The organism is Pseudomonas sp. WS 5051 (assembly GCF_012985715.1).
GTDB classification, from domain to species: domain Bacteria; phylum Pseudomonadota; class Gammaproteobacteria; order Pseudomonadales; family Pseudomonadaceae; genus Aquipseudomonas; species Aquipseudomonas bubulae.
The window spans coordinates 1-57,431 of sequence record NZ_JAAQWV010000004.1 but is presented as its reverse complement, the minus strand read 5'-3'; the positions used below and the strand labels follow the sequence as shown (position 1 = coordinate 57,431).

The window sequence follows — 57,431 nt, the reverse complement described above, 5'->3', positions numbered from 1 at the left end:
AGACGATTCAGAATCGGCAGTACGAAAGCGGCGGTTTTGCCACTCCCGGTTTGAGCTGTAACCCGCAGGTCACGCCCTTCGAGCGCGAGCGGGATGGCCGCTGCTTGCACAGGCGTAGGCTCGACAAATTTAAGCTCGGCCACAGCTTTAAGCAGGCGTTCGTGCAGGGCGAAATCGGAAAACACGGGTGCTACCTCGAAGAAATACAAAAAATCAGCGGCATAGAGTAACGGTTTCGAGCGCCAAGGCCGAGTTACTTTGCACGAACGGCGTGAAACAAATGGTTTTTTAGGGTCTTTAGTCCAATCAGGGCCCACAAATCGCCCTGAAGTGCTCTAATCCCATGGCCATTTATTACCGGATATCGTTTTAGCTTATGGATACTCAAGCACTCTGGAGCCAAATCCAGGACCTGTGGGCCAATCTGGATCAACATCCCTGGGTTTCGGCCATACTGGGCCTGATCGTTCTCGTGGGCGTCGCCCTGCTGGCCGGTCATATCGCACGCATTATTATCCTGCGCGTGACCAAAATGCTCGGCCGCCAACCGGCCCTGCACTGGATCAATGATTTACGCGAACACAAGGTGTTCCATCGCCTGGCGCAACTGACTCCCTCGCTGATAGTGCAGTTCGGGCGCAATCTGGTGCCGGACATGAGCGACAACGGTCGCCACTTCCTTGGCAACCTGGCGCTGGCCATCACCATCTTCGTACTGACGCGGGTTATCAGTTCACTGCTGGACGCCTTGCTCGACATCTATTCGCGCACCAACTACGCCAAGACCCGCCCGATCAAGGGCTACATTCAGCTGACCAAAATGTTGCTGTATGTGTTCTCGGCCATCATCATTGTCGCGACCCTGATCGACCGCTCGCCAATGCTGCTGCTTTCCGGGCTGGGGGCAATGTCTGCGGTTATCCTGCTGGTCTACAAGGACACCCTGCTGTCGTTCGTGGCCAGCGTACAGTTGACCAGCAACGACTTGCTGCGGGTTGGCGACTGGATCGAAATGCCTCAGGTCGGGGCCGATGGTGATGTGATCGATATCACCCTGCATACCGTCAAGGTGCAGAATTTCGACAAGACCATTGTCTCGATACCCACCTGGCGCCTGATGTCCGAGTCGTTCAAGAACTGGCGCGGCATGCAGCAGTCCGGCGGCCGGCGGATCAAGCGCAGCCTGTTTATTGACGCAAGCGATGTTGCGTTCCTGACCGATGAGCAGGAGCAACGTCTGGAGGGAGTGCGCCTGCTGAGCGACTACCTGCATCGCAAGAAAGCCGAACTCAAAAGCTGGAATGAAGCCCAGGGCAACGTGGCAGCCATGTCAGCCAACCGTCGACGCATGACCAATATCGGTACTTTCCGCGCCTATGCCCTTGCCTATCTGAAAAGCCATGCCGATATCCAGCCGAACATGACCTGCATGGTGCGCCAACTGCAAACCACGCCTCAAGGCGTACCCCTGGAGGTGTACTGCTTTACCCGAACAACGGTATGGGACGAATACGAACGCATTCAGGGCGATATCTTCGACTATCTGCTGTCAGTACTGCCCGAGTTCGGTTTAAGCGTGTACCAGCAACCAAGCGGCAATGACCTGCGCAAGGGGCTGTTGACCAGAATACCGATCGAAGAGTGATGTATAGCCGCTGAGGCAAAAGTGATAGCTGAAAGCCCCTCACCCCAACCCTCTCCCGAAAGGAGAGGGTGCTGATCAGTGAAGTTTTTGAGGCCGCATGCGGTCAGTGCCCTCTCCCTTCGGGAGAGGGCTAGGGTGAGGGGGCTTTTGATTGGGCTTGACTTGCCACAGAGTATCTACCTGCTCAAGCCTGCTTGAACTGCGGGTCACCGGTCAGTTTGAACAGTAACTCGATGCCCTGCGGCCAGGTGCCAAAGCCACCTTCGCCATTGATATGCCCGGCATTCTCCAACCATACCAGTTCACTCCCCCAGGCCTGGCTGAAGGCCTCGGCCCGCTCGCGGGTGACATAGGGGTCGTTGGTACTGGCTACGGTGATGGCATCAAAAGGCAGGGTATTGAGCGGCATGGGGCTAAAGCCTGAGGTCCCGGCCGGGTAGCTGTCGGCCTCGGTATCACTGGGTGCCACCAGCAACGCCCCGCGCACCCGCCTTGCCTCCTTGGGGTGCTGCTGGGCCCAGCGGGCTATCAGCGTACACGCCAGGCTGTGACCCACCAGCACTACGGGGCGCTCGCTCTTGGTGATTTTTTTATGCAGGTTCTGCACCCAGTCAACACAGGCGGGGGTTTCCCAATTGTCCTGTTTGACCCGATGCAAACCGCTGTAGCGCTGCTCCCAGTGAGATTGCCAATGCTCTGTTCCTGAATTGAACAGGCCCGGCAAGATCAACACCCTGACTGTCATTCCGACTCTCCCTTAAGGCGATAGATGGACTGAGATTGACCTTAGACCGTCACAGCCCTGCGGTCTAGCCGGCTTATCCAGATGGCAATCAATATCACCAGCCCGCCCAGGAACAACCGCCCCAGAGGCTCGTGTTGATTCCAGATCAACAGGCTGAAAAACAGACCCACCGGCACATGCACGTTGTTCATGACCGCCAGGGTCGCGCCACTGACCATGCACGCGCCCTTGTTCCACCAATACAGGCCAAGTGCAGTGGAGACCAGCCCCAGAAACACCAGCACTCCCCACTGCAAGGGGGCTTCAGGCCAGAAATCGGCTTTGCCGAACAACACAAAAGCAGGCAGTACCACAGCCAGCGCACCCAGATAGAAGTAACCGAAGCGCCGGTAATGCGGCAAATCGCTCGGGTAGCGTGCGACCAGATGCCGGTACATCACCTGACCGGCGGCATAAGTGAAGTTGCCCAGTTGCAGGAGCAGGAAGCCCTTGAAAAATTCGGGGCTGATGGTGTCAAAACGAATGACCGCAGCCCCCATAACGGCGACCAGTGCCGCAACAAGCGCCCACGGGTTGAAACGGCGGTTGATTGCATCCTCGATTAGGGTCACGTGCAGGGGGGTCAGGATGGTGAATAACAACACCTCCGGAACCGTAAGCACTCGAAAACTCAAGTACAGACAGACGTAGGTGACACCGAACTGCAGCGCCCCGATCAACAGCATGCCGCGCATGAAACCGGGTTCGACCTGACGCCAGCGTGTGAGCGGAATAAATACCAGCCCCGCCAGTACCACACGCACCAGTACCGCAAAGTAACTGTCGACGTGCCCCGCCAGATACTCGCCAATCAGGCTGAATGAAAACGCCTGAATCAGGGTAACAATTAACAGATAGCCCATGAATCTCTCGCTCAAAAACCGTAGTTGCCTGTTCGTTTACGCCGTGGCGAATTCGAAAGAATGGGCGACCTTAGCGGGTTTGCCGGGGAAGTAAAATGCTGGCTTGCCAATCTCATCCGCTCCAGGGCAATTGAGACCTCAGGGCGCACAGCACTAGAAACCGGTCAGCCGCTTCCATTCCTGCAGGGCGTCCGGGCCCAGCGGCCTGAACAACGCCGGATCGTGAAAGAGTGCCTGCTGGATCTCAACCAGGTTCATGGTTGCGCTTTGACTCATAAACGGCACCAGTTGCCCGTGCCACAGGGCTCCGTCCGCGGTGAAATAGCCGCTTTTGTAGGGCCGTCCGGGATAAATCTGCGAGTAGATTTTTTCCGCGAAATAATCCACCACACTTTCATCATAATTGACCCCCTCCCCGGAAATGACCTGCAAACCGGCTCTGCGATGAGAGGCCGCATGGACATACTCATGCACTACCGTGGAGCGCACCTTGTCGGAGTCCACCAGACCGTTTACCACATAATCCGGATGATCCGTGGCGATATGGATCTTGCCTTGCGGGGAGGTCCAGGCGACAGGGCTGGCTTTCGCAGAGGCCGCGTCGTAGGGGATATCCATCCTGACCGCCAAATCACTGGCCGTTGTCGAAATGACTTCAACGCCCTCCAGTTCAACATTGAACCGGGTGCGGATTTCCTGCTCAATTCGCTTGAAGTCGATGCCGCTCTCAACCTGCCAGGGGGTACTCGCCGGCAGCTTGTTCAGGTTGCGGTAAAGCTGCGGCCCGTCCGGCTCCGGGGTGAACAGAATCTCGGGGGCGGTCTCCCATTTCGATCTTGGCTTGGGTTGCAGAGTAATCTGCGGGGCCAGGTCCCAGACACCTGAGGTCTGGCCCTGAGCTGGCCTATACACAACAAAGGGGCCAGCCTGTTCACCATCCGTATGCAACTGCCAGAGTCTGTTTCTGACCCGCACCACCTCATAAGCCTCGGGTGGATCTCCAACCGCGATATAGGATCTATTGTTGAAGGTATGGACACCTGTTGTCGTATCGGGCTGCCGCCCTTTCAATGAAACGTCGCTGCGCCGGAATGTGGTCATGTCCCCCAATGAGGCCAGCCCGTTATCGTCCTGCAGTCTCCAGGTATGCAAACTGGCGGTCTCTGGCACTTCATCTCCCCCGCCCTTGATCCCTCTTCTTTTCCATTGCCCCGCAGCTCCCGCTTCAGGCTTGGCAATTACCCCGCTGCTGAGCAGTTGCGAGGGATTGTCAGGACTTCTGACTCGCAGCAAGTAATAACCATCGGGAAGATCAGGGCTGGCAGAAACAAAGAATTTTTGCTGGCCGAAATGTACTGACCGGGCGCCTGAGGCCAAGCGCGGCCCATAGGGAAGACTGGATACAGGATCAATCAGGCGGTAATCACTGGTCGTGACGCTGCCCGTGTTGCGAACCTGCACGTTTTTAACATCACTGACCGTACGCAGCTCATCGCCCTGAGCCACAGGCTTCCAGGCCCCGGGATCCGCGATCGTTACCAGCCCCTGTTTAATGTCGTAACGCGCCACGCTTGAAAGGCTGGTCACTTGCCTGAAGTGCCCGAGACCTTTCTCAGCCAGACAAGCACCACCCTCAAGCAGTTTGACACCGCTCCACTTGAGCAAACGGGGCAAGCCATCCAGGGGGGTCAGCTCCTGAGCCAGAGACACCAGCAGGGTTCTGGCGAGCTTGCCCATCCGGGGCAACACGGCCTTGAAGCCGATCTTTCCAGCCAGGTTGATCACCCGCACTGCCCCCCCCCGGCAAATCTTACGACGGGGACCAAAAACAGCAGGTCCAGGAGCATCCCGAATGCCCCCGAAGCTCTGCGTTTCTGATCATCCGAAAGCAGATCCTCGATGCCCCCCCAAAATGGCGTAATCACCTTTAGCAATGACAGGGCAGGATGTGCCTGGTCAAAAGCCGTCACTCCCCGGGCAGCCGCACGAGCTTGCCCCTTGTCGATATAGAGCGGAATCAGCCTGGCAATCTGTTTGCTGCGCAAGGAGTTGAACGTATCGGGCAGATGACTGCTCGTCTCGTCTCCCGCTGGCACGCTACCAAGCTCCTCAATAATCAGCCTGGATCGGGAGGTCTCATGGGGCATGGGTTTGTGCCCGGTCCGATAGGCATTTTCGTCAATATTCAAAACCGTGCCATGCCGAAAAGTGTGGACCCAGGTGTGAATACCGATTTTCTTTGGAGCGATTACGCCTCCTACCAGCAATGGCTTGAGCCTTGGACTCTCTTGTATGTGCAGCGCCCTTGGGAAAATCTCGTAGAGATCACAGGTTTCTTTTTTGCACACTTCGAGAATAAACCCCTGACGCAACATCAGTGAGTCCGTGATTTCGGGGCTGTCCTCACTGACACTGCCGGTACTTTCAGCTCTGACACGCAATACCCTGACATGGCTGTATTCAATGTCCTGACGCTGCCGCGGGGGCAGGCTGTCCAGTTAAAACCTGACAACCGCCTGTTGTGCTGCCACAAGCGCCGCCTCATAGGCATTGTACTGCCGGTTGAATTCCAGCTCGATATTCACCGGCAACTTCTTGAGCCGTGAGAAGCGCTCGGCACTTGCGCGAACCTCCTCGGCACTCGGTATGGTGGCTGAAGTGTAGGGCGGAAAATCCAGCTCCAGATGCTTGCCGGCAGCGTAAAGCTCAAACAGCGGCATTCTGCCCCTGGCAGCCGTGAACTCGCTGAAATAGGGATTCAGGCCGCGCCGTGCCAGCTCTTTTTTTGCAATTTCAAACCTGTTGGGGGCAGGTTTGAACAGGTCATTGGTTGCTTTGAAAATCGCGTGTTCATACGCATCCAGCGCTTGTACTGCGCGCTGCATCTCCACGCTGGAATAAGCAGCCAGGGGCATTTTAGGTACAACGCCATGCAGGGCCGCCCAGGCCATCAGTGGAGGCAGGCGCAAGGCAAGAATGGCTGAAGACTTCTCGCGGAGCAGAACCTGTTCCTGCTCGTTTGCTTTGGCGGAAAAAACGAGCCCCTGCCCCTGCTTGCCAGGCAACAGGATGACTTCCTGAAATGTCATGCGCAGTGTCGAGCCTGGCTCGATGGCATGCGCCAGTTCGGCACCATGGCGCAAGTTGACCCAACTGGGCGAACCGTAAGTCAGTTCGCCAGGAATATCGCGGACACTGAAATCCGGTGGCATGGCCGTTCGCAACAACCGCGCCAGCAACGCGGCAAACGCCGAGGATGCAGCTTGTCGCGAAGTAAGCAAAAAGGTCTCAAAATCGCTGCGGATCCACGCATAGGTCCTGCCCCATAGACGATCCGAGTGCAAATCGTAACCGGCCACTTCACCAGCCTGCGAGTATCGAAGCACAAGAGTCTTCCAAACCAGTTGGGTACATAGCGTCACCGGGCTGGTCTCACCATCGCGTGCGCCATGCCACCCCAGGACCTTGAGCAATTCGCGACCGAGACACTGACCGCATTCTGAAGTCAGCAGCTGTTGCAGCGCGACTGCAGGCCTGGTGTGAGCGAACCGGGCAGGGTCAAAATCAGGCAGGTAATGTGCCAGCAATTCCAGCGGCGGCAGAGCGTTAACACCTTGTGAAGGCTGCCGGGACGATATAAAACCCTTGACGGCATTCAGCAGCTTTCGCTCCTGATCCGCAGTGAGAAGGCAGTCAATCAGGGGCGTGCCCCGCTCCATACCCATACACCGAACTGCATACTGCTCTTCAAGATCGTTCAGTGCCTGCAGCCTGGCAGGAGCCGTAGTTGGGCCAGCCGGAATGACACGGTAGTACTCGAGCATTTCCGGCAGAGTTACAGACTCACCGTAATCAAAAAGATAGGTTTGCCCGTCACCCTGCAGGTAGGTCTCCAGATGCCCGCGCAGTCTGACCGGCAGTGTTTCTGCAAGCGGCAGGCGCTGGTACAGCACCTGTATAGCCTCGCCACGCAAGTCATCCTTGAACAACTGAAACTGGCGAATTACCTCACTGATGGCGCACTGCAGCTCTGAATGCATGACTGGACGCAGCCTGCGCGAAGACGGTACAGCAGACTGCTTGAGCATTTCGGACATAGCCTGCAAGTCCGCCAAGGTAGCGTCTGCCTGCTGTTTGAACGTGTTTATCGGTTCATCTGGCACCGCCTCGGGTGCTACAGGCAATTGGTACTCGACAGCGATGTACCTCAATGGGCGAACAAGAGCCTGTATGCTTTCACGAAACTCCTGCGCTGCCATTTCGATGCAATTGTCACCTGCACAGATAAAGAAAAGATCTGCTTGGGCAAAAACGTTGAATGCCTCGAGATTGGCAACCATTTCACGTAGCACATCGCCGAGCGGACTGGTACTGACAAGCTGCAAATGCTCTGGATTTATCCTCCCGGCTGACAGATCTGTGACTTTGCTGTCATCGCGGTAACCCTTGAGATTCAGACTGTCCATATCGAATGGTGAAACCAGTGGCTGGATCAGGGGGAATGCCTGCACCAACCCGTCATTCAGGGCGGTGTTCCTGAACGCTTGCGCGATGTGCTTTCCCTGTCGGGCTGACTCGCACACCTGCAGCGCATGCCCGACACGAAACCTGGCCCTGAGATCAATTGCCTGCTCCAGATAAAGGGGCTCCACCGAGCCAGAACGGATCAGATGCGTACAACTGTCCTGCTGCCAGCTCAGCAGTGTTGTCAGGCAGTGGGCAAAGGCATCGCCGCCGGGTACACCCGGATAGTCCACAAGCGCACGTGGACGATGGGCAAAAACAGCGTCCCGGTGGCCCAACGCAACCCCGGCTCGCAACCAGGGATGGTTTTGTGGTTGATCCAGCCAGAGCGTCATGCAGTCACTGAACTCACTGCCCGAGGAAAACTCGATCAGTCCCTGACCTGCAATCAACAGGATGACACCCGCAGGACTGTAGATAGGCAGATCCCGCGGACTGCTGGTAAGAACCAGACATCCGGCAACCCGGGCCTCGATTTCAGGCACCCGCAGAAACAGCTCATACACGCCGGGGCTGTGCAGATCCATCGCATCGCGCACGCCGCCGGTTATCCCCTTGATCATGGCCGCCCCTTCAGCCGTCAAGGTGCCGTCGCGCAAACGCAGATTGGCTTCAGCGGCCCTTTGTCTGGCCATTCTTTGTGCCAGCCAGGCCTTGAGAGGCTCGTTCATCGGCAGGTCACGGGCATAGCGATTATCGGCGTCCTGCAGAAGTTTAAGCAGAACCCCAGGCTTCTCCAGACCGGAGTGACTGCGATAAAAATGGCCCGCACTGGCCGCAGGGTATGTCCAGGCAGTCATTTGGCCGTCCGTGCTCATGCCGTCCGGATGCGCAGCCAACTCGCCGCTCTCCCTGTAGGCCGCGAACAGCTGGACAATGCTGCGGCTCTCCCATTCATGGCCGGATACCCCCAGGACGCCGAAGACAAGTCGCTGCGGATCGACACCTGCCAGCTCATGGGGCGAGGCAACAGCCATGGCCGACTTAAGCCCGTCCAGCGGTGTACCGCTATAAAAAGCCGCTACCTGTTGCTGGTAGTTCAAGCAGGCCCGGACACCTGCATCCTGCAACATGGCCACGAGCTCACTGCCGGTATTGTCGCCGCCAACAATGCGCGCCCCCAGATCCCCATAGACTCCCGCCTTGTCGAAGATACCGACCAACCCCTGAAAAACCGGCAGCTCACGGCTCGCCAGATATCGACTCAGTTCCTCACCCAGAGTCCGGGAAGTGGCGGGACTGGCAACCTGCTCGGTCTGATCCTGATTCCACACAAGCCGATAATCAGTGACATGCATTGCATCCAGGTCAAATGCTTGTGACACAAACGCAAAGCGCCGGTGCAACGTTGTGCGAAACGAATCTCTGGCGGCCGCAAGAAAAGTGGGCTGTCGGGATAGGTGGCCGGCAATGGCCAGCGCTTCTCTTTGGAGTTGCGCCTCTGGGCGGGACGAAAGCATGGACATGGCACACAGCCCTTAATCAGTGATGTTTTGCCATCCGATAAGGATCCCGGGCAAAACAATTAAAGGGCAAAGCTAACAGAGCATGGACCTGTAAAAAGATAGATACATAGCGCACTTGAAAGGCGTGAACATGCTTGTACGCAACAAATGCTCCAGACAAAAAAAGCCCGATCCAGCGCAAAGGCTGATCGGGCACGGGCACTCAATAAAGTGCAAAGGGAGGTTCGATGCGCGAACCGCATGCTTGAAGGAGCAATGAAACAATTAAGCCATCGGGCGATTATCTGTCGATTAACAGACTACGCGATGGCAGACAACCTGGCCTTGGCCTGATTCAAACCTTTCTCCTGGAAGTCACCGCCCAGGTTCATCCCTTCGGCATGGATAAAGGTCACATCGTGAATGCCGACAAAGGCCATGACCTGACGCAGATATGGTTCCTGATGGTCCGAGGTGCTACCCGCATATAGCCCGCCGCGAGCCGTCAACACGTATGCTTTCTTGCCGGTCAAAAGCCCCTGTGGACCGGTTTCGGTGTACTTGAAGGTCACCCCGGCGCGCAATACGTGGTCCAGCCAGGCTTTGAGCGTGCTCGGTATCGCAAAGTTGTACATGGGCGCCGCCAGCACCAGTACATCAGCGGCCAGCAACTCGTCGGTCAACTCATCGGAGCGCTTGAGGGAGGCGTGCTCGTCTGCACTGCGTTGTGCTTCGGGCTTCATCCAGCCACCCAACAGGTTGGCATCAAGGTGCGGTACCGGGTGCAGGGCAAGGTCGCGAACGGTGACCTGATCGGTCGGATGGGCTGCTTGCCACTGGCTGATGAACTGCTGGGTCAACTGACGGGAAAACGAGCCTTGCTGGCGGGCGCTACTTTCAATGATCAGAACATTGGACATGGCGGACAAGCTCCATCTGTAAATGCTGTAAGAATGGAGCCAAGATTAGGGGTCATTGATTCGATAAAAAAGCGCAATTACCTGCTACAACCTATCTATAAATCTGTTTGTTTAACGGTATCCTGTAACCACTCCAAAATCAGAGGAATTCATTGTGAAAGCGCCCCGCGTGACCCTTGATCAATGGCGCACCTTGCAGGCTGTGGTCGACCACGGAGGCTTCGCACAAGCCGCTGAAGTTCTCCACCGCTCACAGTCGTCTGTCAGCTATACCGTGGCCCGCATGCAGGACCAGCTCGGCGTGCCGCTGCTGCGCATCGACGGACGCAAGGCGGTGCTGACAGAAGCCGGTGGCGTGTTGCTGCGTCGCTCCCGGCAACTGGTCAAGCAGGCCAGCCAGCTCGAAGACCTTGCCCATCATATGGAGCAAGGCTGGGAAGCCGAGGTGCGCCTGGTCGTCGACGCAGCCTACCCCAACGCCCGGTTGGTGCGCGCCCTGACAGCTTTTATGCCGCAAAGCCGGGGCTGTCGCGTACGTCTGCGTGAAGAGGTTCTTTCCGGCGTCGAGGAAGTGCTGCTCGAAGGCGTGGCTGACCTGGCCATCAGCAGCTTCAATATTCCCGGCTACCTGGGTACCGAGTTGAGCACCGTGGAGTTTGTCGCCGTGGCCCATCCCGACCACCCGTTGCATCGCCTGCAACGCGAGTTGCATTTCCAGGACCTCGAAAGCCAGTTACAAGTGGTGATTCGTGACTCCGGGCGCCAGCAACCACGCGACGTGGGCTGGCTGGGCTCCGAGCAGCGCTGGACCGTCGGCAGCCTGGCCACGGCGGCTGCCTTTGTGGGCAGCGGGCTGGGGTTTGCCTGGTTGCCACGGCACATGATCGAGCGCGAGCTCAAGGAAGGTCTCCTCAAGCCGTTGCCGCTCAACCAGGGCGGCAATCGTCACCCGGTGTTTTTCCTGTACGCCAACAAGGACAAACCCCTGGGCCCGGCAACTCAAATCCTTGTCGAATTGTTGCGAACTTTCGACACGGCACCGCTCGAGGCACCTTTCGCCGCACCGCAGCAAGCGTGATGAGCAGTGGGCAGGAACCTGATTCGAGAATATCCTGTCCAACACCCGCCGCCCGTGAACATCTGCCATTGCAAGATGTGGCACGGGCACTGGTTCAATGCCCCCCAGCTTCACTGACGGTGCGGCATAGAACGGTCACCCAACTTTTCAGGATCACTGAACCATGCTTAAAAAAATTGCTCTTGCCGCTGGCGCCCTGCTGTTCGCTGCCAACCTTATGGCGGCTGAAACTGCCAAAGCGCCTCACGTGGTACTGGATACCAGCTTTGGCAAGATCGAAATCGAACTGGACCCGGTCAAGGCTCCGATCAGCACTGACAACTTCCTCAAGTATGTCGACAGCGGCTTTTACAACAACACCATTTTTCACCGCGTGATCCCGGGTTTCATGGTGCAAGGTGGTGGTTTTACGTCGCAGATGGTGCAAAAACAGACCCGCGACCCGATCAAGAACGAAGCCAGCAACGGCTTGCATAACGTTCGCGGGACCCTGTCGATGGCACGCACGTCGAACCCGAACTCGGCCACCAGTCAATTCTTCATCAACGTGGCAGACAATGCGTTTCTGGACCCGGGCCGTGATGCCGGTTACGCCGTTTTTGCCAAGGTAGTAAATGGCATGGACGTTGTTGACCAGATCGTCAACTCGCAAACCACCACCAAACAAGGCATGCAAAATGTGCCCATCGATCCGGTACTGATCAAGTCGGCCAAGCGTATCGACTGACAGGCGCTATCACGCAGGAAGCGCTGACTGGAAACAATACACGGTCGCTGCTGCCGCAGACGGCTATGCTGCCTTCGCCTGCAGCGACCGTGTTTTGCTCTGCCGGTCACACCACTATAAGGAGAGCCCGCGCTGCGGGCGTCAGTGCCAATGCTCTATCGTCGCTTCGAACAACTGATCGATATTTTTCGCGAAGCCCCCACTCCGGCTCCGCCCAGCACTGTCTGGGCATTTTATCTCTACTACCTGCGCCAGGTCTGGCCCGTGTTTGCCGCCTTGCTGGTGGTCGGGCTGATCGCGGCACTGATCGAAGTATCGCTTTTCAGCTACTTGAGCACGCTGATCGACCTGACCCAGGGCACGCCCAATACTGACTTTTTCAAGGTCCACAGCGGTGAGCTGATCTGGATGGCCGTGGTCGCACTGATCATCCGCCCGGTGTTCTTCGGCCTGCATGACCTGCTGGTGCACCAGACCCTGAGCCCCAGCATGACCAGCATGATCCGCTGGCAAAACCACAGTTATGTGCTCAAGCAAAGCCTCAACTTTTTCCAGAACGATTTTGCCGGGCGCATCGCCCAGCGCATCATGCAAACCGGCAACTCCCTGCGTGATTCGGCGGTACAGGCCGTCGATGCGCTGTGGCACGTCCTGATCTATGCCATCAGCTCGCTGGTGCTGTTTGCCGAAGCCGACTGGCCCCTGATGATCCCCCTGCTGACCTGGATCCTGTGCTATGTCGGGGCCTTGTATTACTTCGTACCACGGGTCAAGGAACGCTCGGTGGTATCTTCTGATGCACGCTCCAAACTGATGGGCCGCATCGTCGACGGCTATACCAACATCACCACCCTCAAATTGTTCGCCCACACAAACTTTGAGCAGCAGTACGCGCGCGAAGCCATTATCGAGCAAACCGAAAAAACCCGACTGGCCAGTCGCGTGGTCACCAGCATGGACGTGGCAATCACCAGCCTGAATGGCCTGCTGATCGTCAGCACCAGCGGCCTGGCGCTGTGGCTGTGGAGCCAGTCGCTGATCAGCGTCGGCGCAATTGCCCTGGCCACCGGCCTGGTGATTCGTATCGTCAACATGTCCGGCTGGATCATGTGGGTGGTCAACGGCATTTTTGAAAATATCGGCATGGTTCAGGACGGCCTGGAGACCATCGCCCAACCTGTCGCCGTGACTGACCGCGACCAGGCTCCACGCTTGATCGTCAACCGTGGCGAAGTGCGTTTTGAACACGTTGACTTCCACTACGGCAAGCGCAGCGGGATCATCAGCGACCTCAACCTGGTAATTAAACCCGGTGAAAAAATCGGCCTGATCGGCCCTTCCGGTGCCGGCAAATCAACCCTGGTGAACCTGTTGTTGCGCTTGTATGACCTACAAGGCGGTCGCATCCTGATCGACGATCAAAACATCGCCGAAGTGACGCAGGAAAGCTTACGCGAACAGATCGGAATGATTACCCAGGACACCTCGCTGCTGCATCGTTCGATCCGCGACAATTTGCTGTACGGCAAGCCGGACGCCACCGACGAGGAGCTGTGGGAAGCCGTGCGCAAAGCCCGGGCCGATGAGTTTATCCCGCTGCTATCCGATGCCCAGGGCCGCACCGGTTTTGACGCTCATGTGGGCGAGCGCGGCGTCAAGCTGTCCGGCGGCCAGCGCCAGCGTATCGCCATTGCCCGCGTGCTGCTCAAGAACGCTCCGATCCTGATCATGGACGAGGCCACCTAGGCACTGGACTCCGAAGTCGAAGCCGCGATCCAGGAAAGCCTGGAAACCCTGATGCAAGGCAAAACCGTGATTGCCATCGCCCACCGCCTCTCCACCATTGCACGGATGGACCGTCTGGTGGTCCTGGAAAACGGCCGTATCGCTGAATCCGGAACCCACAGCGAGCTGCTCGCCAAAGGTGGCTTGTACTCGCGTTTGTGGCAACACCAGACCGGTGGTTTTGTCGGCATCGACTGAACCAAAAAAGCGCTAACTGCAAAGCGCGTGGAGCACAACGCCAGCCCCCGATTTCAAAGGGGTCTGGCGTTTTTTATGGCACTGGAAAAAAAACCGGCGAGTGCTGTAATTAGTAAAGGATTCGGGAGAATCCTGTAGTAAATCGCAGGAGGCAACGCCGCTTCAATTGCTCGATGGATTTATCCATCCGGGATCTCCTCCATGACCTTGTTCAAACGTTCCGTCACTGAGTTGCTGGGTACTTTCTGGTTGGTATTGGGCGGTTGCGGCAGTGCTGTGCTCGCAGCCGCGTTTCCTGATGTCGGCATCGGCCTGCTGGGGGTGGCTCTGGCATTTGGCTTGACCGTGGTGACCATGGCCTTTGCCATCGGCCATATAAGTGGTTGCCATCTCAACCCGGCCGTGTCGTTCGGCTTGTGGGTTGGTGGACGCTTTCCTGCAAAAGAACTGCCTGCCTACATCATTGCCCAGATCCTCGGCGGCGTGATTGCTGCCGGGCTCCTGTACATGATTGCCAGTGGCAAACCCGGCTTTGATCTGGCTGCCAGCGGGCTCGCAGCCAATGGCTATGGCGACCACTCACCCGGGGGCTACTCCATGGTGTCGGGGCTCATCTGTGAAATCACCATGACCGCCATGTTTATCCTGATCATCATGGGCGCCACTGACAAACGGGTATCCGCGGGGCACGCCCCTCTGGCCATCGGCCTGGCGCTGACGCTGATCCACCTGATTTCGATCCCGGTGACCAACACGTCGGTCAACCCGGCGCGCAGCACAGGCCCGGCGCTGATCGTGGGCGGCTGGGCGCTTCAGCAGTTATGGATGTTCTGGTTGGCGCCGATGCTCGGTGCGGCCATTGGCGCACTGGTCTATCGCTGGCTGGGCAAGGAAGGCAGCTAAACGGCCGGACGCGAGGGTCAGGCCTGCCGATATGGCAGCGCCGACCTCGCCTCTTCGGCATACGCCAGCACACCGACCCGCTCACGCTGCAAAAAGTCACTTACGGCCGCCTTCAAGCCCTGATGGCGCAGGTAATGCCATGAGTGTGTGATCACCGGTTCAAAGCCGCGAATCAGCTTGTGCTCGCCCTGAGCACCGGCATCAAAACGCCTGATACCGTGGGCGATAGCGTAATCCATGCCCTGGTAGAAACACGTCTCGAAATGCAGGCGGTCAAACTCGCCAAGACATCCCCAGTAGCGACCATAGAGACTGTCGCCGCCGATCAGGCTGAACGCCATCGCAACCGGGGTCGAACCCTGTTTGGCCAGCACCACGCGAATCGATTCGGGCATGCGCTCGGCCAGCAGGCTGAAGAAATCCCGGGTCAGATACGGCGTTTGCCGTCGCACAGCATAGGTGTTGGCGTAGCAGGCGTAGACAAAATCCCATTGCGCTTCACTCACCTGCTGGCCTTCCAGCCACTCAAACTCAAACCCCTGCCCTGCCACTTGCTCACGCTCTTTGCGCATCTGTTTGCGCTTGCGTGAGCTCAGGGCATCGAGAAAATCCTGAAAGTCCCGGTACCCGCGGTTCTGCCAGTGAAACTGACAACCCAGCCGTTGCATCCAGCCGGGTTGTTGCGCCAGCGCCGTATCGGCGAGCAGGTCGGTGAAATTGATATGGGCGCTGGACAACCCTTCGATCTGCAGATAACCGGGCAAGGCCGCCAGCAGCTCAAGCCCGTCCTCGGCACGGGCGGCCAACAACCGGGGGCCGCTGACCGGACTGAACGGTACTGCCGCAAGCAGCTTGGGGTAGTACTCGATACCTGCCCGCTCACAGGCTTGCGCCCACTCGTGATCGAACACGTACTCACCGTAGGAATGCCATTTTCGATAACTGGGCAACGCCGCCTGCAACTGCCCATTTTCATAATGCAGTAAATGCTCGGGCTGCCAGCCTGAATGCGGGCCCAGGCTGGCACTGTCTTCCAGGGTACTGAGAAAGGCATGGCGCAAAAAAGGCTGGGCCACCGGCACCAGCGCATCCCATTCATGGGCGGGGATGGTGGACAGGCTGTCGAGTCGTTGAAGCGGCATTAATAGTCCTCAAGGCGCGGCGTAGACGCGATGGTATCACCCAACCACTGAATCGCTTCACTGTCACAGACTTGCTATCAGTCTGCCACTTTTCTGTCATATCCACCCGCGATACTGACGCCGCTTCTTAGAACACGGGGTTATGAGCGACCTGTTTGCCAACACGCTCATGACACGCCAAGCCTCGTTAACGTGAGCCCGTAAAGGGCCGATTTTTCTTGGGGTGGCTAGGGCCATCTCAGCACTGGGAGATTCATAATGCGTCTTGTATCTACACGGGTTGCTGCGGGACTGTGTGGTGGCCTGGTATTGGCCATGAGCGTTCCGGCCAGCGCTGCGGTCGATGCCAAACTGCTCGAAATGCTAAAAGCCAACGGCTCTATTTCGCCTGCACAGTACTCCGAGCTGCAAACTGAACTCGCCAGTGAGAATCAAGCCAAGCAAGAAGCTGCCGCCGACCAGGTGAAAAAATCCGATCTCAGTGCCTTCGAACAGAAAGTCGCCTGGGCCGCCAAAACCGAACTCAAGGGGGATGTACGGGTTCGTCAGGAAACCGTCAAGATCGACGGCGAATCCGATGGCAAGAACAAGGACCGCCAACGCATTCGTGCTCGCCTGGGCGCCTATACCGAAATCAACCCGCAGGTGAATACCGGTATCCGTATTGCCACTGGCGGCGGTGATGATGCACGTTCCACCAACCAGGATCTGGACAACTACTTCGACAAGAAGCAACTGTGGCTGGACATGGCGTTCATCGACTACCACCCGACCGCCGTCAAGGACCTGCACCTGATTGCCGGCAAGATGCCACAGCCGTGGGTCAATATGGGCGATGTAATCTGGGATAGCGATATCAACCCGGAAGGTCTGGCCGCCACTTACAAACACAACCTGGGCAACAGCGGCGTCGAAATGTTTGGTAGCGCCGGTTACTACACCCTCAAGGACAACGTTGACGGCGAAGGCGTGCAATTCAAGCACGACCTGAGCCTGTACGCCGGCCAGCTGGGTGCTCGCTTCGCCCCTACCGACAGCCTGAAAGTGACCTTGGGCGGCAGCGTTTACAGCTACAACAACGACAAGGACAGCAAGTGCCCGACCACCGGGACCAAGACCACCCCATGTGCACTCGGCGTCAACGGTAACAGCACTGACGAGTTCCGCCTGTACGAAGGCTTCGGTCAGGTCGATATCGCCAACCTGCCCGTGCCGCTGTCGCTGTACGGCCAATACGTGCATAACGCTGCCACCGACAGCGATCAGGATGATGCCTGGTTGGTGGGCTTCAAATCCAAGCTCAACGCCTTCAGCCTGGACTACAACTACCGCGATATTCAGCGTAACGCCGTGGTCGGCGCTTTCACCGATTCTGACTTCGCCAACGGTACTACCGGTTCCCGCGGTCACAAGTTCAAAGTGGGTTATGAAATCGACAAGAACTTCGGTGTCGGCGTGACCTACTTCCTGACCAAGGCCGACTACGCGACCTCCACCCAGAAAGATGCCAAGGCCAACACCTTGCAGCTGGACCTGGAAGCCAAGTTCTAAAAGAAAGGTTTACTCAATAGACAAAACGCTGAAGTCATTCAGCGTTTTGTGCCGTAAAAGCAGAGCGAGGATGCCGTCGGCCCCCATCACATCCACCGACAGTGTTCTCGTTCATGCCCCGCCATCAGCGCGACTGCTCGCGCATCATTCGCTCAACCGTCTGCTCCAGATCCTCCGGTGGCGGTTCGGGAAGTTTTTGCAACGTGCCCCTCAACAAACGCATTTGCCTGATAAAACGCCTGCAGTTCGGACAGAACAGCAAATGATGGCGTACCAACAACCGCTGACGAAAACTCAGCTGACCATCCAGATAGTCACTTGAGACCGCTACTTGCTGTTTGCAGGTCAACATTCGCCAGTTTCCTCGAAATGTTCCACGGTCGCGAAGACTTTGAGTCGGGCGCGATGTATCAACACCCGGACATTAGAGAGCGATATCTCAAGAATATTACAAATTTCTTCGAGCTCGAGCCCCTGGCGCTCGCGCAACACCAGCACACTGCTCTGCAACTGCGGCAGACTGAGGAGCGTTTGCTCAAGACATTCGCGCAACTCATCTTCGCTGAGCAATGCGTCAGGGCTGTCCTGATGCCAGGAATAAGGGGCAAGCAACCAGTGGCCATCGCTGGAAAACCGCTCATCGTCGACAGTACCGTGGGGCGAAGGCAAATCGTCGAGCAGCACTTCACGACGATTTTGCTTGTAGCGTTGTTTCGCCGCATTGGCCGTGATGGTCAGCAGCCAGGTTTTCAGGCTCGAACGGCCTTCGAACCCGGACAGGTTGCGCACCACTGACAGCCAGGCGTCCTGAACGATTTCGTCAGCATGGCGATTGCCGACGATCGCATGGGCCACAGCGCGCATGGCACCTTGATAGGTAGTGACCAGCTCGCGGAAGGCCTGTTGCTCGCCGTTAAGCAGACGTTTGAGCAGGTCAGCGTCGTCAACAGTTTCCATGCAGGTCTCCGCAACCGGAAAGTGATTTTTCTGTGTGGGAGCGGGCTTGCTCGCGATAGCATCACCGCAGTTTGCCTGTCAGACCGCGCTGCCTGTATCGCGAGCAAGCCCGCTCCCACCACAAACCAGCTGTGACCTTAGCGTTTACGCAGAATCACGCTGCCAATCGAGTAGCCGGCACCGAACGAGCTGAGCACCGCCAGCGAACCGCTTGGCAAGTCGTCCTGGTACTTGTGGAAGGCAATCACCGAACCGGCCGAACTGGTGTTGGCATAGGTGTCGAGAATCACCGGAGCTTCTTCGACCGAAGCTTCGCGGCCCAACAGCTTGCGCACGATCAGGTGGTTCATGCTCAGGTTGGCCTGATGCAACCAGAAACGTTTGACTTGCGCCACGTCCAGCTGATTTTCCTGCAGATGCTGGCCGATCAGTTCAGCCACCATCGGGCAGACATCGCGGAAGACCTTGCGCCCTTCTTGCACGAACAGTTTGTCCGGGCTGTCAGCTGGCTCGTCGGATGCACGGTTGAGGAAGCCGAAATTGTTGCGAATATTGTTCGAATACGTAGTCAGCAGTTTAGTGCTGACGATGTCGAACTGGTGTTCGGACGTTGCCAGGTCGGCACGCTCGACCACTATCGCGGTCGCGGCATCGCCAAAGATAAAGTGGCTGTCACGGTCACGGAAATTCAAGTGGCCGGTGCATACTTCAGGGCTGATAAGCAGTACCGCGCGAGCCTGGCCCAACTGGACGCTGTTGCTGGCGGTCTGGATACCGAACGTTGCGGAAGAACAGGCCACGTTCATGTCAAAACCAAAACCCTGAATACCCAGTGCATGTTGCACTTCGATGGCAATGGCCGGGTACGGGCGCTGCAGGTTGGAGCAGGCCACGATCACGCCGTCGATGTCAGCGGCGGTTTTACCCGCGCGTTCCAGCGCTTGTTTGGCAGCGCCAACGGCCATTTCGCAGAGTACCGACATTTCGTCGTTGGAGCGCTCCGGCAAATGCGGGCGCATGCGTTGCGGGTCAAGGATGCCGTCCTTGTCCATCACAAAGCGGCTTTTTATGCCCGAAGCCTTTTCGATAAAGGCGGCGCTGGACTCGGCCAGAGGCTGGATTTCACCGGCCTCGATAGCCACGGCGTGGTCCGCGTTGAACTGTTGTACATAGGTATTGAAAGACTGCACCAGCTCTTCGTTGGAGATGCTGTTGGCCGGGGTGTACAGGCCGGTGCCGCTGATGACGACGTTATGCACGATCGTTCCTCTATTCTGTTCAAGCAGAAGATATTGAAATCGTTTCAGGTACGGATAGCCGCGAAGTTTGCCATAAATGCCAGCATTTGGCGTTATTTACGGATCTTGCAGTAATCCCCCGCGGGAGCTGGCCTGCTCTCGATTGCAGCAACACGGTGCAAATGCATGACCGCGTCGCCTGCATCGCGAGCAAGCCCGCTCCCACAGGACTGCAGGCTCAAGCCTCCACCAAACTCCACTGCTTACTCAGGCGCTTGTCCGAAATCGGCACCTTGGTCCCCAGTTGCTGGCCGAATAACGACACCCGATATTCTTCCAGCCACCAGCGGTACAACTCAAGTTGCGGATCGCGCTTGCCCTCCTGCGCATGCTTGGTCGCACGCGCCTGGTACTGCGCCCACAAACCACTCAGCTCACCACTCCAGACCCGGTCTTTTTGCACCTGGCCCGGCAGTTTTTCAAGACGCATTTCTATCGCCTTGAGGTAGCGCGGCAACTCTTTAAGCCACAAAGCCGGGGTTTCGCGCACAAAACCCGGGTACACCAGATGGCTCAGCTGCTGCTTTATGTCATTCAACGCCACCGCCTGGGCCAGATCGATCTTGCCCTTGAAGCGTTTTTGCAGACCATGCCACAGTTTGAGGATTTCCAGCGTCAGTCTGGCCAGCTTTTCCGCATGCTCGGTCCAGGCTCCGCGCTTGCGCTCGGCAAGCGATGCCAGCCCCGCGCCATCACGGGGTAATACCGCCTCGCCTTCCAGGATGCAGCTGTCGAGGCTGGCCAGCAGAATGTCCTCCACCAGGCTCTCGACCCGACCCAATTCGCGGTACAAAAGGCCAAGCTCAGTCAACCCTGGCAGCTTGCCACGCAAAAATTTCGCCGGTTCCGCCAGTTGTTGCATCAGCAAACGCTGCAACGCACGGCGATGCTGGAACTCAGCCTCGGCCGGGGTAGAAAAGCGCCCTTCCTTGACCGTATTGCCCTCTTCCACCAGCGCCGGGTAAACCGTCATCGACAGCCCGGCGATCTTCTGCTGGGTTTTCTCCGCCACCGGGGCAAACACCTTGGCCTCGACCGGCTGCTGATTTTTCGCGGTTTGCGGTACGGCCAGTGCTGCCTGACTGGCCTGGGCAAAGCGGGCCGTCAATTCGGCCAGATCACGACCCTCGCCGAGAAACTTGCCGTCGGCGTCGACCACTTCGATATTCATCTTCAGATGATTTTCAACTTGCTGCGCGGCTTGCGCCCAGGCCTCGTCGCTCACCCGAGCGCCGGTCATGCGCAGCAATTCGCGGCCCAGGGTTTGTGGCAATGATCCCTCAGCAAATTCCATGCGCTGCAACGCGGCCTTGACGAAGTCCGGCACCGGCACGAAGTTTTTGCGCAATGCCTTGGGCAAACTGCGCACCAGAGCGATGCATTTGGCTTCTATCATGCCGGGCACCAGCCACTCCATACGTTCCGGCGGCAAAACCGGGAGCAGCGGCGCTGGCACCTTGACCGTCACGCCATCGCGGGGGTGGTTGGGTTCAAAGTGATAGCTGAGCTCCAGGGTCAAATCCCCCAGATGCAAAGTGTCAGGGTAATGCATGGCCGTGATTTCGGTGGCTTCGCGGGCCAGCACGTCTTCTTCGCGCATGATCAGCAACTGTGGATCTTTCTGGCTGTTGACCCGATACCAGCTGTCAAATGTCGCGGTCTGATGAATCTCGGCAGGCAGGCGAGCGTCGTAAAACGCGTAGAGGGTTTCTTCATCCGCCAGAATGTCACGGCGCCGGGCCTTGGCCTCCAGTTCATCAAGTTGTTCAAGCAACTGCGCGTTGGCCGTCAGGCATTTGGCCCGCGACTGAATTTCGCCACGCACCAGCCCTTCACGGATAAACAGCTCGCGTGACAGCACCGGGTCAATCGGCCCGTAATGCACGGCACGGCGACCGACCACGATCAGGCCGAACAGGGTGATCTGCTCATAGGCCACCACCTGCCCGCGCTTCTTCTCCCAATGGGGCTCGAAATAGTTCTTTTTCACCAGATGCCCGGCCAGCGGTTCGATCCAGTCCGGCTCGATCTTGGCCACCATCCGCGCATACAATTTGGTCGTTTCTACCAGCTCGGCAGTCATCAGCCACTGCGGACGCTTTTTACCCAGCCCCGAAGACGGATGGATCCAGAACCGCCGCTGGCGCGCCCCGAGGTAATCTCCGTCCTCGGTTTTTTGCCCGATCTGGCTCAGCAACCCCGACAGCACAGCCTTGTGCAGCTTTGCATAATCGGCCGGTTCCTGATTGACCGTGAGCTGCATATCGCGACAGATCAGGCTCAATTGACGGTGGGAATCACGCCACTCGCGCAACCGCAGGTAGTTGAGGAAGTTCTTGCGACACCAGTTGCGCAGCGGGCTGGTCGTCAGCGCCTGGCGCTGCTCCTCAAAACCGCGCCATACGTTGATCAGACCGGCAAAGTCAGAGTCGACATCTTTCCATTGCGCGTGGGCCTGATCTGCCGCTTGTTGACGTTCCGGCGGACGTTCACGCGGGTCTTGCACCGACATCGCACTGGCGACGATCAATACTTCCTGCAAACTGCCGAGCTTGGCGGCTTCGAGCAACATACGGCCCATGCGCGGATCCACCGGCAGGCGGGCCAACTGACGGCCCAGCGGTGTGAGCTGATTTTCGCGGTTAACCGCCGACAGTTCTTGCAGCAGATTGAAACCGTCGGTGATTGCCTTGCCGTCCGGCGGCTCAATAAACGGAAACGCGGTGATTTCGCCCAGGCGCAGGTGCAGCATTTGCAGGATGACTGCCGCAAGGTTGGTACGAAGAATCTCAGGATCGGTAAACTCCGGGCGACCGTTAAAATCTTCTTCGGCATACAGGCGCACGCAGATACCCGGCTCGACCCGGCCACAACGACCCTTGCGCTGGTTGGCGCTGGCCTGGGAAATCGCTTCTATCGGCAGGCGCTGGACCTTGGCCCGGTAGCTGTATCGGCTGATGCGCGCCGTGCCGCTGTCAATCACGTAACGGATGCCCGGCACAGTCAATGACGTTTCCGCTACGTTGGTGGCCAGCACCACACGGCGGCCCGGGTGCGACTGGAAAATCCGCTGCTGTTCGGCAGGCGACAACCGCGCATACAACGGCAGGATCTCGGTGTGCTTGAGTTGCGCCTTGCGCAGCATGTCGGCGGCATCGCGGATTTCCCGCTCGCCTGGTAAAAATACCAGCACATCGCCGGGGCTTTTACGCTCACTGCGCTCGAACGCGGCAATCTCGTCCAGGGTGGCAATTATGGCCTGGTCGACGCTCAGGTCTTCTTCAACGTTGTTGCCCTCTTCGTCCTGCTGGGAGGTCAACGGGCGATACCAGGTCTCGACCGGAAAGGTACGGCCCGACACTTCGACAATGGGCGCGTCATTGAAGTGTTTGGAGAAACGCTCAAGATCGATGGTTGCCGAGGTGATGATGACCTTCAAATCGGGACGACGGGGCAGCAGGATCTTCAGATAACCGAGCAAAAAGTCGATGTTCAGGCTGCGCTCGTGGGCTTCGTCGACGATGATCGTGTCATAGCGTTCGAGATAGCGGTCGTGCTGGGTTTCGGCCAGCAGGATACCGTCGGTCATCAGCTTGATCAGGGTATTGGAATCGCTCTGATCCTCAAACCGCACCTGATAGCCGACCAGCGCACCCAGCGGCGTGCCCAGCTCTTCAGCCACCCGGCTGGCCACACTGCGGGCGGCGATGCGCCGCGGTTGGGTATGGCCGATCAGGCCGTGCTGCCCACGGCCGATTTCAAGGCAGATCTTCGGTAACTGGGTGGTTTTGCCCGAGCCGGTTTCACCGGCCAGGATCAGCACCTGATGCTTGAGCAGCGCGGCCTTGATCTCGTCCCGCTTGGCCGCGATCGGCAGATTTTCGTCATAGCGAACCTGCGGCACACTGGCCGCCCGCGCTGCCACCTGCGCGCACGACGCCTGCACCCGCTCGGCCCAGGCGGCCAGCTTGGCGTCGTCAGGCTTTTTGCGCAGCTCATGCAATTGCCGGCGCAGCTTGTGGCGGTCGGCAATCATGGCTTGATCGAGGTTTTTCAACAGTTGGTCGATAGCAGGCGATTCGTCAGTCATCAGGTGCGCAGAATTCTTCGTAAATGCAGGGGGCGGATTGTCGCAGATTTGGACGCTCATGCACGAATCTGTAGGAATTAGCGCGTTGTCTTGTCCGCTGCATCCCCTACACTGCCCGCCTTGAAACTTGTAAGGAAAATCCCGTGAGACTTGTCGATTTGCTGCGCATGCTGTCGCTGGCAGGCATTTGGGGCGCCAGCTTTCTGTTTATGCGGATCATTGCACCGGTACTCGGGACCATCCCGACAGCTTTTTTCCGGGTTTCCATCGCAGCAACCGGTCTGGTAGTGATTCTGGCGCTGATGCGCGTGCGCTGGGATTTCGGCGGCAAACTCAAGGTAATCCTGATACTGGGGGTTATCAACTCCGGGGTACCGGCCACACTGTATTCGGTGGCGGCCCAGGTGTTGCCTGCCGGTTACTCATCGATTTTCAACGCCACCACACCGTTGATGGGCGTATTGATCGGCGGTCTGTTTTTCAGCGAAAAATTGACCCTGACCAAAATGGCCGGGGTGTTTCTGGGCTTGCTCGGTGTAGGCATTTTGACCCGTGCCGGGCCGGTTGCTTTCAATCTGGACTTGCTGATGGGCGCCCTCGCCTGTCTGCTGGCCACCACCTTTTATGGATTTGCCGGCTTTTTGGCACGCCGCTGGCTGGATCAGCAAGGCGGTCTCGACCCTCGTCTTTCGGCACTGGGCAGTATGCTCGGGGCTACTTTGTTCCTGCTGCCGCTGTTCGGGCTGAGTGTGATCAATCAGCCACCGGTCAGTTGGGGCGGGACGAGTGTCTGGTTATCGTTGCTGGGTCTGGGGCTGGTGTGTACGGCGTTTGCCTATATCCTGTACTTCCGCTTGCTGACCAGCATTGGCCCGGTCAAATCCATGACCGTGACCTTTATGATCCCGCCGTTTGGCGTGCTGTGGGGCGCGCTGTTTCTGGGCGAGCCGCTGTCGATGGCGCACCTGTACGGAGGTCTGCTGATCGCTGTGGCGCTGTGGCTGGTGCTCAAGCCCGGGGCAATGGCAGCGTCCAAATAATCACATGCCGTGGTGGGGTTTTGGCAGGCAATTGACATAAAAAAATCCAAAAAAAACCGCTCTCGAGAGAGCGGTTTTTTGTGTCTGATGCAATCAGCCAAACAACCAGCGCCACAGCAGTATCAGTACCAGCACCGCCAATATCGGCCGGGCGATACGATAAAGCTTGGGATTGCGGCGCTTCCACTGTTTGACCACGCCACTGAAACGGTCACTGAAGGTTTTGCTCCAGGCATAGGCCTTGTTGATCCCGCCAACGCGTTCGTCGTCCAGGTTCTGCGGCGCAGTCGCCTTACCCAGTTGCGCGCTGACCCAACGGTTGATACGGGTCATCAGCGGGCTGGTCAATGGCCGCTCGATATCGCAAAACAGAATGACGCGGGTGATATCGGTTTCGTTCTTGACCCAGTGCACGTAAGTCTCGTCGAACATCACGTCTTCACCATCACGCCAGGCGTATTCCTCGCCATCGACAAAGATGCGGCAAGCGTCGGAGTTGGGGGTCGACAGGCCCAGGTGATAACGCAGCGATCCGGCAAACGGGTCGCGGTGCGGGTTGAGGTGGCTACCGCCCGGCAACAGGGCAAACATCGCACCTTTGACGTTGGGGATGCTGTTGACCAATTCAACGGTTTTGGGGCACAGCAATTCAGCCGATGGCAGCGCCTTGTCGTACCACTTGAGGTAAAAGCGCTTCCAGCCCTTTTTGAAGAACGAACCGAAGCCTGCGTCGTTGTTCTTCTCGGCGGCGCGTATATAGCCCTCATCGAACAAGTGCATGGCTTCTTCGCGGATCGCTTGCCAGTTGTCCTTGAGCACATCCAGCTCGGGGAACTTGCTGCGGTCCAGGTACGGCTTGGACGGTACCCCGGAGAACAGGTACATCAGGGCGTTGTAGGGCGCAAAGAACGCGGAGTGGTTGACGAATTGGCGCAACACCGGCAACCGTGCCTTGCCGCGCAGGTGCACGTAAAGAATGCTGCCGACAAATAACAGTATGAGCCCTGCCTTGATGGCGAAGGATAAGGTCATGCAACAACTCCTCAAAAATACCGTGCAGCATCAATAGCCCGATGTAGCAGCAGGCCATGATAAACACTACAGGCGTAGGACAAAACCCACGAATCCAAATAATCAGTATTAAGTCTTACGCAACAGCAGGCTGATTATTCAGAAACTTGGGAATTAGCCACTTGATTTGAGTCAGTTGCACAAACTCTGCGGGGAACTGGCGCGCCACCCCCCGCACAATGTTACGGGTGCAATTCCTGCTCGCTGAACAGGTCGCTGAACAGGAAGCTCGACAGATAACGCTCGCCCGAATCGGGGAGGATCACGACGATGGTCTTGCCTTGCATTTCCGGGGTTTCCGCCAGGCGCACCGCCACGGCCATCGCGGCACCGCAGGAGATGCCGCACAAGATGCCCTCTTCCTGCATCAGGCGCAGGGCCATGGCCTTGGATTCGTCATCGCTGACCAGTTCGACCTTATCGACGATCGACAGATCAAGGTTTTTGGGGACGAAACCGGCACCGATGCCCTGGATCTTGTGCGGTGACGGCTTGATTTCTTCTCCGGCCAACGCCTGGGTGATCACCGGCGAGGTGATGGGCTCGACGGCCACCGACAGAATCGGCTTGCCCTGGGTGTGCTTGATGTAGCGTGAAACCCCGGTGATCGTGCCGCCGGTGCCGACGCCAGAAACCAGTACATCAACGCCGCCATCGGTGTCGTTCCAGATTTCCGGGCCGGTGGTTTTTTCGTGGATCGCGGGGTTGGCCGGGTTCTCAAACTGCTGCGGCATAAAATACCTGGCCGGGTCGCTGGCCTGAATTTCTGCGGCTTTGTCGATCGCGCCCTTCATGCCCTTGGCCGGCTCGGTCAAGACCAGCTCGGCACCCAGCGCCTTGAGTACCTTGCGCCGCTCGATGCTCATCGATGACGGCATGGTCAGCATCAATTTGTAACCACGCGCCGCTGCGACAAACGCCAGGCCGATCCCCGTGTTCCCCGACGTAGGCTCGATGATGGTCATGCCCGGCTTGAGTACGCCACGGCTTTCGGCATCCCAGATCATGTTGGCGCCAATCCGGCATTTAACTGAATAACCGGGGTTGCGGCCTTCGATCTTGGCCAGGATGGTCACGCCGCGCGGCGCAATGCTGTTGATCTGGACTAAAGGCGTGTTGCCGATGGATTGGGCGTTGTCTGCATAAATGCGGCTCATGGCGGGGTCCTTGTGCACCTTTTGGGAAGATCCCAAGGGTAGGCCTCACGCTGACATGCGTCCAGTCATGGCGTGACGCCTCATTCAGGGACTGAATGGCGCGTCTGCGTTCACCTCAGGCGGGCAGCGCGTTATAGTCGGACACACTTTTCAGTTCTCCCGCCCTGCCCCTTGCAGGACCCGGGTCATGGTTTGAGGAATTGCAGATGAAGTTTGAAGGCACACGCGCCTATGTGGCCACCGATGACCTGAAACTGGCGGTCAACGCGGCCATTACCCTGGAGCGGCCGCTGCTGGTCAAGGGCGAGCCCGGCACCGGTAAAACCATGCTTGCCGAGCAACTGGCTGAATCCTTTGGCTGCAAGCTGATCACCTGGCACATCAAGTCAACCACCAAGGCCCACCAGGGCCTCTATGAGTACGACGCAGTCAGTCGCCTGCGTGACTCGCAACTGGGTGTCGACAAGGTTCACGATGTGCGCAACTACCTTAAAAAGGGCAAGTTGTGGGAAGCCTTCGAGGCCGAAGAACGCGTCATCCTGCTGATCGACGAAATCGACAAGGCAGACATCGAGTTCCCCAATGACCTGCTGCAAGAACTCGACAAGATGGAGTTCTACGTTTACGAGACGGACGAGACGATCAAGGCCAAGGTGCGCCCGATCATCATCATTACCTCCAATAACGAAAAAGAACTGCCGGACGCCTTCCTGCGCCGCTGCTTCTTCCACTACATCAGTTTCCCGGACCGCACCACGCTGCAGAAAATCGTCGACGTGCACTTCCCCAACATCAAGAAAGAGCTGGTCAGCGAAGCGCTTGATGTGTTTTTCGATGTGCGCAAGGTCCCGGGCTTAAAGAAAAAACCTTCAACCTCCGAGCTGGTCGACTGGCTCAAGCTGCTGATGGCCGACAATATCGGCGAGGCGGTGTTGCGCGAACGTGATCCGACCAAAGCCATTCCGCCACTGGCCGGTGCCCTGGTGAAAAACGAGCAGGATGTGCAATTGCTTGAGCGCCTGGCGTTTATGAGCCGCCGCCCCAATCGCTGATTTCCGAGAAGGCGAAAAGCATGCTGCTTAATCTGTTCAATGAAATGCGTGCGGCCAAGGTGCCGGTTTCAGTGCGTGAGCTGCTGGACCTGATCAACGCCCTGAAAAACCGGGTGACCTTCGCCGATATGGACGAGTTCTATTATCTGGCCCGTACGATCCTGGTGAAGGACGAGCGCCATTTCGACAAGTTCGACCGCGCATTTGGCGCCTATTTCAATGGTCTGCAAAACCTCAATGAACACCTGGAGGCACTGATCCCCGAAGACTGGCTGCGCAAGGAGTTCGAACGCTCGCTGAGCGACGAAGATCGCGCCCAGCTGCAGTCACTGGGCGGGCTGGACAAGCTGATCGAGGCGTTCAAGCAGCGTCTGGAAGAGCAAAAGGAACGCCATGCCGGTGGCAACAAATGGATCGGCACCGGTGGCACCAGTCCGTTCGGCTCGGGCGGTTATCACCCCGAAGGCATCCGCGTGGGCGATGCTGGCGCACGTCAGGGCAAGGCGGCCAAGGTCTGGGAACAGCGCGAGTACAAGAACCTGGATGATCAGGTCGAGCTGGGCACGCGCAATATCAAGGTCGCGCTGCGTCGGCTACGTAAATTCGCCCGCCAGGGCGCAGCGGATGAGCTGGATATCGATGGCACCATCGACCACACCGCCCGCGATGCCGGGTTGCTGAATATTCAGATGCGCCCGGAGCGGCGCAACAATATCAAACTGCTGTTGCTGTTCGATATCGGCGGTTCGATGGACGCCCATATCAAAATTTGTGAAGAGCTGTTTTCCGCGTGCAGAACCGAGTTCAAACATCTGGAGTACTACTACTTTCACAACTTTATCTATGAATCGGTGTGGAAGAACAACCAGCGTCGTCAGGTTGAGCGCATCTCGACCCAGGACCTGCTGAACAAATATGGCGCGGATTACAAAGTGATCTTTATCGGTGACGCGACGATGGGGCCCTATGAGATCACCCATGCCGGGGGCAGTGTCGAGCACTGGAATGAAGAGCCGGGCTACAAGTGGATGCAGCGTTTTATGGAGAAATACAAAAAGCTGGTGTGGATTAACCCGTATCCCAAGGACACATGGCATTACACGGCTTCGATCGGGATCGTACGTGATCTGATCGAAGACCGCATGTATCCGCTCACCCTTGAAGGGCTGGAAGAAGGGATGCGGTTTTTGGCCAAATAATTCAGCGCGGTGAGTGTGGCAGCGGGCTTGCTCGCGATTGTTCGACGCGGTGTTCCTGCTTTACCGCGCCGCCTGAATCGCGAGCAAGCCCGCTCCCACATAAATGGCGCTAAGCCACAAACCGCCGCATAAACACCACATGCTGGCGTTGCGCCGCCTCCTGCGTGGTCGGACGCATATGCACGCCCTCCCCCGGCAAGCACTGGGCCAGTCGCGCCAGCGCCAAAGGCGTCAAGGCGCCAAGTCGCGGGTAACCGCCAATGGTCTGGCGGTCATTGAGCAGCACGATCGGCTGGCCATCCGGCGGCACTTGAATGGCGCCCAGCGGTATCCCTTCCGAGATCATCGGTGCGCCCTGATACACCAACGCAGGCCCCAGCAAACGGATGCCCATGCGATCGGCGCGAGTGTCCAGCGTCCAGGCGCTGTTGAAAGCATCGAAGGTACTTTGCCCGCTGAAAGCACCCATTTGCGCGCCCATTACCACGTCCAGCGCCGGATTGGCGCTGAATACCGGTTGCAGTTCGCACGACAACTCTCGCAATTGCCCGGCATGCCCGGCGTACGTCAATTCATCACCTGCCACCAGCCCGCGACCAAAACCATCCGGCCCACCGAGCTGCTCACGGGCGACAGTCGAGCAACTGCCCAGCACCTGCGGCGCGACAAACCCCGCGGGCGCTGCCAGATAAGCCCGGGCACCGCTCAGCGGCCGGGTAAATACAAGGGTCTGGCCTTGCTTCAGGACAAAACTGCGCCAGGGCTTGAGCGGCTGCCCGTCAATGGTGGCCGCCAGGTCCGCGCCCGCCAATGCCAGAGTGCAATCGGCCTTGGCAACAAGGGTCAGGCCGCCCAGGGTGATTTCAATCACCGCTGCATCCGGCGAATTGCCCAGCAGCCAGTTGGCCCAGGCCATCGACAGCCAGTCTGCGGCGCCGCCCTGGGTTACGCCCAAATGCCGCACGCCAAAACGCCCCGCGTCTTGCAGCAGGCACAATGGAGTGCTGGCCTGAATCAATAAGTGGCTCATGCCAAGGCCTCCTGAGGCGTATCGTCACCGCCCAGGCGGATAAATTCAGCATGGGACACGGGTGCAAACTGCACCCTGTCACCGGGTTGCATCAGGCTGTAGCCATCACGTTCGCGATCAAACAGCGCGCTCGGCGTACGCCCGACCAGGTTCCAGCCCCCCGGGGATTGCGCCGGGTAGGCTGCCGTCTGTCGCTCGGCAATGCCCACGCTGCCACTGGCCACACGCTTGCGCGGGGTATTCAGGCGTGGCGCGGCCAGAGCCTCTTCAACCAGCCCCATAAAGGCAAAACCCGGAGCAAAACCCAGGGCAAACACCTGGTATTCGTGTTCACTGTGCCGGCGAATCACTTCGCTTACCGAGCAGCCGGCGCGCTGGGCCAGCAACGTCAGTTCCGGGCCCACGCTCACGTCGTACCACACGGGCAGCACATGACACTGGCCAAGGTTGCGGGTTTCCGGGCGCAGGTCGGTCAAGGCCTGGGCGATCAATTCACGGGCCTGGGCCGGGGTCAGCGCCAGCCCGTCGTAATGCACCATCATTGTGGTGTAGGACGGCACCAGATCGATCAGATGCACCGCAAAGCAGGTGCGGATCCGCTCGCTGGCAGCCAGTATCCAGGGCATGTTGCTTTCGGCAATTTCATCAAACAGGCGCAGCATCAGGCAATCGATGGCGACCACTTCGATACGCGGCTTCATACCCGGGCCTGCTGCTCAAGGGCTTCTCGAATACGCTGCACGGCAGCAATCGAGCTAATGTTGTCGCCATGCACACACAGGGTATCAGCGTGCAAATGCAGGGCACTGCCGTCACTGGCAAGCAGGGCCTTGCCCGCTGCAATGGTCAGGGCCTGCTGCACGATGACATCCGCATCGTGGTGGACTGCCCCCGGTAGTTGTCGCGAGACCAGCCGCCCGGCATTGTCGTAGGCGCGGTCGGCAAAGGCTTCAAACCACAGTGTTACCCCAAACTCGTCGCCGATTGCCTGGGCGGCGCTGTTGTCGCGCGTGGCCATCAGCATGAGCGGCAAGCTGGAATCGTAAGCGGCCACAGCCTGAACCACTGCCCGCAGCTGTACCGGGTTGGCCATCATGTCGTTGTACATCGCGCCGTGGGGTTTGACATAGCTGACCTGCACACCCTGTGCGCGGCAAATACCGTCCAGTGCACCGATCTGATAATGCAGCAGATCCTGCACTTCCTGCGCCGAATAGCTCATGGATCGGCGCCCAAAGCCCGCCAGATCCTGATACGCCGGATGAGCACCGATCTTCACATTATGCGCCACAGCCAGGGCCACGGTTTTGCGCATGATGCCCGGGTCGCCGGCATGAAAGCCGCAGGCAATGTTGGCGCAATCGATAAACGGCATGACTTCGGCATCCAGGCCCATGGTCCAGCTGCCAAAACTCTCACCAATGTCACAATTCAATAACAGGCGGCTCACGATGATGCTCCTGTGGTCTTTTTATAGATTAGGTAGGAGCATTTTTCGACAGGCGCGGGCCATTCGTCCAACTAATAAAAGCCGGGCTCGGGCATAAGAAAAATTTGATTGCTTAACATTTCTTGTGAAAGGGGATATTCCCCCGGGGTCAGTAGCTGCGCTCGCGGCGGGCAATGCGCTCACGCTGGCGTTTGCCGCCGAGCACGACCCAGTCCACCAGCCGCAGGAAACCTTCGATAATGAAGGAGAACAGCAAGGCACCCGCCATCGCCCAACCAATGGCGCTCGGCGACAACAACACCTGGTAGGTGTAGGCGTTCAGGGTTTCTTCGCGAATGGCCGGATCAGCCGCATAGGCCACTTGCAGGGCGCGCATGTACCACGGGCCCTGCATGGCCTGGAACTGCTCATCAAGCAGGCGTTGACGGTTGAGCAAGGTGCCGAGGCTGCCGGCATCACTGCGAAAAACCGGGTCATCGCTGGCCTGGTAATGGGCCACCAGCGCTTGCAGATCACCCTTGAAAAACTGGTTGGCGGTGTTCTGGAACCCCGCCAACCCGGTCTGGGCCTCGATCAGATGAGCTTCAACACGGTTGGCGTAATCATTGATAAACCCCGGCACTTGCACACCGATCAGCAGGCCAAGGGTAAACAATACCAACCGCAGGTAGCTCAGGAACATACACACCCATCCTTATTCGGTTATGCCCTGGCTGACGCATTCACCGCGTCGCCACAGACTCCATTGGCCCGGTTCGTAGCGTGTCCAGGTTTCGTTTTCAGTCAGTGGCTCGGTGGCAATCACGGTGACTACATCGTTGGGCGTGGTCTCTGCCTGAAAATCGACGATAACATCGACATCTTTCAGGCGCGCCGGGCCAAACGGGGCTCGCCGGGTAATTTGCGCCAGCTTGGTCGAGCAATAGCAGAAAAGCCAGTCGCCATCACTGAGCAGGCAATTGAACACACCTTTGCTGCGAAACCCGGCGCACGCCTCGACCAGCACCGGCAGGATACGTTCGACGTCGACCTGCTCCGGGAAGGCTTCACGAACCCGGTTGAGCAGGTCACAGAACGCCGCTTCACTGTCGGTATCACCAATAGGGCGGTAAAAACTCGTACTCGGAGAAAAGTCGGCCAACTGGCCATTGTGCGCAAAACACCAGTTGCGTCCCCACAGCTCGCGAACAAACGGGTGGGTATTGGACAGGCACACCTTGCCCACGTTGGCCTGGCGGATATGGCCAATCACCACTTCGCTTTTGATCGGGTAACGCTGCACCAGCAGGGCAACTTCAGAGTCGCAACTGGCGGCAGGGTCCTGGAACAGGCGCAGGCCACGACCTTCGTAGAAGGCAATGCCCCAGCCATCACGATGCGGGCCGGTGCGCCCGCCGCGCTGCATCAGGCCGGTAAAGCTGAACACAATATCAGTCGGGACGTTGGCGCTCATGCCCAATAATTCACACACGCTCGCACTCTCGCATTCAGGCTGGACGAAACAAAATTACAACCGCGGCTCGACCCGGGATGGGCCCGATGCACGCGGCGCACTCTTTGGCGCATAACGATCATCACCAGCCGAACCGAAAGGCTGGTCGTCTTCAGGATCGGCCTGGCGAGCTTTGGCGGCCGCTGCAGCCTGCGCCTTGCGGGCCTTGCCGGCGCGCTCGATCGGCCAGCGGATCAGCACAAATATAGCGTAAACGCACAGTGCAATTATGGCGTACATCAGCAGGTCAGAGACCGCGCGCCAGGCGTTGTCGCCCACTTTAAAGGCCAGATCCAGAGCAGCAATCGCCACTGCAGGGGCAAATTTTTCCTTGACCGGGTCAATGATGGTCGGGCTGAACAGCAACACGGCCATCAATACACGCAGCGGTTCGCGCAACCAGCGCCACATAAAGCGGGTCAGGCGGCACCATACGAGCAGGCAGCCCAAAGCAGCAAAGGCGTAAAGGCCCCAGGCGATCAGATAGTCGTTCTCGGTCATGGTATCCATGGTCGGCAGGCAATGAGAGGCTATGATAACGGCTTTTAGGCAGTGCGGCTGCAACGCCGTCAGCGTCACTTATTTTTCATGCAGATTTCAGAGCACACTCAATGACCCAATCAGCCTCCCCAATCAGCGCTCCTATCGCACATAAGATCGAGGGCTCAGACCCTTACTCGTGGCTGCAAAACCGCGACAGTGACGAGGTTTTGGACTACCTGAAAGCCGAAAACAGTTATCAGGAGGCGCAGTTGGCCGACCAGGCTGAATTGCGGGAGACGCTGTTTCAAGAGATCAAGGGACGGATTCGCGAGACTGATCTGTCGCTGCCCTCCCCCTGGGGCCCGTATCTGTATTACACGCGCACCAACGCCGGCGATGAATACGCCCGCCACTACCGTTGCCCGCGCCCGGCCGATGACAGCCAGCAGGTGGACGAGAACGCCGAACATTTGTTGCTGGACCCCAATGCATTGGCCGATGGTGGCTTTATTTCTCTGGGGGCGTTCAGTATCAGCCCCGATCACCAGCGCCTGGCCTACAGCCTGGACACCAGCGGCGAAGAAACCTACCGCCTGTTTGTAAAAGAGCTGGGCAGCGGTACGGTCACCGAGCTGCCGTTTGAAGACTGCGATGGCAGCATGACTTGGGCGAATGACAGCCAGACCCTGTTTTTCGCCGGGCTGGACGACACCCATCGTCCGCACAAGTTGTTTCGCCACACCCTCGGCGAAACAGCTGCCCATGAAGTATTCCATGAAGCGGACGGGAGGTTTTTCCTGCACTGCTACCGCTCTAGTTCTGAACAGCAACTGATTTTGTTGCTTAACAGTAAAACCACCAGCGAAACCTGGGTGCTGGACGCCAACCTGCCGCGCCAGCCCTTCAGCTGTCTGGCACTACGGGTTGAAAACCACGACTACAGCGTCGATCACGGCCTGTTTGAAGGCCAGTGGGCGTGGTTTATCCGCACCAATCAGGACGGCATCAACTTTGCCCTGTATTACGCCTTCGGCGAGGTGCCGTCACGCAATGACTGGCAGCCACTGATTGCCCATAGTGACAGCGTGATGCTGGAAGGCATGACCCTCAACGCCCAAGCCTTGTGCCTGAGCCTGCGCGAGGGCGGCTTGCCCATTATCGAAATCCGCCCCGACGGCCTGACGCCATATCGCGTGCAATTGCCGGACGCGGCCTACAGCCTGTATGTGCAAGACAGCCTGGAATTTGACAGCAAGTACATTCGCCTTCGCTACGAGGCGCTGAATCGCCCGGCACAAGTGCGCCAGTTGACCCTTGCCACAGGCGAGCAAAGCGTTCTCAAGGAAACCCCTGTGCTGGGGCCATTCAACGCCGATGATTACGTCAGCCATCGTTTATGGGCCACCGCCCCCGATGGTACTCAGGTGCCGATCAGCCTGGTGGTCAAACGCGATGTGCTGGGCAAACCTGTGCCGCTCTACCTGTATGGCTACGGGGCCTATGGCGAATGCCTTGACCCGTGGTTTTCCCATGCCCGTCTAAGCCTGCTTGATCGTGGCGTGGCCTTTGCCATTGCCCATGTGCGTGGCGGCGGCGAGCTGGGCGAGGCCTGGTATCGCGCGGGCAAGCAGGAACACAAACACAACACCTTCACCGACTTTATCGCCTGCGCCGAACACCTGATCGACCAAGGGCTGACCCGCAGCGAACAACTGGTCATCAGTGGCGGCAGCGCCGGTGGCCTGTTGATCGGTGCCGTACTCAATCAGCGCCCGGAACTGTTCAAGGCAGCGATTGCCGAAGTGCCGTTTGTGGATGTGCTCAACACCATGCTCGACCCGGAACTGCCGCTGACCGTCACCGAATACGACGAATGGGGCAACCCGCAAGACCCCGAGATCTATGAACGGATCAAGGCTTACGCGCCCTATGAAAACGTTACCGCGCAGGCTTACCCGGCAATGCTGGTGATTGCCGGGTACAACGACAGTCGCGTGCAGTACTGGGAAGCGGCCAAATGGGTGGCCAAGCTGCGCGCCAGCAAGACCGACAACAACCTGCTGTTGCTCAAGACTGAACTGGAGGCGGGCCATGGCGGCATGAGCGGGCGTTATCAGGGCTTGCGCGACGTGGCGCTGGAATATGCATTTGTGTTCAAGGTGCTGGGGATTTGACAGCCCCGCCGATCACACCCCTCTTCAACCGTTAGAGATACTGTAACCGTGGGAGCGAGCCTGCTCGCGAAGATCGTTCCCGAGCAGGCTCGCTCCCGCAAAGGCAAAGCATCAGCTCGGTGGATGCACGGTCAATCCTGTGGGCTTTTGCCCTTCGGGTCTTTAAGCTCCAGCCCCGGCAGTGGCTGATCCTTGGGCGGCTGCGGCAGGTCGATCGGTGGCAGCGGTATCAGGCTGCCACTACCGGCCACAGGCTTGGGCACGGCGCGCGGGGTGATTTGCGGGTACGGGGTTGGCGTGGCGGTGCCCGGCGAACCCGGCGCGGCTGTCACGGGGGTAATCGGTACCGTGGTCAATTCCGCTGCCTGGGCCGCACTTATCAAGAGCGCGCACCCTGCAATGGCCGTTAGAATAGTGCGTTTCATCAATCACTCCGTTGCCAGACCGGCTTGTCTGCCCTCAGGCTACTCGTAACCTGCGGTTTTTGCCCCCCTCAATGAGATTTCCATGAAACGTTTTGTTTTGCTCGACACCACTCCGATCCCCGAAAACGGCGGTGCCTTGTGCCTGTTCGAGTATGGCGAAGACTTCGTGATCAAGATTCAGGGTGGTGATGGCGGCCAGCTGATGAACACCCGCATGCACGGCTCCGAAGACGCACTGGCCGAAATACCTTGCCGCAAAGTCGCAGGACGCCAGCAATCGCGGGTACTGATCGGCGGGCTGGGCATGGGCTTTACCCTGGCTTCAGCACTCAAACATCTGGGTAAAACGGCTGAAGTGGTGGTTGCCGAGCTGGTACCCGGCGTTGTGGAATGGAACCGCGGCCCGCTTGGCGAAAAATCGGGCAACCCGTTGCAAGACCCACGCACCGTGATTCGCATGGAAGACGTAGCCAAGGTGCTGCAAGCCGAACCCAACGGTTTTGACGCAATCATGCTCGACGTCGACAACGGCCCCGAAGGCCTGACCCAAAAAGCCAATAGCTGGCTGTATTCGGCCGGCGGCCTGAGTGCCTGCGCCAAGGCCTTGCGCCCCAAAGGCATACTGGCGGTATGGTCTGCCAGTGCCGACAAACAATTTTCGGACAAACTGCGCAAAGCCGGTTTCAAGGCTGAGGAAGTCCAGGTGTTTGCCCACGGCAACAAGGGCACCCGACACACCATCTGGATTGCAGAAAAAATCAAAGGCTGATCAACAGCTAAACTTAACGACATAACCGTCATTAGTCTTACAAGGTGAACCCATGAGTTCGGCGAATCCACCCTCCCACACCGCCAAGCTGGACCGTATCCTGGCCGATGCCCAGCGTGACCGCGAAATGGGCTATCGCGACAAGGCCCTGAAAATGTACCCCCACGTGTGCGGCCGCTGCGCCCGTGAATTTGCCGGCAAGCGCCTGAGCGAGCTGACCGTTCACCACCGCGACCACAACCACGACAACAACCCGCAGGACGGCTCCAACTGGGAGCTGTTGTGCCTGTACTGCCATGATAACGAACACTCGCGCTACACCGACCAGCAGTATTTTTCGGACAGTTCCACCAGCAGCCCGAAAATTGCCAAGGCCACCCACAACCCGTTCGCCGCGCTGGCCGGGCTGATGAAAAAAGACGAGTAGCCTGTTTTCGTTGCAACTGCCGAAACTGCGTCCGATTGCGCAGCGATCGTAAAACCAGAGCCCGCGACTTCACGAGCAGACCGTAAGGCTCGGGCTTTACGACGACTCCGTCGCCGGACGCAGCCTGCGGCAGCTGCTACGGAGTTTGGGACAACACAGGTATACTCGCGTCTTTTTTCGCAAGGGCTCGGGCACGTGGCAAACAAACGGTACAGCTGCATTGGTTTGTATAACCCCAAATCACCGGAAAACGTCGGCTCGGTGATGCGTGCGGCTGGTTGCTACAACGTGGCGTCGGTGTTTTATACCGGCAAGCGCTATGAACGCGCCCGCGACTTCGTCACCGATACCAAGAAAGTCCATCAGGATATCCCGCTGATCGGTATCGATGACCTGAAAAAAATCATCCCCCTGGGCTGTATCCCCGTCGCCGTAGAAATGGTCGAGGGCGCGCGCCCATTGCCCGAGTACACCCACCCGGATCGGGCGATTTATATCTTTGGCCCGGAAGACGGATCCCTCGGCAAGGATGTGCTGGAATGGTGTGAGGACGTGATTTACATCCCCACCACCGGCTGCATGAACCTGGCTGCAACAGTCAACGTGGTGCTCTACGACCGCTTGGCCAAGGGCAACAATACCCGTTCCGGGCCCAAGTTCGGCTAGGTCAGACCTTGCCTCTGTTCTGCTGGCTGGCACTCCAGTCCACCAGCAGGCTGTAGGCGATGGCGAGCAAGGTGGGGCCGATGAACAGGCCGATAAAGCCGAAAGCTATCAAGCCGCCAAACACGCCCAGCAGCACGATCACCAGTGGCAGGTTGCCGCCCCGACTGATCAGATAAGGCTTGAGCACGTTATCGACACCGCTGATGATCAGCGTGCCCCAGATGCCGAGAAAGATCGCCATCCCGTAGTCACCCTTCCAGACCAGCCAGGCCGTGGCAGGCACCCAGATCAGCGGCGGCCCCATCGGAATCAGGCTGAGCAGGAACGTAGCCAGCCCAAGCACCAGCGCCCCCGGCACGCCGGCAATCAAGAAGCCGATCAATGCCAGCAATGCCTGCGCCGCTGCGGTGCCGATCACACCGTTGACCACGCGCTGCACGGTACCGGCCACCAGCTCCTGATAATAATCCGCGCGCTCACCAATCAGGCGCTCCAGCAGCCCGTGGACAAAACTCGCCAGGCGCGGCCCGTCACGATAGAAAAAAAACACAAAAACAATGCTCAGTGTCAGTTCCAGAATACCGCTGCCGATCTGTGCACTGCGCGCCAGCAACCAGTTACCGACCTGCCCCAGGTAAGGCTTGATGGCCACCAGCATTGCCGCACCCTGCTCGTCGATGGTGTTCCAGATGCCCACCAGACGCTCCCCCACCAGCGGCAGACCGGCCAGCCAGGCCGGCGCTTCAGGCAAACCTTCAAGCTGCACATCCTTGACGAAGGTGGTGGCATCGCGAACATGATCTGCCAGGTTCAACCCCAGCCACACCAGAGGCCCGGCCACCAACAGCATCCAGCCCAGGGTAAGGATGCCGGCAGCGAGCGACTCGCGCCCACCGAGCAAGCGTGTCAGCAGGCGCATCAGGGGCCAGCTGGCAAATGCCAGTACCGCGCCCCAGAACAAGGCCGACCAGAAAGGGGCCATCACCCACAGGCTGGCACCGAACAACACCAGGAGCAGAATCTGCACCAGCAGGCGATCGTTATTGAGCATGTGTGTTCCACAGAAAATTCAGAAATCAAAGAAGGACGACGACTACGTAGAGTGTAGTCGTCGTTTACACAGGCTTAACGCAACAGTTCGATGCGCAACCCTTTGGCCTGACCGTCACCCAGTTCCAGGCGCGACGCCCGTACACCGTTAGCGATCAGCGCATCGCGCCAGGCGCCAGCCTTGGCACCGGTTAAACTGACCCTGGAGGTTGCATCCAGGTTCAATGCCCTTGAAATTAACGTCAGCCACTGAGTGTCCGGGTCGCCCGCAAGCTTGGGAAAATCCAGCTCGCCCGTGCTTTTAAGCTGGCGTTGCAGGGTGGCCGAGGTAGGCAACAGTTCTCCCAGGTCGGCACTCGCCTGCATCTGCTCAACGTGCAGATAGGCCTTGCGATTGCCCCGATTGATCCCGTACAGGGCAACCAGCTGGTTCTGAGCGGGGGCCGCACGGCGCAGCAGCAAGTAAGACTGCTGCTCGTCGGAGCCCACCAGCTTGGAATTGCCGAACACTTCATTGGCCCACAGGCTGCTTTCGCCACAGTCACGAGCCTGACACCAGAACAACAACTCGGCGCCCTGCTTTTGCAACGCCTCGCGTGCAGCGGTAAAGGCTTCGGTGGCCGAGTGCTCGGCAGGCAGCTCGTAGGTGACGGCCGTTATCTGACCACGGGCATTGACCTGCCCTTCAAATCGCAGGCGGCCGCTGATCTTGCGGATCGAGCCCATCGGGTAGATACGTTCGACATCGGGCCGCACGCTGTAATCGACAATCTGCGCGTCCGCGAGGCGCGGCACATCCGGCAAATCACTGCTGCCGGGCACATCGCTGGCCCAAAGTAACGGGCTCAAACAGCCCAGGCCCAGAGCCAGGATAAATCGGCTGGGTATTTTCATCGGCGCACATCACCGGGTGATGACGTGTGGCTGAGCATCCTCACGATAGAGACCGGGTGGCCTTTCGGGGTCGCAGCGGTGTACAGATCTATCATGGTTGTCTCCCATTTCAACCCGCCAAGCCTCGACAGTTGCTAGCCGCAAGTCAAGGAACAGCGAAGAAGCGATTGAAACAGTCTGCAACAAGGATCGCTCCCGCCTCGTCATTCAGGTGCAAATGATGGCCACCCGGCAACCGCTCCAGGTTGAAGGGTAGCCGATCCAGTAGCTCGGGGTGGCTGGCCAGCATGCCCTGCTGCGCCACCACCAGGGTGGTCGGGCAACTCACCCGTCGTACAAAGGACATCGCCTGCTCGTCACTCAGGCGCAAGGGCGATGGCAAGGTGAGCCGGCTGTCGCTGCGCCAGCTGTAGCCGCCGGGCACGGGCATCAGCCCGCGCTGGGCGAGCAGCTCGGCGGCCTCGCGGCTGACGGCTACCAGGCCTTTCATCCGCGCTTCGACAGCCCGGTCGAGTGTCGGATGCACCGACTTGCGCTTGTGCTCCAGATCGAGCTGCGCCTGCAGAGCCTGGCCCATGCGCTCGGCGGCATCACCCTCGGGGCCGCTGCGCGCGACAATGCCATCAATCAGCCCCATGCGGGTCACGCGCTCCGGGAACGAACCGGCAATGACCACAGACACAATGGCACCCAGTGAGTGCCCAAGCAGAGCAAAGCGCTCCCAGCCCAGTTGCTCGGCCACGCACAGCACATCAAAGGCATAGTCCGCCAGCGCATAGCCGGCGCCACGGGGACGGTGATCGGAATGGCCATGCCCGGCAAAATCCAGGGCCACGATACGCAAGCCCGTCAGCTTTGGCGCCAGCCGGGCAAAGCTGTTGGCGTTATCCAGCCAGCCATGCAGGGCGATAACAGGCAAGCCATCCTCGGGGCCGAATATATGTGCAGCCAGCTCGATATGCGGCAGGCTCAGACGAATTTCTTCAACCACAGGGCTCATGCGAAATGCTCGTTAAAGGCCGGGATGACGGAGTTCCCAGCGGGCAAAAATCTGTTTCAGCAGGCTGGCGGTATCCTGCGGCTGCTCAAGCGGGAACATGTGCCCGCCCGGCACGCTCAACGCCTCGCCGTTGGGCATGCGCGCCACCGCCCTGGCATGATGGTTCATGACCACGCGGCTGTCGCGACCACGCACCACGGTCAGCGGCACCTGCAGCTTGAAGGCCTGCCCGGGGCTGGTATGCGGAACGCTGCGATAGATATCGATTTCGGTGGCAGGGTCAAAGCGCAACCGCAAACACTCATCCACAGGTTGCAAGCCGTGCTCCAGATAGGCCTCGAAGCAATCGGGGTCAAAGCTGCGAAACAGTGATTTGCCGGCAAAGTAAGCGCGTGCCGCTTCACGGTCGGGAAACTCTTCACGCCGCCCCAGCGTGCGACCGGCGGGGGTCAGGCGATCAATCAGGCCAAAGCGCTTGGCCGCGCGAATCACCCATTGATCAGTGCGCGTCAACACCGGCGAATCCAGCATGACGACGCCCCGGTAAAGCTGCGGGCAGCGGATTGCGGCATGCAAATGCAACATCCCGCCCAGCGAGTGACCCACGCCCAGTACGGGCCCGGCTTGCTGGCGCAGATGATATATCAGCTCATCGACCAGGTTATGCCAGTTGTTGTCCACCGGGTAACGCGGGTCATGCCCGTGCTGTGACAAATGCGTCACGCAAAAATCCGGCGCCAGGGCATTGAACAACTTCCCGTACGTGGCTGAAGGGAAGCCGTTGGCATGGGCGAAAAAAATCTGCCGAGACATACAAGGCATCCAGATGTAGGAAGAATGCCGTATTGTCTGCAGGAATATTCTTCATATCAATGACCGTATGCGCCATGAGTGACGACACTACGGCCATTGACTGACCGTTTGATCACCGCGCTGGGGGTGTTTCACCCAGGGGCACAACGGCGATGGTCAGGCGCGAGATGCAGTTTATTTTACCGCTGTCGTCGCTCAGGCGGATATCCCACACATGGGTGGTGCGACCGATATGGACCGGGCGTGCGATTGCACTCACCCGGCCGCTGCGCACGCCACGCAAGTGGTTGGCATTGACCTCAAGGCCCACACAATAGAATTTTTGCGTATCGATGCACATGTAGCTGGCCATCGAGCCGAGTGTTTCTGCCAGCACCACCGACGCACCGCCATGCAGCAAGCCGAAGGGCTGGTGGGTACGATGGTCCACTACCATGCTTGCGGTGATGGAGTTGTCGTCAAACGCATCGAACGTGATGTCCAGCACATCGCAAATGGTGTTTTTGCGCATTTCATTGAGGCGTGCCAGATCTGGCTGGGTCGTCCACAAGCTCATGTGGTCATTCCTTGGTCAGTGAGTGTTGGTGACGGAGCCACTGGCCCTCGACGCAAGCGTCAAATGCCATTAACCCGCCTCCAACTATCTTGCACTACGACCGTACTGTGCAACCGCTGCAATGCTCAGGGGTGATATGCGCTGAGCAATGTCATGCTGCCCGCCAGCGGCCACTCACCTTCAAGCTCCACCAGGCTGGCCGTGTGCATGGGCTGCGGTTGCCGCATGTGCCCGTGCAGCATCAGGCTGATCAATTCACCTACAAACGGCTGATGACTGACCAACAGCACATTGCCGCTGTCCGGCAGTTTGCCGAGCGCATACTTGGGTTCGCTTTCGGGCGTCAGCCAGGGCACGGTGACGGGTGGCGATGAAAAGCCCAGGGCCTGGCAAACCAACGCGGCGGTTTGCTGGGCGCGCACATAAGGACTGACCAGAATGCAGTCCAGCGGCTGGCCAATCAAATGAGCGGCGCTGCCCAGCACCTGCTCACGCCCGTGGGGGGTCAGCTCACGCTCGGCATCACGGCGGGCATGGGGCTCGGCTTCGCCATGACGCAGAATCCAGACTTTCATGGCTTGGTCCCTTCACCATTGGCGCCTGGCGTGTAGGGCGCTTCGCCTTCAGGTGCCCGCGGCACTGGCCAGTCGGCGAACGGCCAGGGTTTTTGTTCGGTGTGAAAACTGCCGAAACGACCGATCTGCGCCAGGTAAAGGCTCAGGCTGTCACCAAAGTTCATCAAGCCGCCATTGGGCGCACCGTAGACCACACGGTAAATCAACTGCACCAGCACCAGCCCGCCAAGAACCAGTTGTGCCACCTGCCAGACCAGCAGGAAAACCAGCATCCACAGCACGCGCAAAACAAGCGACTCGTACTTGGGTGCGTTTTTAGTGTCGTTCATGTGCTGCTCCTGTGGTGCTCAGTTAAAACCGCTGGTGGAGATAAAGTCGACATCGGTCTTGGGCTCGCCACGCATCAATTGCCCGATCACCTGCTCCAGGGTGTAGCCCTCGAACAGGATTGCGTGCAACCCGGCAACCAATGGCATGTAAACGTTCAGTTCCTGCGCCTTGGCCTTGAGTACCTTAAGGGTATTCACGCCTTCGGCCACTTCACCCAGGCGGGTAACGGCATCTTCAAGGCTCAGCCCCTGCCCCAGGGCAAAGCCGACCTGATAGTTGCGGCTTTTAGGCGATGAGCAGGTAACGATCAAGTCGCCTACTCCTGCCAGCCCGAGAAAGGTCATGGGGTTGGCGCCCTGGCTGACGGCGAAGCGAGTCATTTCTGCCAAGGCACGGGTAATCAGCATGCTTTTGGTGTTCTCGCCCATACCCAGCGCCACGGCCATGCCGGCGATGATCGCGTAAACGTTTTTCAGGGCCCCGCCCAGCTCCACGCCAAAGCGGTCGGCACTGGCGTAGACACGGAACGTGCGGCCATGCAGTGCAGCCTGCACGCGGGTGCAGAGTTCTTCGTCGGCACTGGCGACCACGGTGGCAGTCAGCGCATGTTCGGCCACCTCGCGGGCGAGGTTGGGCCCGGACAGCACACCGATGCGTGCCTGCGGGGCGATTTCTTCAAGGATCTCGCTCATCAGCTTGAAGCTGTGGGCTTCAATCCCCTTGGTCAGGCTGACCAGCATCTTGCCGCTCAGGCGCCCGGCATGCTCCGCCAGCACACTGCGCAAGGCGCTGGACGGCAAAGCCACGAAGCACAACTGACAGGCATCGAGTGTAGCCTGCAAGTCAGTGACCGGCTCGACCCCGGGATGAATCTTGATCCCTTTAAGGTAACGAGGGTTTTCACGGTTGAGGCGAATGGCCTCGGCTTGCTCGGGGTCGCGCATCCACTGATGCACTCGATGACCGTTTTCTGCCAGCAAGTTGGCCACGGCGGTGCCAAAGCTTCCGCCTCCCAAGACCGCAATAGCGTGCTGTTCAGTCATATGCAATCCCGTTATCCATCTAGCAGTGGCAATGACGGCATTATACGGAGCACATCCCCCGCGACCAGCCCCACAGCATATAGATGGCCATGACTGAAAAAGAACAGGACCTCGGTTACCATGCGGTTCCGGTACTCACACCCAGAGGCAGCATTGCTGCACTTCAAAATGAACACGCGCAGGTCAAGGATGACAATGGACAGTGGAAATGGACTGACGCACTGGCGACTGACCGACGGAGCCGCGTTCCCATGATGACTCGCAGCCGGTGGGACATCCACACCCGCACGCAGATGATGAGTCTGGGCCCGGCCCTGCTATTGACGCTGTTGCTGATCAGCTTTTTTACCTTCGTACGAATCCAGGATTTACGCCAGGAACTCAAGCACACCGGCCAATTGATCGCCAACCAGCTGGCACCCGCCACCGAGTACGGGATCATGTCGGGGAACAACGATGTGCTGGAAACCCTGATCAACGCCTCGCTGAACATTCCCCATGTTCAATTCGTGCAGGTACAGAACCGGGCCAACGACATACTGGCCCACGCCGAGCATCCCGCGCCCAATGCTGACAAGAGCTCGCAGGTTGAAGTGTTTCAGGCGCCGGTCAGAGTGCAGAAGAGCCCCTCCGGCGGTTATTTACTGCTCGGCAATCGACAGGCTGCGGACCTGACAGAAGATTATCTGGGCCGGGTACTGGTCGGCATGTCCGGCGAAGCGTTCAGCACGCGCCAGCAGGAAATCCTGCTCAAGGCCGTGATTCTTGCCTTGTTTGCCCTGGGCTTCACTTATCTGCTGGCCAAGCGCCTGGCGTCCAACCTGTCCAGGCCCATCAGTGACATGAGCAAGGCGGTCAAGGCCATCCAGTACGGCGACTATAAAACCCCCTTGCCCGTGGTCGACGACGGCGAGCTGGGCACATTGGCCCAACACATCAATAACCTGGCCACAGGCCTTGAGCAAGCCAGCCGCGAGCAACAATCTGCCATTGCGCAATTGATCCAGACACGTGAAGAAGCCGAGCGTGCCAACCGTGCGAAAACCGACTTCCTGGCCATGATGAGTCACGAACTGCGCACCCCCATGAACGGCGTGCTGGGCATGCTGCAACTGCTGGAAACCACGCAGATGACCGAAGAGCAGGCCGAATATGCCGCCCTGGCATCGGAATCCACCGAACACTTGCTCAAGGTCATCAACGACATCCTCGATTTCTCCCGAATCGAACGCTCAGCACTGGAGCTGGAGCGTATCCCCTTCAACCTCGCCGAAATGGTCAGCAACTGCGCCCAGGCATTCCAGCACAACGCCGTGCAACGTGGCCTGCACTTGCAACTGAACATTCCTGAAGGGCTGCAGGACTTGCCTGTACTGGGCGATCCGACCCGGATCCGGCAAATCCTGGTCAACCTGATCGGTAATGCCCTGAAGTTCACTGAACGGGGTCAGGTGATTATCGAACCGCTCTGGCAACAACTGGATCACGAACTGATCTGGTTTACCTGCGCCGTACGTGACAGCGGTATCGGAATCAACAGCGAAAAACTGGACGCCATGTTCACCGCCTTCCAGCAGGCCGACAGCTCTATTTCCCGACGTTATGGCGGCACCGGGCTGGGCCTGCCCATCGCCCGCACGCTGGCGGAGCGAATGGGCGGCACGCTGCACGCCATGAGCGAAGAGGCCCAAGGCTCGGTGTTCACTCTCGAAATCCCGCTGCAACTGCATCAACCCGTCACGCTCAGCCAGAGACCGTTGCTGGAGCCTGGGGCCATCTGTGCACCCGGGCGCAAAGTGCTGCTGGTGGAAGACAACCAGGTTAACCAGACCGTCATTGAGGCCATGCTAAGCAGCCTGGGGTATGAAGTGACTATGGTCAGTGACGGTGCACAGGCCATTCACTTTGCCAACAGCGAGCGCTTCGCCGCGATCTTGATGGACTGCCGGCTGCCGATCATCAACGGCTATGAAGCCACCCGGCAAATCCGCCAGTTGCCCGGTTGCCGGGCCCTGCCCATCATCGCCCTGACCGCCAATGCCCTGCAGGGCGACCGGGAGACCTGCCTGCAGGCCGGAATGAACGATTACCTGGCAAAGCCGTTCAAACGCGCTGACCTGGAACAAATTCTGCAGCGCTGGGTCCAGTAACTTATGGCTAAAAGGCCACCTGCGACTGGCGTAAAAGACAAAAGTGCGGCAGTCTTAGGCACCCGAATGGGCCACTGAACCGGCCCGATTTAAATTTTCAGTGCACAAGTGTACATTCTTGTCCTTTGCGCTGTGACTTTCACTACAACGCAATAGTCTATGTGTAGGCTGGCGAACTGAAACACCTGTGTTTCAGTTGGTCGGGAAGATTTGCCCCACCCGCCGCATGGGATTATTGAGGAGCTCGCATGACCAAACAAAACGCCTTTACTCGGGAAGATCTGCTGCGCTGTAGCCGCGGCGAACTGTTCGGCCCGGGTAACGCGCAACTGCCCGCCCCTAACATGCTGATGGTAGATCGCATCACCCATATCAGCGAAGAGGGTGGCAAGTACGGCAAAGGTGAATTGGTCGCCGAGCTGGATATCACCCCGGACCTGTGGTTCTTCGCCTGCCATTTCGAAGGCGATCCGGTGATGCCGGGCTGCCTGGGCCTTGATGCCATGTGGCAGCTGGTCGGCTTCTACCTGGGCTGGCAGGGCCTGCCGGGCCGCGGTCGTGCCCTGGGTTCGGGCGAAGTGAAGTTCTTTGGCCAGGTCTTGCCGACCGCCAAGAAAGTCACCTACAACATTCAAATCAAGCGCGTCCTCAAGGGCAAGCTGAACCTGGCCATTGCCGATGGTTCGGTAACTGTCGACGGTCGCGAGATTTATACTGCCGAAGGCCTTCGGGTCGGCGTATTTACTTCCACTGACAACTTTTAAGGGTTATCCGCATGCGCCGCGTCGTTATCACTGGTCTGGGCATCGTTTCGTGCCTGGGCAATGACAAAGAGACCGTCTCCGCTAACCTGCGTGCAAGTCGCCCTGGCATCCGATTCAACCCGGAATATGCCGAAATGGGTCTGCGTAGCCAGGTTTCCGGCTCCATTGACCTGCCTCTCGAAGAACTGATCGATCGCAAGATCTATCGCTTCGTCGGCCACGCAGCGGCTTACGCCTACCTGGCCATGAAAGACGCCATCACTGATTCGGGCCTGACCGAGGAGCAAGTCTCCAACCCGCGTACCGGCCTGATCGCCGGCTCCGGCGGCGCGTCGACCCTGAATCAGATGGAAGCACTCGACATCCTGCGTGAAAAAGGCGTCAAGCGTGTTGGCCCGTACCGCGTTACGCGGACCATGGGCAGCACCGTTTCCGCCTGCCTGGCCACCCCCTTCAAAATCAAGGGCGTGAACTACTCGATCTCCTCTGCCTGCGCCACCAGCGCCCATTGCATCGGCACTGCAGTCGAGCAGATCCAGCTGGGCAAGCAGGACATCGTATTTGCCGGCGGCGGCGAAGAAGAACATTGGAGCCAGTCGTTCCTGTTCGACGCCATGGGCGCCCTGTCCACCCAGTACAACGACACGCCTGAAAAAGCGTCCCGTGCCTACGACAAAAACCGCGACGGCTTCGTCATCGCCGGTGGCGGCGGCATGGTTGTTGTTGAAGAACTGGAACACGCCCTGGCCCGTGGCGCCAAGATCTACGCTGAAATCGTCGGCTACGGCGCAACATCCGACGGCTACGACATGGTTGCCCCAAGCGGTGAAGGCGCCATCCGCTGCATGCAGATGGCAATGGCCACCGTTGACGGCCCGATCGACTACCTCAACACCCACGGCACCTCTACTCCGGTAGGCGACGCCAAGGAAATGGAAGGTGTGCGCGCGGTATTCGGCGACAAGGCCCCGGCCATCAGCTCGACCAAAAGCCTGTCGGGTCACTCCCTGGGCGCCGCAGGCGTTCATGAAGCGATCTACTGCCTGCTGATGATGGAAGGCAATTTCATCGCTGGCTCGGCCAACATCGAAGAGATCGATCCTGTCGTTGCCGACATGCCGATCCTGACCAAGACCCGCGAGAACGTCACGCTCAACAACGTGATGAGCAACAGCTTCGGCTTCGGTGGCACCAACGCCACTCTGGTCCTCAAGCGCTGGGCTGGCAAATAAGCCACCCGCTCGCGACGTAAAAAATGCCCCGACTGGTTCGGGGCATTTTTTTGTCCGAGGGAACGTACAGCCGCCAGCATGCTCTATAAAGATCAGGACGTTTAATCACTCCACGCTGAGGTTTGCCATGACTGTTACCGTTAATACCGTGTCACACGAAGGTTTTCGTCACAGCATCAAGATCGACGATTACGAAGTGTTCACCGATCTGCCCAAAACAATGGGCGGCGAAGGCAGCGCCCCTACCCCCCATGATTATTTCGATGCCGCCCTTGGCGCCTGCAAAGCGCTGACGCTCAAGCTATACGCACAGAGAAAAGAGATCCCGCTCACCGGAGTCACGGTTGAAGTCAAACACGACGCCAGCGAAGAACTTAAGGGCAAATATGCCCTGCACGTCAAACTGACCCTCAAGGGCGTACTGACCGACGCTCAGCGCGAGGAACTGCACAATGTGGCCGACAAGTGCCCGGTGCATAAACTGATGACCACCGCCGAGGTCACCATCGAAACCCACCTGTCTGAAGGCGCTTTCAGCCAGTAACGGCCTGCCGCCCGGATAAGCGCTGGGTTATGCTCAGCGCTTATCCATTGCCGGGCCAGCACCATGCGCGCACTCACAGTGATCCGACCTCGGGCCGAGGACGTAGAAGGCCAACCGATTTTGCGCCCCCTGCCCTCGGCAAAATGCCGCAGCGTCGGGCCATTCGTATTTTTCGACCACATGCTGCTAACCCATTACCCTGCCGGTAGCGGCATGAATATCCGACAGCACCCGCATATTGGTCTGTCTACGCTGACTTATCTGTTTGAAGGCCAGATTCAGCACAAGGACAGCCTGGGATCTGACCAACTGGTGGGTCCCGGCGATGTCAGCTGGATGACCGCCGGTGCAGCCATTGCCCATATCGAACGCACGCCGGCATCATTGCTGGAGCAGGGTTCACATTTGCACGGCCTGCAGGTGTGGCTGGCATCACCCAAAACCCACGAGCAAGGTGCAAGCCACTACAGTCATCACCCCGCCGACAGCCTGCCCGTAAGCGACAACCTCGGGGTACGGATTCGCCTGATAGCCGGAACAGGCTTTTGCCTGACTTCGCCGGTACCGGTGCTCTCGCCTACCCTTTACGCAGACGTGCATATGCAAACGGCCACCACCTTGCTGATCCCGGCCGACTACCCGGAACGCGCGCTTTATATGCTTGAAGGTGACGTGCAACTGGATGGCCAGGCACTGGAGCCCCACAGCCTTGTGCTGCTGGAAGCAGGCGAAGAGATGACCCTGAGTGCCGACAGCGACTGCCACCTGGTGCTGATCGGCGGCGCACCGCTGGATGGCCCGCGGCGCATGAACTGGAACTTCGTCGCCAGCGACCCGGCCCTTATCGAAAAGGCCAGAGCGCGCTGGGCGGCAGGCGACTGGCCGACCGTTCCCGGAGAAATCGGCCGGATCGAACTGCCGTAAAACCCGTGCCTTACAAGACCATTGCCGCAACCCAGCCAAAGGCCAGCAGTGGCAAGTTGTAATGCAGGAAGGTGGGCACCACGGTGTCCCAGATGTGGTGATGCTGACCGTCAATATTCAGACCGGAAGTCGGGCCCAGGGTGGAGTCCGACGCTGGCGAACCGGCATCGCCCAGAGCGCCCGCCGTACCGACGATACACACGATGGCCATGGGGCTGAAGCCCAGTTGCACACACAGCGGCACAAAAATGGCCGCCAGGATAGGCACCGTTGAAAAGGACGAGCCGATGCCCATGGTCACCAGCAAACCCACCAGCAACATCAGCAGTGCACCTACCCCCTTGCTGTGGTTGATCCAGCCGGCAGACGCTTCAACCAGCGACTTGACCTCCCCCGTGGCTTTGAGCACTTCGGCGAAACCCGAAGCGGCGATCATGATGAAACCAATCATGGCCATCATTTTCATGCCTTCGGTAAACAGATCGTCGGTCTCACGCCAGCGCACGATCCCCGAGGCCGAGAAAATCAGAAAGCCTGCCAGCGCACCAATGATCATGGAGCCCAGCCACAGCTGAATGATAAACGCCGCTGCAATGGCCACCCCAGCCACCAGCAATGTGCGCGGGTTATAACTAATGGCCACCTGCTCGACCTGCTCGATCTTGCCCAGATCATAATCGCGCTTTTTGCGGTAGCTGATAAATACCGCCACCAGCAAGCCGAACAACATGCCCAAAGCCGGGATTGCCATGGCGTGGGTCACGTTGACAGCGCTGATATCCACGCCACTTTTGCTGACGTTGGCGAGCAGTATCTGGTTAAGGAAGATGTTGCCAAATCCCACCGGCAAGAACATGTAGGGCGTGATCAAACCAAAGGTCATGACACAGGCGATCAGGCGCCGATCGATTTTCAGTTTGGTCAGCACATACAACAACGGCGGAACCAAGAGCGGGATAAAGGCGATATGAATAGGAAGAATATTCTGCGATGAAATAGCCACCACCAGCAGCAAGCCGATCAATAGCCATTTGACCCGATTGCCACCCACGACTTGCTGCTTGTTGACCATGCGCAGCGCTTTATCGGCCATGGCATGGGCCAGGCCAGACTTGGCAATGGCTACTGCGAAAGCGCCCAGCATCGCATAGGACAAAGCGACCTGAGCACCGCCACCCAAGCCGCCATTAAACGCATTGAGCGTAGCCTCGATACCCAGCCCACCGACCAGGCCGCCCACAAGGGCACCCACAATCAGTGCGATAACCACATGCACACGGGACAGACTGAGCACCAGCATGATGCCGACCGCGGCAATTACTGCATTCATCATTACAACCTCATAGCGCGCACCACGATAAAAACACCGTGAAGCGGAAAATTTCGGGCAAAAGAAGACTGTTCCAATCGCCGGATCTGGAAGTGTGGGTGTATTTGGGGGCGCACACTTTGCAGCACCATCAGCGTCATGTCAAAGCGCATGCCGATAGCGGCCCCACAATCGTCCACAATCGGCCTTAACCCTAGTATTTGCAGGGCCAAATCGTACTTTTAAAGGGAGGGTCACATACTAAAAAAACGGGGGTTTGGCATAAAGAAATACCACCTGCGGCCGCTAACAGACAAAGCCTCTTTTAGTCAGGATGTCTCCATGTCGCTCAGACAGCTTTCCATCCAATGGAAAATCACCCTTCTCGCCGGGCTCAGCCTGCTGGGTGTTGTTACCCTGCTGGTGGGGCTTTCGCTCTATCGCATGGACCACACTGCCGATCTGGTGGAGGCATCAAGCTCGCAGATGCTCAATGAGGCGGCACAGGCCCGCATTGAAGCGCAGGGTGAAGCCCAGGCACTGGCAATCAGCCGCCAGTTTATGGACGCCTACCAGTACGGCAACGGCTTCGCCCGCCAAGTCCTGTTTTTGCGTGAGCAATCGGAAAAACGCTTTCTGGATGCCTTCGACCTGCGTGAAGACCTGACCCGTCAGGTCAAAGCCGCCCTGCAGGCCAACCCGGACTTGCTGGGGCTCTCGCTGGTTTTCGAAGCCAACGCACTGGATGGCAAGGATCAGCTGTTCGATCATCAAAAAGAACTGGGCAGTAACGACAAGGGCCGCTTTGCCCTGTACTGGTCGCAACCGACGCCGGGCAAGCTGACCTCGATGGCACTGCCCGAATCAGACATGGCCGATACCAGCACCGGGCCCAGCGGCCAGGCCAACAACGCATGGTTTACCTGCCCGCGCACCACACGCAAACCGTGCATCATCGAGCCTTACTTTTATACAATCGACGGGCAAAGCGTACTGCTGACCAGTATCGTTTTCCCATTGATCGTGGACGGTAAAGTCATCGCTTCGCTGTCGGTGGATATCAACCTCAACAGCTTGCAAGCCCTCAGCCTGCAAGCCAGCCAGCGACTGTACGACGGGGAAACCCGGGTGGGCATCATCAGTTCGGCAGGCATCCTGGCCGGTTTCAGTGCTGATGCCAGCAAACTTGCCCAACGCCTCGATCAGGTCGACAGCAACGATGGCACGGCCCTGATCCGAATGATGGCCAGCGGTGATCAGGTACAAAGCATTCGCAGCCAGCAACGCCTGAAGGTGCTCACGCCCTTCCTGCCGATTCCGGGCAGCAAGCCGTGGGGCGTGTTGCTCGACGTACCCGAGAAAGTTCTGATCGGCCCGGCCCAGGCGTTGCAGGCCGAACTGGACGAGCGTAATAAAGCCGGAGCATTGATCGAGCTGGCCTGGGGCTCACTGGCGGCCATTATCGGGCTCTTGCTGGTGTGGCTGATGGCCCGTAGCGTGACCCGGCCAATCCTCGGCGTGGCCCATATGCTGGAAGATATTGCCAGCGGTGAGGGAGACCTGACCCGTCGCCTGGTCTACGATAAAAAAGATGAATTGGGGCAACTGGCCAGCTGGTTCAACCGCTTTCTCGACAAACTGCAACCGACCATCGCCGAGGTCAAACGCTCGGTGCAGGATGCCCGCAGTACGGCCGATCAGTCAGCGGCGATTGCCACCCAGACCAGCGCAGGCATGGAGCAGCAATACCGTCAGGTCGATCAGGCAGCCACTGCTTCCCATGAGATGAGCGCTACCGCACAGGATGTGGCACGCAGCGCAGCGCAAGCGGCCCAGGCCGCCCGTGATGCCGACCAGGCCACACGACAGGGCTTGACCATCATCGATCGCACCACCGCCAGTATCGATCATCTGGCCGCCGACATGAGCGTAGCCATGACCCAGGTTGAAGGGCTGGCTGCCGATAGCGAGAAAATCGGATCGGTACTGGAAGTTATTCGTGCAATTGCCGAACAGACCAACCTCCTCGCCTTGAACGCAGCGATCGAAGCGGCACGAGCAGGCGAAGCCGGACGCGGGTTTGCCGTGGTGGCCGACGAGGTACGCAACCTGGCACGCCGGACCCAGGAATCGGTTGAAGAAACCCGCCAGGTCATCGAACAACTGCAAGCCGGCACCCAGGAAGTGGTGAGCTCCATGAGCAACAGCCATCGCCAGGCCCAGGGCAGTGTCGAGCAGGTGGGCCAAGCCGTGACCGCCCTGCAACAGATCGGCGATGCCGTGACCGTGATTACCGACATGAACTTGCAGATTGCCAGTGCGGCAGAAGAACAAAGTGCCGTGGCGGAAGAGATCAACAACAACGTTGCTACCATTCGCGATGTTACCGAGTCATTGTCTGAGCAAGCCAATGAATCTGCACGGGTCAGCCAGTCGCTTAACTCACTGGCCAACCAGCAGCAAAAACTGATGGATCAGTTCCGCGTCTGACCCTTTGGCGATGACGGCTTTAAGCCGTCGTCGCCTTTTGCTTACGCGCCGGTAGCTTGATGCTCACCAGCAACCCGCCTATCTCAGCCGTTCCAAGCTGCAGTTTGCCACCCCACGCTTCAACAATATCCCGCACGATGCCAAGCCCCAGGCCGTGACCACTGGCTTGCTCGTCAAGGCGCATACCACGACTGAACACCTGATCACGCTCAGTCTCGGGAATGCCCGGGCCATCGTCCTGTACTTCAATGACAAACCCGTCGCCAGTTTGGCTGATGCTCAGTTCGACTTGGGAGTCCGCCCATTTGCAGGCGTTATCCAGAAGATTGCCGAGCAATTCGAGCATGTCTTCCCGATCCCAGGGCAACAGCAACCCCGGCGCAACGTTGTGCGTCAGTTGCAGATGCTCGCCGTGGATCATCCCGAGAGTCGACAGCAGCCCCGGCAACTCTGCATCCGCATCGAATTGCGCACCCGGCAAGGCATCGCCCGCAAGACGCGCACGGTTAAGCTCACGGCTCATGCGCTGCTGTATCTGCTCCAACTGTTCACACAATGTATTTTGTATCTGCGGATAAGCCGCAAGCCGCGGATCGTTGGCCAGGCTGATCAACACCGCCAACGGAGTTTTGAGTGCATGTCCCAGGTTGCCCAGCGCATTGCGCGAGCGTTTGAGGGTGTCTTCGGTATGAGCCAGCAAATGGTTAATCTGCGTGACCAGTGGCTCAAGCTCAAGGGGCACCCGGGCATCCAGCTGAGAGCGCTGCCCCGACTGAAGCTGAGAAATTTGCTGGCGTGCTGTTTCCAACGGCCGCAGGGCACGGCGAACCGTGACGCGCTGCAGCAGCAAAATCACAATAAGGGCCAAGACCCCCATACCAAGACCGATCCGTTGAACTTGACGCAAGCTATCGCGTATCGGCGTGTAGTCCTGAGCCACCGTGATCGATACCGCCTGGCCAAGGCGCTGATAGTCGCTGCGCAAGACCAGTAACATCTGCCCTTCCGGGCCAGGCTGTAGTTCACGACTCAGGCCCGGTCGGTCGGGGCGCGGCAATTGAGCATCCCACAGCGAGCGTGAACGCCAGTGAGTCTCCCCGAATTCAATACTGAAATAGTGCCCGGAAAATGGCCGCTGATACGCCGGCGACAAACGCCGCTCATCCAGTTGCAAGCCCTGGGGGCCACGACTCAAGGCAATCAGCAAGTTCTCGCTGTCGTTTTGCAGGCCTGACTCCAGATAACGCTGAAGGCCATTTTCAAACAACCACAGACTGACCTGGCCTACTACCAGACCGGCAATCAAGAGCACACTGATCAAACCCAGGCTCAAGCGCCTTTGCATGGACTTCACTGACTGGCCGTACCGAACATATACCCCTGACCACGACGGGTTTCGATGACTGTGCGCCCAAGCTTACGACGCAGATGGTTCACATGAACCTCAAGCACATTGGAATCACGCTCGGTCTCACCGTCATAGAGATGCTCGGCCAGATGGCTTTTCGAGAGGATCTGTTGCGGGTGCAACATGAAATAGCGCAAAAGCCGAAACTCGGCGGCAGTCAACTGCACCTCGGTGCCGTCATGGATAACACATTGACGGGCTTCATCCAGTTGCAGCCCGGCAGAACTCAATAAAGGCTGATTCGGTTGCCCGTGGGAGCGGCGCAACAACGCTTGTACCCGTAACTGCAGTTCTTCAGGATGAAAGGGCTTGGTCACGTAATCATCAGCACCGGCCTTTAGCCCGTCGATGCGCTCGGACCATGAACTCCGGGCAGTCAGAATAAGCACAGGTGTGGCCAGGCCTTTGGCACGCCACTGCTTGAGAACATCGATACCGGACATCCCGGGCAAGCCCAGATCAAGGATAATCAGGTCATAGGGTTCGCTCTGCCCCTGATAAAGAGCATCACGGCCATCAGCCAACCAATCAACGGCATAGCCCAAACGGGCCAAACCGGCCATCAGTTCATCAGCCAAGGGGACGTGATCTTCAACCAGCAGCAACCGCATTAATCATCTACCTCGTCTTTGAGCAATTGACCATTACTGGCGTTCAGCTTGATCTCGCGCACTACGCCACTGGTGGTAAGCAGTTCAACCTCGTAAACATAAATATCGTCATCCTCCTCCAGCTCTACCTCCAGCAACTTTGCGCCCGGGTGCCGCTCCAGAGCTTTTTGCAGCAGTTGCTCCAGGGGCTGAATAAGCCCTTGCTCACGCAAACGCAATGCCTCGTCTTGCCCCAGGTCACGTGCAATGGCCAAGGAGCAGAAAGCACAGAGCACAAGTACGACAAGTCCGCCAACTCGCAGGTTCACTGTCATCACTGACCTCCAGGGCCTCCCTTAGCGTCATTCTTACGATATTAAAAGGTCGAAGCATAACGCCACGAGCTTAATTGAAACTGAATCGGCCGCCCTGATACCGCATGGCTGGAGGTATGCACCTGCTGCGGGCGTTAACTGTTAAACTGCTGCCCTGTATTTATCGCTCAGGCGATAGTCACCTCTTCAGAGCTATAACTATTGTGGAAATTTTCAAAGAGTTTACCTTCGAATCTGCGCACCGCCTGCCTTACGTTCCTGAAGGCCATAAATGCGGGCGGTTGCACGGTCACTCCTTCAAGGTTGCTATCCATCTAAGCGGCGACATTGACCCGGCAACTGGCTGGATCCGTGATTTTTCTGAAATCAAAGCGATTTTCAAACCGCTTTATGAGCTGCTAGATCACAACTACCTCAACGACATCCCTGGCCTGGAAAACCCGACCAGCGAAGTTCTGGCCAAGTGGATCTGGCAACAGCTCAAACCCTTGCTGCCAGAGCTGTCGGCAATACGCATTCATGAAACCTGCACCAGTGGCTGTATTTACTACGGCGACTGAGTCACAGGCTCGAAAAAACCACCTTGCGAGGTGGTTTTTTTTGCTCTGAAAAACGCATGGGGCAGCGAAAAAGTGAGCACAGGTTGCGCCAAAACTTTTCTCGGCGCAAAAACAAACCCCCTGTCTGCGTGAGCAGACAGGGGGTTTGGAATTTAATCTTGACGATGACCTACTCTCACATGGGGAAACCCCACACTACCATCGGCGATGCATCGTTTCACTACTGAGTTCGGGATGGGATCAGGTGGTTCCAATGCTCTATGGTCGTCAAGAAATTCGGTAGCCAGGTCGTTTACCTTTCGGTTTACGCTCCAGCGAATGGGTATGTAATAGATATGGTGTTTTGTGAACCGCAAACTTTCGGTTTGTATCGTCTTCACACACCGCAATTCGCATGCTCTTGTGTTCAAGGGCGCAAATTGCTTGGGTGTTATATGGTCAAGCCTCACGGGCAATTAGTATTGGTTAGCTCAACGCCTCACAGCGCTTACACACCCAACCTATCAACGTCGTAGTCTT

At 58.3% G+C, this 57,431-nt stretch carries 52 protein-coding genes, 2 rRNA genes and 1 pseudogene (1 of these 55 running past the window's edge); 20 read left to right on the top strand and 35 right to left on the bottom strand.

All coding sequences use genetic code 11. From position 1 onward, the window contains the following. On the bottom strand, positions 1-185 hold the start of the coding sequence (locus HBN79_RS07345) for a DEAD/DEAH box helicase (RefSeq protein WP_095002665.1). 1,162 nt of this gene lie to the left of the window's left edge; only the first 185 of its 1,347 coding nucleotides appear in the window; its start codon is at positions 183-185; its stop codon lies beyond the left edge, outside the window. A gap of 191 nt (positions 186-376) precedes the next feature. Here HBN79_RS07345 and HBN79_RS07340 point away from each other — a divergent pair, with 191 nt between their 5' ends. Continuing rightward, a complete protein-coding gene (locus HBN79_RS07340) occupies positions 377-1,645 on the top strand; it encodes a mechanosensitive ion channel family protein (protein WP_095002666.1) in 1,269 nt (422 codons plus the stop codon). 184 nt (positions 1,646-1,829) lie between these two features. Here HBN79_RS07340 and HBN79_RS07335 read toward each other — a convergent pair whose 3' ends face one another. From HBN79_RS07335 to HBN79_RS07310, 6 genes are all read right to left on the bottom strand, one after another. Then, positions 1,830-2,390 carry an alpha/beta hydrolase gene (locus HBN79_RS07335; protein ID WP_095018934.1) on the bottom strand — a complete coding sequence of 187 codons (561 nt, stop codon included), beginning with the start codon at positions 2,388-2,390 and terminating at the stop codon, positions 1,830-1,832. Positions 2,391-2,431: 41 nt separating this feature from the next. Further along, positions 2,432-3,292 (bottom strand): carboxylate/amino acid/amine transporter, encoded by an 861-nt coding sequence (locus HBN79_RS07330; protein ID WP_169916485.1) that lies wholly within the window; start codon positions 3,290-3,292, stop codon positions 2,432-2,434. Between the two features lie 153 nt (positions 3,293-3,445). Then, complete coding sequence (locus HBN79_RS07325) at positions 3,446-5,083, bottom strand: hypothetical protein (protein WP_169916484.1); 1,638 nt, start codon at positions 5,081-5,083, stop codon at positions 3,446-3,448. Continuing rightward, positions 5,074-5,667, bottom strand: coding sequence for a hypothetical protein (locus HBN79_RS07320; protein ID WP_169916483.1), 594 nt, complete (start codon positions 5,665-5,667; stop codon positions 5,074-5,076). The genes HBN79_RS07325 and HBN79_RS07320 overlap by 10 nt, the downstream gene beginning before the upstream one ends. Before the next feature lie 123 nt (positions 5,668-5,790). Further along, complete coding sequence (locus tag HBN79_RS07315) at positions 5,791-9,282, bottom strand: hypothetical protein (RefSeq protein WP_169916482.1); 3,492 nt, start codon at positions 9,280-9,282, stop codon at positions 5,791-5,793. Between the two features lie 299 nt (positions 9,283-9,581). Next, a complete protein-coding gene (locus tag HBN79_RS07310) occupies positions 9,582-10,181 on the bottom strand; it encodes an FMN-dependent NADH-azoreductase (protein WP_095002670.1) in 600 nt (199 codons plus the stop codon). 154 nt (positions 10,182-10,335) lie between these two features. Here HBN79_RS07310 and HBN79_RS07305 point away from each other — a divergent pair, with 154 nt between their 5' ends. The 4 genes and pseudogenes from HBN79_RS07305 to aqpZ all read left to right on the top strand — a co-directional run bounded on the left by HBN79_RS07305 (position 10,336) and on the right by aqpZ (position 14,872). Beyond that, positions 10,336-11,259 (top strand): LysR family transcriptional regulator, encoded by a 924-nt coding sequence (locus tag HBN79_RS07305; protein ID WP_095002671.1) that lies wholly within the window; start codon positions 10,336-10,338, stop codon positions 11,257-11,259. 163 nt (positions 11,260-11,422) lie between these two features. Beyond that, positions 11,423-11,986 carry a peptidylprolyl isomerase gene (locus HBN79_RS07300; RefSeq protein ID WP_095002672.1) on the top strand — a complete coding sequence of 188 codons (564 nt, stop codon included), beginning with the start codon at positions 11,423-11,425 and terminating at the stop codon, positions 11,984-11,986. Positions 11,987-12,136: 150 nt separating this feature from the next. Continuing rightward, positions 12,137-13,969, top strand: a pseudogene (locus HBN79_RS07295) (ABC transporter ATP-binding protein). 201 nt (positions 13,970-14,170) lie between these two features. Next, positions 14,171-14,872, top strand: a complete 702-nt coding sequence (gene aqpZ, locus HBN79_RS07290) for an aquaporin Z (protein ID WP_095002674.1) — start codon at positions 14,171-14,173, stop codon at positions 14,870-14,872. 17 nt (positions 14,873-14,889) lie between these two features. Here aqpZ and HBN79_RS07285 read toward each other — a convergent pair whose 3' ends face one another. Beyond that, the gene (locus tag HBN79_RS07285) at positions 14,890-16,014 is read right to left on the bottom strand and encodes a GNAT family N-acetyltransferase (protein WP_095026948.1); all 1,125 of its coding nucleotides are present in this window, start codon (positions 16,012-16,014) and stop codon (positions 14,890-14,892) included. A 258-nt stretch (positions 16,015-16,272) separates the two neighbouring features. Here HBN79_RS07285 and HBN79_RS07280 point away from each other — a divergent pair, with 258 nt between their 5' ends. Further along, positions 16,273-17,565 (top strand): putative porin, encoded by a 1,293-nt coding sequence (locus HBN79_RS07280; RefSeq protein WP_165446539.1) that lies wholly within the window; start codon positions 16,273-16,275, stop codon positions 17,563-17,565. A 124-nt stretch (positions 17,566-17,689) separates the two neighbouring features. Here HBN79_RS07280 and HBN79_RS07275 read toward each other — a convergent pair whose 3' ends face one another. The 4 genes from HBN79_RS07275 to hrpA form a co-directional block, all read right to left on the bottom strand. After that, positions 17,690-17,917, bottom strand: coding sequence for a zf-HC2 domain-containing protein (locus tag HBN79_RS07275; RefSeq protein ID WP_095002677.1), 228 nt, complete (start codon positions 17,915-17,917; stop codon positions 17,690-17,692). After that, a complete protein-coding gene (locus HBN79_RS07270; protein WP_138738197.1) occupies positions 17,911-18,522 on the bottom strand; it encodes an RNA polymerase sigma factor in 612 nt (203 codons plus the stop codon). The genes HBN79_RS07275 and HBN79_RS07270 overlap by 7 nt, the downstream gene beginning before the upstream one ends. 137 nt (positions 18,523-18,659) lie before the next feature. Then, on the bottom strand, positions 18,660-19,781 hold the full coding sequence (locus HBN79_RS07265) for a beta-ketoacyl-ACP synthase III (protein ID WP_095002679.1): 1,122 nt from the start codon (positions 19,779-19,781) through the stop codon (positions 18,660-18,662). 217 nt (positions 19,782-19,998) lie between these two features. Then, entirely contained in the window at positions 19,999-23,910 is a 3,912-nt protein-coding gene (hrpA, locus tag HBN79_RS07260; protein WP_169916481.1) for an ATP-dependent RNA helicase HrpA, read from the bottom strand. A gap of 143 nt (positions 23,911-24,053) precedes the next feature. Between hrpA and HBN79_RS07255 the strand changes: the two genes are divergently transcribed. Next, entirely contained in the window at positions 24,054-24,950 is an 897-nt protein-coding gene (locus HBN79_RS07255) for a DMT family transporter (protein WP_095002680.1), read from the top strand. Between the two features lie 93 nt (positions 24,951-25,043). On the opposite strand, the gene HBN79_RS07250 is transcribed toward HBN79_RS07255, so the two are convergent. Beyond that, positions 25,044-25,982: an aspartyl/asparaginyl beta-hydroxylase domain-containing protein gene (locus tag HBN79_RS07250; protein ID WP_088377780.1), complete on the bottom strand. Its 939-nt coding sequence runs from the start codon at positions 25,980-25,982 to the stop codon at positions 25,044-25,046. Positions 25,983-26,203: 221 nt separating this feature from the next. After that, the gene (gene cysK / locus HBN79_RS07245; RefSeq protein ID WP_095002681.1) at positions 26,204-27,178 is read right to left on the bottom strand and encodes a cysteine synthase A; all 975 of its coding nucleotides are present in this window, start codon (positions 27,176-27,178) and stop codon (positions 26,204-26,206) included. A gap of 206 nt (positions 27,179-27,384) precedes the next feature. Here cysK and HBN79_RS07240 point away from each other — a divergent pair, with 206 nt between their 5' ends. Both HBN79_RS07240 and HBN79_RS07235 read left to right on the top strand, forming a co-directional pair. Then, positions 27,385-28,230, top strand: a complete 846-nt coding sequence (locus tag HBN79_RS07240) for a MoxR family ATPase (RefSeq protein WP_095021285.1) — start codon at positions 27,385-27,387, stop codon at positions 28,228-28,230. A gap of 20 nt (positions 28,231-28,250) precedes the next feature. Further along, entirely contained in the window at positions 28,251-29,429 is a 1,179-nt protein-coding gene (locus HBN79_RS07235; protein ID WP_095002683.1) for a VWA domain-containing protein, read from the top strand. A gap of 109 nt (positions 29,430-29,538) precedes the next feature. Here HBN79_RS07235 and HBN79_RS07230 read toward each other — a convergent pair whose 3' ends face one another. The 6 genes from HBN79_RS07230 to HBN79_RS07205 form a co-directional block, all read right to left on the bottom strand. After that, entirely contained in the window at positions 29,539-30,459 is a 921-nt protein-coding gene (locus HBN79_RS07230) for a biotin-dependent carboxyltransferase family protein (RefSeq protein WP_138738195.1), read from the bottom strand. Continuing rightward, on the bottom strand, positions 30,456-31,160 hold the full coding sequence (locus tag HBN79_RS07225; RefSeq protein WP_095002685.1) for an allophanate hydrolase subunit 1: 705 nt from the start codon (positions 31,158-31,160) through the stop codon (positions 30,456-30,458). The genes HBN79_RS07230 and HBN79_RS07225 overlap by 4 nt, the downstream gene beginning before the upstream one ends. Continuing rightward, positions 31,157-31,909: a 5-oxoprolinase subunit PxpA gene (locus tag HBN79_RS07220; protein ID WP_150629380.1), complete on the bottom strand. Its 753-nt coding sequence runs from the start codon at positions 31,907-31,909 to the stop codon at positions 31,157-31,159. The genes HBN79_RS07225 and HBN79_RS07220 overlap by 4 nt, the downstream gene beginning before the upstream one ends. Before the next feature lie 148 nt (positions 31,910-32,057). Then, positions 32,058-32,591, bottom strand: coding sequence for a DUF2937 family protein (locus HBN79_RS07215; protein WP_095002687.1), 534 nt, complete (start codon positions 32,589-32,591; stop codon positions 32,058-32,060). Between the two features lie 12 nt (positions 32,592-32,603). Beyond that, entirely contained in the window at positions 32,604-33,380 is a 777-nt protein-coding gene (locus tag HBN79_RS07210) for a class II glutamine amidotransferase (protein WP_095032028.1), read from the bottom strand. A 36-nt stretch (positions 33,381-33,416) separates the two neighbouring features. Then, positions 33,417-33,911 (bottom strand): MFS transporter, encoded by a 495-nt coding sequence (locus HBN79_RS07205; protein ID WP_150629385.1) that lies wholly within the window; start codon positions 33,909-33,911, stop codon positions 33,417-33,419. A 101-nt stretch (positions 33,912-34,012) separates the two neighbouring features. Between HBN79_RS07205 and HBN79_RS07200 the strand changes: the two genes are divergently transcribed. After that, positions 34,013-36,058: a S9 family peptidase gene (locus HBN79_RS07200; protein WP_169916480.1), complete on the top strand. Its 2,046-nt coding sequence runs from the start codon at positions 34,013-34,015 to the stop codon at positions 36,056-36,058. A gap of 131 nt (positions 36,059-36,189) precedes the next feature. On the opposite strand, the gene HBN79_RS07195 is transcribed toward HBN79_RS07200, so the two are convergent. Then, the gene (locus HBN79_RS07195) at positions 36,190-36,483 is read right to left on the bottom strand and encodes a hypothetical protein (protein ID WP_095026953.1); all 294 of its coding nucleotides are present in this window, start codon (positions 36,481-36,483) and stop codon (positions 36,190-36,192) included. 82 nt (positions 36,484-36,565) lie between these two features. Here HBN79_RS07195 and HBN79_RS07190 point away from each other — a divergent pair, with 82 nt between their 5' ends. From HBN79_RS07190 to HBN79_RS07180, 3 genes are all read left to right on the top strand, one after another. After that, complete coding sequence (locus HBN79_RS07190; RefSeq protein WP_095002691.1) at positions 36,566-37,252, top strand: hypothetical protein; 687 nt, start codon at positions 36,566-36,568, stop codon at positions 37,250-37,252. Between the two features lie 52 nt (positions 37,253-37,304). After that, positions 37,305-37,679, top strand: coding sequence for a YajD family HNH nuclease (locus HBN79_RS07185; RefSeq protein WP_016781673.1), 375 nt, complete (start codon positions 37,305-37,307; stop codon positions 37,677-37,679). Positions 37,680-37,874: 195 nt separating this feature from the next. After that, positions 37,875-38,345 (top strand): RNA methyltransferase, encoded by a 471-nt coding sequence (locus HBN79_RS07180; protein WP_169916479.1) that lies wholly within the window; start codon positions 37,875-37,877, stop codon positions 38,343-38,345. A gap of 1 nt (position 38,346) precedes the next feature. Here HBN79_RS07180 and HBN79_RS07175 read toward each other — a convergent pair whose 3' ends face one another. The 8 genes from HBN79_RS07175 to HBN79_RS07140 form a co-directional block, all read right to left on the bottom strand. After that, positions 38,347-39,396 carry an AI-2E family transporter gene (locus tag HBN79_RS07175; RefSeq protein ID WP_095002692.1) on the bottom strand — a complete coding sequence of 350 codons (1,050 nt, stop codon included), beginning with the start codon at positions 39,394-39,396 and terminating at the stop codon, positions 38,347-38,349. 74 nt (positions 39,397-39,470) lie between these two features. After that, a complete protein-coding gene (locus HBN79_RS07170; RefSeq protein ID WP_095002693.1) occupies positions 39,471-40,289 on the bottom strand; it encodes a DUF4892 domain-containing protein in 819 nt (272 codons plus the stop codon). Positions 40,290-40,434: 145 nt separating this feature from the next. Continuing rightward, positions 40,435-41,289 (bottom strand): alpha/beta fold hydrolase, encoded by an 855-nt coding sequence (locus tag HBN79_RS07165; RefSeq protein ID WP_095018948.1) that lies wholly within the window; start codon positions 41,287-41,289, stop codon positions 40,435-40,437. A gap of 12 nt (positions 41,290-41,301) precedes the next feature. Then, positions 41,302-42,102 (bottom strand): alpha/beta hydrolase, encoded by an 801-nt coding sequence (locus HBN79_RS07160; RefSeq protein WP_095021290.1) that lies wholly within the window; start codon positions 42,100-42,102, stop codon positions 41,302-41,304. A gap of 112 nt (positions 42,103-42,214) precedes the next feature. Then, positions 42,215-42,658, bottom strand: a complete 444-nt coding sequence (locus HBN79_RS07155; protein WP_095002696.1) for a hotdog fold thioesterase — start codon at positions 42,656-42,658, stop codon at positions 42,215-42,217. Between the two features lie 125 nt (positions 42,659-42,783). Beyond that, positions 42,784-43,233, bottom strand: a complete 450-nt coding sequence (sixA, locus tag HBN79_RS07150; protein WP_095002697.1) for a phosphohistidine phosphatase SixA — start codon at positions 43,231-43,233, stop codon at positions 42,784-42,786. Continuing rightward, positions 43,230-43,562, bottom strand: a complete 333-nt coding sequence (locus HBN79_RS07145) for a DUF4389 domain-containing protein (protein ID WP_095002698.1) — start codon at positions 43,560-43,562, stop codon at positions 43,230-43,232. Before HBN79_RS07145 ends, sixA begins: the two co-directional genes overlap by 4 nt. An 18-nt stretch (positions 43,563-43,580) precedes the next feature. Next, positions 43,581-44,606 carry an NAD(P)H-dependent glycerol-3-phosphate dehydrogenase gene (locus HBN79_RS07140; protein WP_095002699.1) on the bottom strand — a complete coding sequence of 342 codons (1,026 nt, stop codon included), beginning with the start codon at positions 44,604-44,606 and terminating at the stop codon, positions 43,581-43,583. 251 nt (positions 44,607-44,857) lie between these two features. Between HBN79_RS07140 and HBN79_RS07135 the strand changes: the two genes are divergently transcribed. The 5 genes from HBN79_RS07135 to HBN79_RS07115 all read left to right on the top strand — a co-directional run bounded on the left by HBN79_RS07135 (position 44,858) and on the right by HBN79_RS07115 (position 50,220). Further along, complete coding sequence (locus HBN79_RS07135) at positions 44,858-46,756, top strand: response regulator (protein WP_095002715.1); 1,899 nt, start codon at positions 44,858-44,860, stop codon at positions 46,754-46,756. A 248-nt stretch (positions 46,757-47,004) separates the two neighbouring features. After that, positions 47,005-47,520, top strand: coding sequence for a 3-hydroxyacyl-[acyl-carrier-protein] dehydratase FabA (gene fabA / locus HBN79_RS07130; RefSeq protein WP_003210552.1), 516 nt, complete (start codon positions 47,005-47,007; stop codon positions 47,518-47,520). An 11-nt stretch (positions 47,521-47,531) separates the two neighbouring features. Then, positions 47,532-48,752 (top strand): beta-ketoacyl-ACP synthase I, encoded by a 1,221-nt coding sequence (gene fabB, locus HBN79_RS07125; protein WP_095002700.1) that lies wholly within the window; start codon positions 47,532-47,534, stop codon positions 48,750-48,752. 127 nt (positions 48,753-48,879) lie between these two features. Continuing rightward, positions 48,880-49,296 (top strand): OsmC family protein, encoded by a 417-nt coding sequence (locus HBN79_RS07120; protein ID WP_095002701.1) that lies wholly within the window; start codon positions 48,880-48,882, stop codon positions 49,294-49,296. A 63-nt stretch (positions 49,297-49,359) separates the two neighbouring features. Then, positions 49,360-50,220 carry a pirin family protein gene (locus HBN79_RS07115; RefSeq protein WP_095021291.1) on the top strand — a complete coding sequence of 287 codons (861 nt, stop codon included), beginning with the start codon at positions 49,360-49,362 and terminating at the stop codon, positions 50,218-50,220. 10 nt (positions 50,221-50,230) lie between these two features. Here the strand turns inward: HBN79_RS07115 and HBN79_RS07110 are convergent, their stop codons facing one another. Beyond that, positions 50,231-51,550 (bottom strand): Na+/H+ antiporter family protein, encoded by a 1,320-nt coding sequence (locus HBN79_RS07110; RefSeq protein ID WP_153380538.1) that lies wholly within the window; start codon positions 51,548-51,550, stop codon positions 50,231-50,233. A 321-nt stretch (positions 51,551-51,871) separates the two neighbouring features. Here HBN79_RS07110 and HBN79_RS07105 point away from each other — a divergent pair, with 321 nt between their 5' ends. Further along, positions 51,872-54,019, top strand: coding sequence for a methyl-accepting chemotaxis protein (locus HBN79_RS07105; protein ID WP_169916478.1), 2,148 nt, complete (start codon positions 51,872-51,874; stop codon positions 54,017-54,019). Positions 54,020-54,038: 19 nt separating this feature from the next. Here HBN79_RS07105 and HBN79_RS07100 read toward each other — a convergent pair whose 3' ends face one another. Genes HBN79_RS07100 through HBN79_RS07090 form a run of 3 tightly spaced genes read right to left on the bottom strand, consistent with a single transcriptional unit; the run spans position 54,039 to position 56,352 of the window. Next, positions 54,039-55,373, bottom strand: a complete 1,335-nt coding sequence (locus HBN79_RS07100) for a sensor histidine kinase (protein WP_095021292.1) — start codon at positions 55,371-55,373, stop codon at positions 54,039-54,041. Then, a complete protein-coding gene (locus tag HBN79_RS07095) occupies positions 55,370-56,038 on the bottom strand; it encodes a response regulator transcription factor (protein WP_095002705.1) in 669 nt (222 codons plus the stop codon). The genes HBN79_RS07100 and HBN79_RS07095 overlap by 4 nt, the downstream gene beginning before the upstream one ends. Then, positions 56,038-56,352, bottom strand: a complete 315-nt coding sequence (locus tag HBN79_RS07090) for a PepSY domain-containing protein (RefSeq protein ID WP_095002706.1) — start codon at positions 56,350-56,352, stop codon at positions 56,038-56,040. The genes HBN79_RS07095 and HBN79_RS07090 overlap by 1 nt, the downstream gene beginning before the upstream one ends. A gap of 203 nt (positions 56,353-56,555) precedes the next feature. Between HBN79_RS07090 and queD the strand changes: the two genes are divergently transcribed. Continuing rightward, on the top strand, positions 56,556-56,912 hold the full coding sequence (gene queD, locus HBN79_RS07085) for a 6-carboxytetrahydropterin synthase QueD (protein WP_019410510.1): 357 nt from the start codon (positions 56,556-56,558) through the stop codon (positions 56,910-56,912). A 156-nt stretch (positions 56,913-57,068) separates the two neighbouring features. On the opposite strand, the gene rrf is transcribed toward queD, so the two are convergent. After that, a 5S ribosomal RNA gene (gene rrf / locus HBN79_RS07080) occupies positions 57,069-57,184 on the bottom strand. A gap of 162 nt (positions 57,185-57,346) precedes the next feature. After that, positions 57,347-57,431 (bottom strand): 23S ribosomal RNA (locus tag HBN79_RS07075); the annotation flags it as partial.

Coding starts and splice junctions, on each gene's coding strand:
- HBN79_RS07340 (WP_095002666.1), top strand. CDS start 377: ATGGATACTCAAGCACTCTGGAGCCAAATCCAGGACCTGTGGGCCAAT.
- HBN79_RS07335 (WP_095018934.1), bottom strand. CDS start 2,390: ATGACAGTCAGGGTGTTGATCTTGCCGGGCCTGTTCAATTCAGGAACA.
- HBN79_RS07330 (WP_169916485.1), bottom strand. CDS start 3,292: ATGGGCTATCTGTTAATTGTTACCCTGATTCAGGCGTTTTCATTCAGC.
- HBN79_RS07320 (WP_169916483.1), bottom strand. CDS start 5,667: ATGTTGCGTCAGGGGTTTATTCTCGAAGTGTGCAAAAAAGAAACCTGT.
- HBN79_RS07315 (WP_169916482.1), bottom strand. CDS start 9,282: ATGTCCATGCTTTCGTCCCGCCCAGAGGCGCAACTCCAAAGAGAAGCG.
- HBN79_RS07310 (WP_095002670.1), bottom strand. CDS start 10,181: ATGTCCAATGTTCTGATCATTGAAAGTAGCGCCCGCCAGCAAGGCTCG.
- HBN79_RS07300 (WP_095002672.1), top strand. CDS start 11,423: ATGCTTAAAAAAATTGCTCTTGCCGCTGGCGCCCTGCTGTTCGCTGCC.
- aqpZ (WP_095002674.1), top strand. CDS start 14,171: ATGACCTTGTTCAAACGTTCCGTCACTGAGTTGCTGGGTACTTTCTGG.
- HBN79_RS07285 (WP_095026948.1), bottom strand. CDS start 16,014: ATGCCGCTTCAACGACTCGACAGCCTGTCCACCATCCCCGCCCATGAA.
- HBN79_RS07280 (WP_165446539.1), top strand. CDS start 16,273: ATGCGTCTTGTATCTACACGGGTTGCTGCGGGACTGTGTGGTGGCCTG.
- HBN79_RS07275 (WP_095002677.1), bottom strand. CDS start 17,917: ATGTTGACCTGCAAACAGCAAGTAGCGGTCTCAAGTGACTATCTGGAT.
- HBN79_RS07270 (WP_138738197.1), bottom strand. CDS start 18,522: ATGGAAACTGTTGACGACGCTGACCTGCTCAAACGTCTGCTTAACGGC.
- hrpA (WP_169916481.1), bottom strand. CDS start 23,910: ATGACTGACGAATCGCCTGCTATCGACCAACTGTTGAAAAACCTCGAT.
- HBN79_RS07250 (WP_088377780.1), bottom strand. CDS start 25,982: ATGACCTTATCCTTCGCCATCAAGGCAGGGCTCATACTGTTATTTGTC.
- cysK (WP_095002681.1), bottom strand. CDS start 27,178: ATGAGCCGCATTTATGCAGACAACGCCCAATCCATCGGCAACACGCCT.
- HBN79_RS07240 (WP_095021285.1), top strand. CDS start 27,385: ATGAAGTTTGAAGGCACACGCGCCTATGTGGCCACCGATGACCTGAAA.
- HBN79_RS07235 (WP_095002683.1), top strand. CDS start 28,251: ATGCTGCTTAATCTGTTCAATGAAATGCGTGCGGCCAAGGTGCCGGTT.
- HBN79_RS07230 (WP_138738195.1), bottom strand. CDS start 30,459: ATGAGCCACTTATTGATTCAGGCCAGCACTCCATTGTGCCTGCTGCAA.
- HBN79_RS07225 (WP_095002685.1), bottom strand. CDS start 31,160: ATGAAGCCGCGTATCGAAGTGGTCGCCATCGATTGCCTGATGCTGCGC.
- HBN79_RS07215 (WP_095002687.1), bottom strand. CDS start 32,591: ATGTTCCTGAGCTACCTGCGGTTGGTATTGTTTACCCTTGGCCTGCTG.
- HBN79_RS07205 (WP_150629385.1), bottom strand. CDS start 33,911: ATGGATACCATGACCGAGAACGACTATCTGATCGCCTGGGGCCTTTAC.
- HBN79_RS07200 (WP_169916480.1), top strand. CDS start 34,013: ATGACCCAATCAGCCTCCCCAATCAGCGCTCCTATCGCACATAAGATC.
- HBN79_RS07195 (WP_095026953.1), bottom strand. CDS start 36,483: ATGAAACGCACTATTCTAACGGCCATTGCAGGGTGCGCGCTCTTGATA.
- HBN79_RS07190 (WP_095002691.1), top strand. CDS start 36,566: ATGAAACGTTTTGTTTTGCTCGACACCACTCCGATCCCCGAAAACGGC.
- HBN79_RS07185 (WP_016781673.1), top strand. CDS start 37,305: ATGAGTTCGGCGAATCCACCCTCCCACACCGCCAAGCTGGACCGTATC.
- HBN79_RS07175 (WP_095002692.1), bottom strand. CDS start 39,396: ATGCTCAATAACGATCGCCTGCTGGTGCAGATTCTGCTCCTGGTGTTG.
- HBN79_RS07170 (WP_095002693.1), bottom strand. CDS start 40,289: ATGAAAATACCCAGCCGATTTATCCTGGCTCTGGGCCTGGGCTGTTTG.
- HBN79_RS07165 (WP_095018948.1), bottom strand. CDS start 41,289: ATGAGCCCTGTGGTTGAAGAAATTCGTCTGAGCCTGCCGCATATCGAG.
- HBN79_RS07160 (WP_095021290.1), bottom strand. CDS start 42,102: ATGTCTCGGCAGATTTTTTTCGCCCATGCCAACGGCTTCCCTTCAGCC.
- HBN79_RS07155 (WP_095002696.1), bottom strand. CDS start 42,658: ATGAGCTTGTGGACGACCCAGCCAGATCTGGCACGCCTCAATGAAATG.
- sixA (WP_095002697.1), bottom strand. CDS start 43,233: ATGAAAGTCTGGATTCTGCGTCATGGCGAAGCCGAGCCCCATGCCCGC.
- HBN79_RS07145 (WP_095002698.1), bottom strand. CDS start 43,562: ATGAACGACACTAAAAACGCACCCAAGTACGAGTCGCTTGTTTTGCGC.
- HBN79_RS07140 (WP_095002699.1), bottom strand. CDS start 44,606: ATGACTGAACAGCACGCTATTGCGGTCTTGGGAGGCGGAAGCTTTGGC.
- HBN79_RS07135 (WP_095002715.1), top strand. CDS start 44,858: ATGATGACTCGCAGCCGGTGGGACATCCACACCCGCACGCAGATGATG.
- fabA (WP_003210552.1), top strand. CDS start 47,005: ATGACCAAACAAAACGCCTTTACTCGGGAAGATCTGCTGCGCTGTAGC.
- fabB (WP_095002700.1), top strand. CDS start 47,532: ATGCGCCGCGTCGTTATCACTGGTCTGGGCATCGTTTCGTGCCTGGGC.
- HBN79_RS07120 (WP_095002701.1), top strand. CDS start 48,880: ATGACTGTTACCGTTAATACCGTGTCACACGAAGGTTTTCGTCACAGC.
- HBN79_RS07115 (WP_095021291.1), top strand. CDS start 49,360: ATGCGCGCACTCACAGTGATCCGACCTCGGGCCGAGGACGTAGAAGGC.
- HBN79_RS07110 (WP_153380538.1), bottom strand. CDS start 51,550: ATGAATGCAGTAATTGCCGCGGTCGGCATCATGCTGGTGCTCAGTCTG.
- HBN79_RS07105 (WP_169916478.1), top strand. CDS start 51,872: ATGTCGCTCAGACAGCTTTCCATCCAATGGAAAATCACCCTTCTCGCC.
- HBN79_RS07095 (WP_095002705.1), bottom strand. CDS start 56,038: ATGCGGTTGCTGCTGGTTGAAGATCACGTCCCCTTGGCTGATGAACTG.
- HBN79_RS07090 (WP_095002706.1), bottom strand. CDS start 56,352: ATGACAGTGAACCTGCGAGTTGGCGGACTTGTCGTACTTGTGCTCTGT.